At 45.0% G+C, this 57,671-nt stretch carries 51 protein-coding genes (2 of these 51 only partly in view); 26 read left to right on the top strand and 25 right to left on the bottom strand.

Translation table 11 applies throughout. The features are described from left to right. Positions 1-326 carry the 5' portion of a hypoxanthine phosphoribosyltransferase gene (gene hpt / locus RJD38_RS09010; protein WP_005593192.1) on the bottom strand. Its footprint begins 205 nt before the window's first position, so 326 of the gene's 531 nt are visible here — the first part of the coding sequence; the start codon lies at positions 324-326; its stop codon lies beyond the left edge, outside the window. Between the two features lie 407 nt (positions 327-733). Here hpt and RJD38_RS09005 point away from each other — a divergent pair, with 407 nt between their 5' ends. Continuing rightward, entirely contained in the window at positions 734-1,348 is a 615-nt protein-coding gene (locus tag RJD38_RS09005; RefSeq protein WP_005593191.1) for a LuxR/HapR/OpaR family quorum-sensing transcriptional regulator, read from the top strand. Positions 1,349-1,447: 99 nt separating this feature from the next. On the opposite strand, the gene lpdA is transcribed toward RJD38_RS09005, so the two are convergent. The 7 genes from lpdA to xerD form a co-directional block, all read right to left on the bottom strand. Beyond that, positions 1,448-2,878: a dihydrolipoyl dehydrogenase gene (gene lpdA, locus RJD38_RS09000; protein WP_005593190.1), complete on the bottom strand. Its 1,431-nt coding sequence runs from the start codon at positions 2,876-2,878 to the stop codon at positions 1,448-1,450. Positions 2,879-3,161: 283 nt separating this feature from the next. Beyond that, positions 3,162-5,051, bottom strand: coding sequence for a pyruvate dehydrogenase complex dihydrolipoyllysine-residue acetyltransferase (gene aceF / locus RJD38_RS08995; RefSeq protein WP_065545702.1), 1,890 nt, complete (start codon positions 5,049-5,051; stop codon positions 3,162-3,164). A 29-nt stretch (positions 5,052-5,080) separates the two neighbouring features. Beyond that, complete coding sequence (gene aceE / locus RJD38_RS08990; RefSeq protein WP_005593189.1) at positions 5,081-7,744, bottom strand: pyruvate dehydrogenase (acetyl-transferring), homodimeric type; 2,664 nt, start codon at positions 7,742-7,744, stop codon at positions 5,081-5,083. 31 nt (positions 7,745-7,775) lie between these two features. After that, entirely contained in the window at positions 7,776-8,540 is a 765-nt protein-coding gene (pdhR, locus tag RJD38_RS08985; RefSeq protein ID WP_005593188.1) for a pyruvate dehydrogenase complex transcriptional repressor PdhR, read from the bottom strand. A gap of 504 nt (positions 8,541-9,044) precedes the next feature. After that, positions 9,045-10,784 (bottom strand): single-stranded-DNA-specific exonuclease RecJ, encoded by a 1,740-nt coding sequence (recJ, locus tag RJD38_RS08980; RefSeq protein WP_065545997.1) that lies wholly within the window; start codon positions 10,782-10,784, stop codon positions 9,045-9,047. A 42-nt stretch (positions 10,785-10,826) separates the two neighbouring features. Next, the gene (dsbC, locus tag RJD38_RS08975; protein WP_009385869.1) at positions 10,827-11,573 is read right to left on the bottom strand and encodes a bifunctional protein-disulfide isomerase/oxidoreductase DsbC; all 747 of its coding nucleotides are present in this window, start codon (positions 11,571-11,573) and stop codon (positions 10,827-10,829) included. Positions 11,574-11,608: 35 nt separating this feature from the next. Continuing rightward, on the bottom strand, positions 11,609-12,505 hold the full coding sequence (xerD, locus tag RJD38_RS08970) for a site-specific tyrosine recombinase XerD (protein WP_009385868.1): 897 nt from the start codon (positions 12,503-12,505) through the stop codon (positions 11,609-11,611). Between the two features lie 168 nt (positions 12,506-12,673). Here xerD and fldB point away from each other — a divergent pair, with 168 nt between their 5' ends. Further along, entirely contained in the window at positions 12,674-13,195 is a 522-nt protein-coding gene (fldB, locus tag RJD38_RS08965; protein ID WP_065431058.1) for a flavodoxin FldB, read from the top strand. 150 nt (positions 13,196-13,345) lie between these two features. Here fldB and ampD read toward each other — a convergent pair whose 3' ends face one another. Continuing rightward, positions 13,346-13,888 carry a 1,6-anhydro-N-acetylmuramyl-L-alanine amidase AmpD gene (gene ampD, locus RJD38_RS08960; RefSeq protein ID WP_065545703.1) on the bottom strand — a complete coding sequence of 181 codons (543 nt, stop codon included), beginning with the start codon at positions 13,886-13,888 and terminating at the stop codon, positions 13,346-13,348. A 123-nt stretch (positions 13,889-14,011) separates the two neighbouring features. On the opposite strand from ampD, the gene nadC reads away from it, so the two are divergent. Together nadC and RJD38_RS08950 are read left to right on the top strand one after the other, a co-directional pair. Beyond that, positions 14,012-14,899 carry a carboxylating nicotinate-nucleotide diphosphorylase gene (gene nadC / locus RJD38_RS08955; protein ID WP_009385865.1) on the top strand — a complete coding sequence of 296 codons (888 nt, stop codon included), beginning with the start codon at positions 14,012-14,014 and terminating at the stop codon, positions 14,897-14,899. Between the two features lie 164 nt (positions 14,900-15,063). Next, positions 15,064-15,186 (top strand): membrane lipoprotein lipid attachment site-containing protein, encoded by a 123-nt coding sequence (locus RJD38_RS08950; RefSeq protein WP_009385864.1) that lies wholly within the window; start codon positions 15,064-15,066, stop codon positions 15,184-15,186. An 81-nt stretch (positions 15,187-15,267) separates the two neighbouring features. On the opposite strand, the gene lptG is transcribed toward RJD38_RS08950, so the two are convergent. Together lptG and lptF are read right to left on the bottom strand one after the other, a co-directional pair. Further along, positions 15,268-16,338: an LPS export ABC transporter permease LptG gene (lptG, locus tag RJD38_RS08945; RefSeq protein WP_005593177.1), complete on the bottom strand. Its 1,071-nt coding sequence runs from the start codon at positions 16,336-16,338 to the stop codon at positions 15,268-15,270. A gap of 3 nt (positions 16,339-16,341) precedes the next feature. Next, positions 16,342-17,445 carry an LPS export ABC transporter permease LptF gene (lptF, locus tag RJD38_RS08940; protein WP_005593176.1) on the bottom strand — a complete coding sequence of 368 codons (1,104 nt, stop codon included), beginning with the start codon at positions 17,443-17,445 and terminating at the stop codon, positions 16,342-16,344. Positions 17,446-17,637: 192 nt separating this feature from the next. On the opposite strand from lptF, the gene pepA reads away from it, so the two are divergent. The 3 genes from pepA to RJD38_RS08925 all read left to right on the top strand — a co-directional run bounded on the left by pepA (position 17,638) and on the right by RJD38_RS08925 (position 22,843). Then, positions 17,638-19,158: a leucyl aminopeptidase gene (gene pepA, locus RJD38_RS08935; RefSeq protein WP_065545704.1), complete on the top strand. Its 1,521-nt coding sequence runs from the start codon at positions 17,638-17,640 to the stop codon at positions 19,156-19,158. Positions 19,159-19,313: 155 nt separating this feature from the next. After that, a complete protein-coding gene (locus RJD38_RS08930) occupies positions 19,314-19,763 on the top strand; it encodes a DNA polymerase III subunit chi (protein ID WP_009385863.1) in 450 nt (149 codons plus the stop codon). Positions 19,764-19,969: 206 nt separating this feature from the next. Continuing rightward, a complete protein-coding gene (locus RJD38_RS08925) occupies positions 19,970-22,843 on the top strand; it encodes a valine--tRNA ligase (protein ID WP_065545705.1) in 2,874 nt (957 codons plus the stop codon). 90 nt (positions 22,844-22,933) lie between these two features. On the opposite strand, the gene RJD38_RS08920 is transcribed toward RJD38_RS08925, so the two are convergent. From RJD38_RS08920 to rapA, 3 genes are all read right to left on the bottom strand, one after another. After that, complete coding sequence (locus RJD38_RS08920) at positions 22,934-23,896, bottom strand: D-2-hydroxyacid dehydrogenase (RefSeq protein ID WP_065545706.1); 963 nt, start codon at positions 23,894-23,896, stop codon at positions 22,934-22,936. 55 nt (positions 23,897-23,951) lie between these two features. Further along, positions 23,952-24,689: a bifunctional tRNA pseudouridine(32) synthase/23S rRNA pseudouridine(746) synthase RluA gene (rluA, locus tag RJD38_RS08915; RefSeq protein WP_005593169.1), complete on the bottom strand. Its 738-nt coding sequence runs from the start codon at positions 24,687-24,689 to the stop codon at positions 23,952-23,954. 247 nt (positions 24,690-24,936) lie between these two features. After that, on the bottom strand, positions 24,937-27,846 hold the full coding sequence (gene rapA / locus RJD38_RS08910; RefSeq protein WP_065545707.1) for an RNA polymerase-associated protein RapA: 2,910 nt from the start codon (positions 27,844-27,846) through the stop codon (positions 24,937-24,939). A gap of 583 nt (positions 27,847-28,429) precedes the next feature. Here rapA and RJD38_RS08905 point away from each other — a divergent pair. From RJD38_RS08905 to RJD38_RS08885, 5 genes are all read left to right on the top strand, one after another. After that, the gene (locus RJD38_RS08905) at positions 28,430-29,806 is read left to right on the top strand and encodes a PhoH family protein (protein WP_009385857.1); all 1,377 of its coding nucleotides are present in this window, start codon (positions 28,430-28,432) and stop codon (positions 29,804-29,806) included. A gap of 129 nt (positions 29,807-29,935) precedes the next feature. Continuing rightward, positions 29,936-30,940 carry an ornithine carbamoyltransferase gene (locus RJD38_RS08900; protein WP_065545708.1) on the top strand — a complete coding sequence of 335 codons (1,005 nt, stop codon included), beginning with the start codon at positions 29,936-29,938 and terminating at the stop codon, positions 30,938-30,940. A 272-nt stretch (positions 30,941-31,212) separates the two neighbouring features. Then, the gene (pyrB, locus tag RJD38_RS08895) at positions 31,213-32,142 is read left to right on the top strand and encodes an aspartate carbamoyltransferase (protein WP_065429807.1); all 930 of its coding nucleotides are present in this window, start codon (positions 31,213-31,215) and stop codon (positions 32,140-32,142) included. Positions 32,143-32,158: 16 nt separating this feature from the next. Further along, a complete protein-coding gene (gene pyrI / locus RJD38_RS08890) occupies positions 32,159-32,620 on the top strand; it encodes an aspartate carbamoyltransferase regulatory subunit (protein WP_005593164.1) in 462 nt (153 codons plus the stop codon). A 143-nt stretch (positions 32,621-32,763) separates the two neighbouring features. Beyond that, positions 32,764-33,153, top strand: coding sequence for a RidA family protein (locus tag RJD38_RS08885; RefSeq protein ID WP_005593163.1), 390 nt, complete (start codon positions 32,764-32,766; stop codon positions 33,151-33,153). 85 nt (positions 33,154-33,238) lie between these two features. Here RJD38_RS08885 and djlA read toward each other — a convergent pair whose 3' ends face one another. Further along, the gene (djlA, locus tag RJD38_RS08880) at positions 33,239-34,093 is read right to left on the bottom strand and encodes a co-chaperone DjlA (protein WP_065429806.1); all 855 of its coding nucleotides are present in this window, start codon (positions 34,091-34,093) and stop codon (positions 33,239-33,241) included. A 200-nt stretch (positions 34,094-34,293) separates the two neighbouring features. On the opposite strand from djlA, the gene lptD reads away from it, so the two are divergent. From lptD to apaH, 6 genes are all read left to right on the top strand, one after another. Continuing rightward, positions 34,294-36,666 (top strand): LPS assembly protein LptD, encoded by a 2,373-nt coding sequence (lptD, locus tag RJD38_RS08875; RefSeq protein ID WP_065545709.1) that lies wholly within the window; start codon positions 34,294-34,296, stop codon positions 36,664-36,666. Positions 36,667-36,717: 51 nt separating this feature from the next. Next, complete coding sequence (surA, locus tag RJD38_RS08870; protein WP_065545710.1) at positions 36,718-38,013, top strand: peptidylprolyl isomerase SurA; 1,296 nt, start codon at positions 36,718-36,720, stop codon at positions 38,011-38,013. Next, on the top strand, positions 38,003-38,992 hold the full coding sequence (gene pdxA / locus RJD38_RS08865) for a 4-hydroxythreonine-4-phosphate dehydrogenase PdxA (protein ID WP_005593158.1): 990 nt from the start codon (positions 38,003-38,005) through the stop codon (positions 38,990-38,992). The genes surA and pdxA overlap by 11 nt, the downstream gene beginning before the upstream one ends. Continuing rightward, positions 38,989-39,795 carry a 16S rRNA (adenine(1518)-N(6)/adenine(1519)-N(6))-dimethyltransferase RsmA gene (gene rsmA, locus RJD38_RS08860; RefSeq protein ID WP_005593157.1) on the top strand — a complete coding sequence of 269 codons (807 nt, stop codon included), beginning with the start codon at positions 38,989-38,991 and terminating at the stop codon, positions 39,793-39,795. The genes pdxA and rsmA overlap by 4 nt, the downstream gene beginning before the upstream one ends. Positions 39,796-39,858: 63 nt before the next feature. Continuing rightward, the gene (gene apaG, locus RJD38_RS08855) at positions 39,859-40,239 is read left to right on the top strand and encodes a Co2+/Mg2+ efflux protein ApaG (RefSeq protein ID WP_065545711.1); all 381 of its coding nucleotides are present in this window, start codon (positions 39,859-39,861) and stop codon (positions 40,237-40,239) included. A gap of 9 nt (positions 40,240-40,248) precedes the next feature. Then, positions 40,249-41,055, top strand: coding sequence for a bis(5'-nucleosyl)-tetraphosphatase (symmetrical) ApaH (apaH, locus tag RJD38_RS08850; protein ID WP_065545712.1), 807 nt, complete (start codon positions 40,249-40,251; stop codon positions 41,053-41,055). Between the two features lie 139 nt (positions 41,056-41,194). Here the strand turns inward: apaH and folA are convergent, their stop codons facing one another. The 6 genes from folA to rplU form a co-directional block, all read right to left on the bottom strand. Next, positions 41,195-41,674 carry a type 3 dihydrofolate reductase gene (gene folA, locus RJD38_RS08845; protein WP_009385848.1) on the bottom strand — a complete coding sequence of 160 codons (480 nt, stop codon included), beginning with the start codon at positions 41,672-41,674 and terminating at the stop codon, positions 41,195-41,197. A 42-nt stretch (positions 41,675-41,716) separates the two neighbouring features. Continuing rightward, complete coding sequence (locus RJD38_RS08840; protein WP_065545713.1) at positions 41,717-42,190, bottom strand: threonine/serine exporter family protein; 474 nt, start codon at positions 42,188-42,190, stop codon at positions 41,717-41,719. Continuing rightward, entirely contained in the window at positions 42,187-42,954 is a 768-nt protein-coding gene (locus RJD38_RS08835) for a threonine/serine exporter family protein (RefSeq protein WP_065545714.1), read from the bottom strand. Before RJD38_RS08835 ends, RJD38_RS08840 begins: the two co-directional genes overlap by 4 nt. A 198-nt stretch (positions 42,955-43,152) precedes the next feature. After that, positions 43,153-44,328 carry an Obg family GTPase CgtA gene (gene cgtA / locus RJD38_RS08830; protein ID WP_005593150.1) on the bottom strand — a complete coding sequence of 392 codons (1,176 nt, stop codon included), beginning with the start codon at positions 44,326-44,328 and terminating at the stop codon, positions 43,153-43,155. Positions 44,329-44,615: 287 nt separating this feature from the next. Beyond that, a complete protein-coding gene (rpmA, locus tag RJD38_RS08825; RefSeq protein WP_005593148.1) occupies positions 44,616-44,876 on the bottom strand; it encodes a 50S ribosomal protein L27 in 261 nt (86 codons plus the stop codon). Between the two features lie 21 nt (positions 44,877-44,897). After that, the gene (rplU, locus tag RJD38_RS08820) at positions 44,898-45,209 is read right to left on the bottom strand and encodes a 50S ribosomal protein L21 (protein WP_005593146.1); all 312 of its coding nucleotides are present in this window, start codon (positions 45,207-45,209) and stop codon (positions 44,898-44,900) included. A gap of 270 nt (positions 45,210-45,479) precedes the next feature. On the opposite strand from rplU, the gene ispB reads away from it, so the two are divergent. After that, positions 45,480-46,451 (top strand): octaprenyl diphosphate synthase, encoded by a 972-nt coding sequence (gene ispB, locus RJD38_RS08815; RefSeq protein WP_065545715.1) that lies wholly within the window; start codon positions 45,480-45,482, stop codon positions 46,449-46,451. A 74-nt stretch (positions 46,452-46,525) separates the two neighbouring features. On the opposite strand, the gene RJD38_RS08810 is transcribed toward ispB, so the two are convergent. Then, positions 46,526-46,717: a hypothetical protein gene (locus tag RJD38_RS08810; RefSeq protein WP_005593144.1), complete on the bottom strand. Its 192-nt coding sequence runs from the start codon at positions 46,715-46,717 to the stop codon at positions 46,526-46,528. Between the two features lie 94 nt (positions 46,718-46,811). Further along, positions 46,812-47,747, bottom strand: a complete 936-nt coding sequence (mdh, locus tag RJD38_RS08805) for a malate dehydrogenase (RefSeq protein ID WP_065545716.1) — start codon at positions 47,745-47,747, stop codon at positions 46,812-46,814. A gap of 330 nt (positions 47,748-48,077) precedes the next feature. On the opposite strand from mdh, the gene argR reads away from it, so the two are divergent. From argR to RJD38_RS08780, 5 genes are all read left to right on the top strand, one after another. Beyond that, positions 48,078-48,548 (top strand): transcriptional regulator ArgR, encoded by a 471-nt coding sequence (argR, locus tag RJD38_RS08800; protein ID WP_005593142.1) that lies wholly within the window; start codon positions 48,078-48,080, stop codon positions 48,546-48,548. Between the two features lie 333 nt (positions 48,549-48,881). Next, a complete protein-coding gene (locus tag RJD38_RS08795; protein WP_005593141.1) occupies positions 48,882-49,850 on the top strand; it encodes a TAXI family TRAP transporter solute-binding subunit in 969 nt (322 codons plus the stop codon). 217 nt (positions 49,851-50,067) lie between these two features. Beyond that, complete coding sequence (locus RJD38_RS08790; RefSeq protein ID WP_065545717.1) at positions 50,068-52,647, top strand: TRAP transporter permease; 2,580 nt, start codon at positions 50,068-50,070, stop codon at positions 52,645-52,647. Between the two features lie 43 nt (positions 52,648-52,690). Continuing rightward, positions 52,691-53,128 carry a universal stress protein gene (locus RJD38_RS08785; RefSeq protein ID WP_065545718.1) on the top strand — a complete coding sequence of 146 codons (438 nt, stop codon included), beginning with the start codon at positions 52,691-52,693 and terminating at the stop codon, positions 53,126-53,128. A gap of 152 nt (positions 53,129-53,280) precedes the next feature. Next, the gene (locus RJD38_RS08780; protein WP_065429797.1) at positions 53,281-53,679 is read left to right on the top strand and encodes a DUF2061 domain-containing protein; all 399 of its coding nucleotides are present in this window, start codon (positions 53,281-53,283) and stop codon (positions 53,677-53,679) included. Between the two features lie 7 nt (positions 53,680-53,686). Here the strand turns inward: RJD38_RS08780 and RJD38_RS08775 are convergent, their stop codons facing one another. Then, positions 53,687-54,487, bottom strand: a complete 801-nt coding sequence (locus RJD38_RS08775; protein WP_065429796.1) for a glycosyl hydrolase 2 galactose-binding domain-containing protein — start codon at positions 54,485-54,487, stop codon at positions 53,687-53,689. A gap of 339 nt (positions 54,488-54,826) precedes the next feature. Here RJD38_RS08775 and RJD38_RS08770 point away from each other — a divergent pair, with 339 nt between their 5' ends. Then, positions 54,827-56,035 (top strand): IS4 family transposase, encoded by a 1,209-nt coding sequence (locus tag RJD38_RS08770; protein WP_032073033.1) that lies wholly within the window; start codon positions 54,827-54,829, stop codon positions 56,033-56,035. Beyond that, on the top strand, positions 56,032-56,853 hold the full coding sequence (locus RJD38_RS08765; RefSeq protein ID WP_367971224.1) for a hypothetical protein: 822 nt from the start codon (positions 56,032-56,034) through the stop codon (positions 56,851-56,853). Before RJD38_RS08770 ends, RJD38_RS08765 begins: the two co-directional genes overlap by 4 nt. Before the next feature lie 9 nt (positions 56,854-56,862). On the opposite strand, the gene RJD38_RS08760 is transcribed toward RJD38_RS08765, so the two are convergent. Beyond that, positions 56,863-57,671, bottom strand: the 3' portion of a protein-coding gene (locus RJD38_RS08760; protein ID WP_032073033.1) for an IS4 family transposase. Its footprint extends 400 nt past the window's final position; only the last 809 of its 1,209 coding nucleotides appear in the window; its start codon lies beyond the right edge, outside the window; its stop codon occupies positions 56,863-56,865.

The following is a 57,671-nucleotide window of genomic DNA, read 5'->3' as shown; positions in this document are numbered from 1 at the left end:
TTGTTCAGCGTGTTACCCGTATCGATAATGTCTTCAACCAGCAGCACGTCTTTGCCTTTGATGTCATCATCAAGGTCTTTAAGGATGCGTACGTCGCGCGAGCTTTCCATGGTGTTGCCATAGCTAGACGCAGTCATGAAATCAACTTGGTGAGTAAGTTCGATAGCACGTGCAAGGTCAGCCATAAAGACAAAAGAACCACGTAGTAGACCAACCAAGACAAGATCTTCACTGCCTTGATAATGAGCCGTGATCTGTTTACCTAATTCACGCACACGTTCCTGAACTTCCTGCTCAGAAATCATTACTTCTATTGTATGTTTCATACCACTCTCGCTTGTCATTTTTAGCGTCTAATAATAGTAGCTCAGACACCGTTGGGCGTTTGCAAGCGCGTAGTTTAACACCAGCACAGAAAGAGAATAAACCTCAAGCGACTACAATTCTCTGAAACGAGCGAAAAACAGTATGACCTTTCGCACGTTACTAACAAAATTGATTATTAAGTGTACTGAAAATGTTGACCCTAACCATATGCACCATTACACTCATAAGCGCGATATACAATTAATAAAATACTAATTAGGGCAAAGCCCATTTACTAAGATGCGCCTTATTTTCCGGGGTCAGCAGTACTCTTATTCCATTGATATCGCTCAAATTGAATAAGAGAACCTAAGAATGATGATGTGCATGGATGTAATCAACTCATTTGGCAAGGATTTAAATTAATATGGACTCTATAGCAAAAAGACCCCGCACCCGACTCTCGCCCAAAAAACGTAAGCAACAGCTGATGGATATTTCTCTGGATGTATTTGCGCGCCGTGGGATTGGTCGTGGTGGTCATGCCGATATTGCGGAAATTGCACAAGTATCGGTCGCAACGGTATTCAACTACTTCCCAACACGTGAAGACTTAGTCGATGATGTATTGAACTATGTGGTACGTCAGTTCTCTAATTTTCTTTCAGACAATATCGACCTAGATTTACACGCCAAACAGAACCTCGCGAATTTGACATCAGAGATGGTTAATCTCATCGCTGAAGATTGTCATTGGCTTAAAGTGTGGTTTGAGTGGAGCGCGTCAACCCGTGATGAAGTCTGGCCACTGTTTGTTAGCACCAACCGAACTAACCAGTTATTAGTGCAAAACATGTTTATCAAAGCGATGGAGCGCGGCGAAGTGTGTAACGATCATGATCCTGCTGATCTTGCAACGCTATTCCACGGCATTTGTTATTCACTGTTTGTGCAAGCTAACCGCCACACCGATGAACAAGCGATGTTGAAACTAGCGGACAGCTATCTAAACATGTTGTGTATTTATAAAGAAGAAGCGTAATTCCTCTCACAGGTGAAACTCATCACCGAAGAGCAATGAAAAGATTCAACGCAAAAAAAACCGCAGCCTAGGCTGCGGTTTCTATTTATCAGTTAAGAATTACTTTTTCTTTTTCACTGCTTTTTTGTTTGGCAGGTCAGTAATTGAACCTTCAAACACTTCCGCCGCTAGACCCACTGACTCGTGTAGAGTTGGGTGAGCGTGGATAGTCAGTGCGATGTCTTCAGCGTCACAACCCATCTCGATTGCAAGGCCAATTTCACCGAGTAGTTCACCACCGTTAGTACCAACGATAGCACCACCAATGACGCGGTGAGTCTCTTTGTCGAAGATTAGCTTAGTCATACCGTCTGCACAGTCAGAGGCGATTGCACGACCTGATGCTGCCCATGGGAATGTCGCCACTTCGTACTTGATACCTTCCGCTTTTGCTTCTTTCTCAGTTTTACCAACCCATGCAACTTCTGGCTCAGTGTAAGCAATTGAAGGAATTACTTTAGGATCGAAGTAGTGCTTCTTACCAGAAATAACTTCTGCCGCTACGTGACCTTCATGCACACCTTTGTGCGCCAGCATTGGTTGGCCAACGATATCACCGATAGCAAAGATGTGCGGTACGTTAGTACGCATTTGCTTATCAACGTTGATAAAGCCGCGCTCATCAATTTCGATACCCGCTTTCGCGCCATCGATAAGAAGACCGTTTGGTACACGACCGATAGCAACAAGAACGGCATCGTAACGCTCAGCTTCTGCTGGCGCTTTTTTGCCTTCCATTGAAACGTAGATACCATCTTCTTTCGCTTCAACAGCTGTTACTTTTGTTTCTAGCATCAAGTTGAATTTCTTCTCAATGCGTTTAGTGAAGACTTTAACGATGTCTTTGTCTGCTGCTGGGATAACTTGGTCAAACATTTCAACCACGTCAACTTTAGAACCCAGTGAGTGGTAAACCGTACCCATCTCGAGACCGATGATACCACCACCCATGATAAGCAGTTTCTCAGGCACTTCTTTCAGCTCAAGTGCATCGGTTGAATCCCAAATACGTGGGTCTTCATGCGGAATGAACGGCAGTTTGATCGGACGAGAACCGGCCGCCACGATAGCGTTGTCAAAGTTAACTACTGTTGACTCGCCTTCGCCTTCGACAAGGATTGAGTTAGGACCGGTGAATTTACCGTAGCCGTTTACAACCGTTACGTCACGCATCTTAGCCATACCGCTAAGACCGCCAGTCAGTTGGGTTACTACTTTTTCTTTCCACAAACGGATCTTGTTGATGTCAGTTTGCGGTTCGCCAAATACGATGCCGTGCTCAGAAAGTGCTTTTGCTTCTTCGATAACTTTCGATACGTGCAGTAGTGCTTTTGATGGGATACAACCTACGTTAAGGCAGACACCACCAAGAGTGCTGTAACGCTCAACTAGCACAGTTTCAAGACCTAGGTCTGCACAACGGAAGGCAGCAGAGTAACCAGCAGGACCAGAACCAAGTACAACAACTTGGGCTTTAATTTCTTTGCTCATTTTGACCTCTTGTAGTCATTATCCCTAACAGGCTGAATGGGTATTGAGATTATTGTTTCAAACGTTTTTTATTGTTTTAAACAGCTTTTTCAGACCGTCAATAGTTTACAGAGATGTTAACGATGTGAAAAGTAATTCAATTTAGCCTGTGAGCTAGACAACAATTCGACTCTCTCTATGCGTGTAGCCATGACAATAGCAACAGCACAGAAGGATCCAATTATTTAAATATCTTTGATAGAAGAGGCGGCAAAAGTGCCGCCTCTGATTCGTCTTATCTCAATTACAGAACGAGACGACGGATGTCTGATAGCGCGCTGTTTAGGTAAGTAATGAAACGCGCACCTTCAGCACCATCAATCACACGGTGATCGTATGATAGTGACAGTGGAAGTTGTAGACGCGGTTCAAACTCTTTACCGTTCCAAACAGGTTTGATTTCAGACTTAGACACACCAAGGATGCCCACTTCTGGTGCATTTACGATTGGCGTAAATGCAGTACCACCGATGCCACCTAGGCTCGAGATAGTGAAACAGCCACCTTGCATATCCGCAGCAGTCAGCTTGCCAGAACGTGCTTTCTTAGACACAACCATTAGCTCTTCAGAAAGCTCGTAGATGCCTTTTTTGTTCACGTCTTTAAATACAGGAACAACCAGACCGTTTGGTGTATCAACTGCAATACCTACGTTCACGTATTTCTTCAGAATGATGCTTTCGCCATCGTCAGAAAGTGAAGAGTTAAATGCAGGGAACGCTTCTAGTGCTTTCGCAACGGCTTTCATGATGAACACAAGTGGTGTGATCTTCATGCCAGTGTCGTTCTTCGCTTCGATTGCGTTCTGCTCTTTACGGAATGCTTCTAGCTCAGTGATGTCAGCGTTATCCCACTGTGTAACGTGCGGGATCATTACCCAGTTACGGTGCAGGTTAGCGCCTGAAATCTTCTTGATCTTAGAAAGAGGCTTAACTTCTGTCTCACCAAACTTGCTGAAATCAACTTTTGGCCATGGTAGTAGACCAAGTGCAGAACCATCACCGCCTTTGCCTGCTGCCGCAGCACCAGACTCTAGACGTTTCAGTGCATCTTTAACGTAAGACTGTACGTCTTCTTTCAGGATTCGGCTCTTACGACCAGACCCTTTAACCTTAGAAAGGTTTACGCCAAATTCACGAGCAAGACGACGAACCACTGGAGATGCGTGCGCGTAGTCACCGTTCTCTTGGAAGTCGCCAGTTGCTGCTGGAGCTTCTGCTTTAGGCGCCGCTGCAACAGGTGCTGCCGCTTGTGCTGGAGCTGCTTGAGCAACTGGAGCCGCTACTGGAGCTGCGCCTGCTACTTCAAAGACCATGATTAAAGAACCTGTGGTTACTTTATCGCCAGCTGCAATCTTGATCTCTTTGATGGTACCCGCGAATGGTGCTGGTACTTCCATCGATGCTTTGTCGCCTTCAACAGTGATTAGAGATTGCTCTTCTTCTACTGTATCGCCAACCGATACCATGATTTCAGTGACTTCAACTTCATCACCACCGATGTCTGGAACGTGTACATCTTTTGCTGCAGCCGCTGCTGGAGCCGCTGCAACTGGCGCAGCTGCCGCTGGAGCTACAGGTGCTGAACCCGCTACTGCGCCAACTTCAAAGATCATCACAAGTGAGCCAGTTGATACTGAATCACCAACAGCGATTTTGATTTCTTTTAGTGTACCGGCAAATGGTGCTGGTACTTCCATAGAAGCCTTGTCGCCTTCAACGGTTAGAAGAGATTGCTCTTCTTCAATTGAGTCGCCAACTGCTACCATGATTTCAGTCACTTCAACTTCATCGCCACCAATGTCTGGTACGTGAACTTCTTTCAATTCGACTGCCGCTGCTGCCGCAGGAGCCGCTACTGGAGCCGCTTCAACCGCTGGAGCAGGTGCAGCTTGCGCTGCACCCTCGGCTTCGAAAATCATAATTAGAGAACCAGTAGAAACCGAATCGCCAACAGCGATTTTGATTTCTTTAACGATACCCGCTTGAGATGCAGGAACTTCCATAGAAGCTTTATCGCCTTCAACTGTGATTAGAGACTGCTCTTCTTCAACCTTGTCGCCAACGCTTACAAGAATCTCAGTAACTTCAACCTCATCCGCACCGATGTCTGGTACATTAATTTCGATTGCCATTGCTTATCTACCTTTTAATTAAGCGTTGCTTATGCGTATTGTGGGTTAGTTTTTTCAGTGTCGATGTTGAATTTCTTGATTGCTTCAACAACCACAGATTTATCCATATCGCCACGTTTCACAAGCTCAGTTAGAGCTGCAACTACCACATAACCTGCGTTCACTTCGAAGTGACGACGTAGGTTTTCACGGCTGTCTGAACGACCGAAGCCATCAGTACCCAACACTTTGTAAGACTCAGCTGGAACAAATGCACGTACTTGCTCAGCGTAGTTCTTCATGTAATCCGTCACTGCGATTGCAGGTTCGTTACCAAGAACCGTCGTGATGTACGGTACTTTCGCTTCTGCTTCAGGGTGTAGCATGTTGTCACGCTCTACCGCTTGGCCATCACGAGTTAGTTCGTTGAATGACGTTACAGAGAATACGTCAGACGCTACGCCGTAATCTTCACTTAGGATCTGTGCTGCTTTACGCGCTTCGTTCATGATAGTACCAGAGCTCATTAACTGAACTTTGCCTTTACTACCTGCGTAAGACTCAAGCTTGTAGATACCCTTACGAATGCCTTCTTCAGCGCCTTCTGGCATTGCTGGCATTGCGTAGTTTTCATTCATTACTGTTAGGTAGTAGTAAACGTTCTCTTGGTTCTCACCGTACATGCGACGGATACCGTCTTGCATGATTACCGCTAGCTCGTAAGCAAACGTTGGATCGTAAGAGATACAGTTAGGTACAGTGTTCGCCATGATGTGCGAATGACCGTCTTCGTGCTGTAGACCTTCACCGTTTAGCGTTGTACGACCTGCTGTAGCACCTAGTAGGAAGCCACGAGCTTGTTGGTCACCTGCTAGCCATGCCATGTCACCAATACGTTGGAAACCGAACATTGAGTAGTAGATGTAGAATGGGATCATTGGTAGATCGTTGGTGCTGTATGACGTTGCGGCTGCAACCCAAGACGCCATTGAACCTAGCTCGTTGATACCTTCTTGTAGAACCTGACCTGAAGTCGCTTCTTTGTAGTAAGAGACTACACCGCGGTCTTCTGGCGTGTATTCTTGACCGTGTGGATTGTAGATACCAACCTGACGGAATAGACCTTCCATACCGAATGTACGCGCTTCATCACAGATGATAGGAACGATGTTCTTACCAATATTCTTATCTTTAAGCAAAATGTTTAGCGTACGTACATAAGCCATTGTGGTCGAGATTTCACGCTTTTGCTCACCAAGAAGCGGCGCGAATTCTTCTAGCTCAGGAACTTTGAATTCTTGAGTAAATTTAGGCAGACGCGCAGGTGTATAGCCGTGTAGAGCTTTACGACGAGCGTGTAAGTATTCGTATTCAGGCGTGCCTTCTTCCAGCTTCAAGTATGGAAGTTCTTTGATCTTCTCATCTGAAAGAATGTCTTCTAGACCTAGGCGATCACGTAGGTGTTGAACATGAGTCATGTCCATTTTCTTCACACCGTGCGCAATGTTCTTACCTTCTGCTGCATCACCCATACCGTAACCTTTTACTGTTTTCGCTAGGATTACAGTTGGTTTACCGTTGGTTTCTTTTGCATTGTTGAACGCAGCAAACAGTTTAGATGAATCATGACCACCACGCTTAAGTGCGAAGATTTCGTCATCAGTCATGTCTGCAACAAGTGCAGCTGTTTCTGGGTACTTACCAAAGAAGTGCTCACGTACGTATGCGCCATCTTTAGATTTGAACGTCTGGTAGTCACCATCGATCGTTTCGTTCATTAGTTGAAGAAGCTTACCAGTGGTGTCTTTCGCAAGTAGTGAATCCCAGTTGCTACCCCAAATAACTTTAACAACGTTCCAACCAGCGCCTTTAAATAGGCCTTCTAGTTCTTGGATGATGCTGCCGTTACCCATAACCGGGCCATCTAGGCGCTGTAGGTTACAGTTGATTAGGAAACATAGGTTGTCTAGTTTTTCACGTGCAGCGAACGAGATCGCACCGCGTGATTCTGGCTCATCCATCTCACCGTCACCTAGGAAGGCATAAACACGTTGAGCTGAAGTTTGCTTAAGACCACGGCCATCAAGGTACTTCAAGAAGCGAGCTTGATAGATAGCTGAAATTGGACCTAGACCCATCGATACTGTTGGGAACTGCCAGAATTCAGGCATCAATTTAGGGTGTGGGTATGAAGGAATACCTTTACCATCGACTTCTTGACGGAAGTTATCTAGCTGTTCTTCAGTTAGACGGCCTTCAACGAATGCGCGCGAGTAGATACCTGGAGAGATATGACCTTGGTAGTACACCAAGTCACCACCGTCCGTCTCATTCGGAGCGCGGAAGAAGTGGTTGAAACATACTTCGTAGAATGCTGCTGCAGACTGGTAAGAAGCCATGTGACCACCTAGGTCTAGGTCTTTCTTAGATGCGCGAAGTACAATCATGATCGCATTCCAGCGAATGATTGAACGAATACGACGCTCTAGCGTTGTATCACCTGGGTAAGCAGGTTCTTGCGCAGCTGGGATCGTATTGATGTAGTTTGTGTTGATACCTGTAGCCATATCAACGCCATCAAGACGAGCTTTATCCAAAACTTGCTCTAGTAAATATTGAGCGCGTTCTACACCTTCTTCACGTACAACTGATTCAAGCGCTTGCAGCCAATCTTGAGTTTCCAGTGCATCTACGTCATGCTTCATATCAGACATGCCGATCTATCCTTCTGTTGGTTGGATCTACTTATTCGTTACCCTGCTGAATTCGACGTAAAGAGCGCTCACGTCGAGACTCTTCACGAGTCAAATCCAACAATATTTCTTCGATATAAGCCAAATGGGAATGAGACATTTCACGCGCCTTTTCCGGCTGACCAGAAACAATCGCATCCACAATATTGGCTCGGTGCTTACTTACTTTCTCCACCACTTCTTGTCGGCGGTGCAGCAATTTCAAATTCTGTAAAATATTTTGCTCAAGTAATGGCGCTAAACTACGCACAATGTGCAGCAAAACCACATTGTGAGCAGCTTCAGTCAACGCAATTAGAAATTGCATTACCGCAGCAGCTTCAGCGGCGACGTCTTGCTTATCTTGTTGTGCACCAATGCCTTCTAATGAGGCTTGAATACGAGCAAAATCTTCATCAGTACCACGCAACGCTGCAAAATAAGCCGAAATACCTTCCATCGCATGGCGCGATTCGAGTAAATCTAATTGAGTTTCTGAATGGCTCGATAATAAATTTAGCAGAGGATCCGAAAAGCCCTTCCAAAGATTCTCACTGACAAATGTACCGCCGCCTTGACGACGAGTGAGAAGACGTTTGGCTTCCAAACGTTGGATAGCTTCACGGATCGAAGGACGAGAAACATCGAACTGTTTAGCCAGTTCGCGCTCTGGTGGCAATTGTTGCCCCGGAGACAGTGTTCCTTCTACTATCAACCTTTCAAGCTCTTGTTCTATTACATCAGAGAGCTTTGGCTGACGAATCCTTTGATAAGCCATAAATTATCGTTCTTTACTCTTTGCAGTTAATTGGTCATACCAATTTAGTGTGGAAAGAAATTAACATATTAAAAACGCAAATTCCAGCCAAAAATTGACCCAAATCATAAAACCAAGCCCCCAGCAACCATCCATTAACATCATTCACATGAAACACTGATGTAATTGGTCATGCCAATTACAAAAGATGAACAACTGGGCGAAAATCGTGCTAGCGATCACACTATAATTGGTCAGTTTTAAAGAAGTATGAATGAATGTGAGAAATCATTCTTAATTGGTATTTTTTCGCCATCTTCGACGTGAATAGAATGTGTTTTTATCCGAAACCAGCATCGAAGATGCTAAACCTATTTGTCACCGCGGCTTCAATATTAATGAGCAAAAAAGGCCTAAATAAGATCATGAACAATGGAAGATGAGAGAAGAGCTAAGGGGCATTGAAAATAAGCGGTTTAGTGGCGCCTTAGATAGAGGCGCCATCCATGGTACAACGACAGAACACTATTTTGCTTCGAGATGATCGATCAGTAATTGCAATGACTGATTTCCACGAAACTCATTGATATCAAGCTTGTATGCCAGACGTACCGTTTTAACTGAAGCATCTGGCCAGCGACGTAAATCGACATTAAACGCGATGCCATCAATCATAATATTAGTGGGATGGCCTTTAAACAGCGGCTCTAACATCAATTTAAGATGCTTCTCGCCCACTAATTTCTGATGCAGAACTTTAAACTCGCCGTCAAAAACGGGTTCTGGGAATGATTGTCCCCAAGGGCCACCTGCGCGTAACATTTGTGCCACGTGCATAGAGAACTCTTCTGGGGCTAATTCTCCGTCAGATAGTACTATACCTTTCAACGCCGCTTCATCGAGCTCTTCTTTCACTGCTTGGTCGTATAAACGAGCAAAGCGTTCGAAGTTTTTCTCTTCAATCGATAACCCTGCCGCCATCGCATGACCACCGAATTTCAGGATCAAACCGGGATTTTGCGTATCAATGCGATCCAGTGTGTCACGCATGTGTAAGCCAGGTATCGAGCGACAAGAGCCTTTTATGATGCCGTCCCCACCATCAGCAAAGGCAATCACTGGGCGATGAAACTTCTCTTTGATACGAGAAGCTAAAATACCAATCACACCTTGATGCCAATCACGTTGGAACAGCACTAGGCCAAAAGGTAATTCCGCATTTTCACCAAATTGTAAGCGCTCACAAAAAGCCATTGCCTCTTGCTTCATGCCCTCTTCAATCTCTTTACGAGTTTGATTGAGGCCATCTAACTCACTCGCCATGCGGCGTGCGGCATGGATATTATTGCTTAGCAGCAACTCAACGCCGAAAGACATGTCATCCAAACGACCGGCAGCGTTAATGCGTGGACCTAAGGCAAAACCAAAATCAGAAGCAACCAAACGACTGGCATCTTTTTTAGCCACTTCAATTAAGGCTTGGATACCAGGGCGAGCATGACCAGCCCGAATACGTTGCAAACCTTGATGGACTAGAATACGGTTATTCTCATCCAAAGAGACCACGTCAGCCACCGTACCTAATGCCACCAAATCAATCAGTTCCATTAACTTAGGTTCTGCCATGCCCTGCTGGCTAAACCAACCAAGGTTACGCATGTGTACACACAGTGCCATCATCAAATAAAAAGCAACGCCAACACCAGCTAATGATTTCGACGGAAAAGCACACTCTTGCAGATTAGGATTGACCATCGCATCGGCAATCGGCAACTCTGAGCCCGGTAAGTGGTGATCGGTCACCAAGACTTGTAAACCTTGCTCTTTGGCGTAGCGAACCCCTTCAATGGATGACACGCCGTTATCGACCGTCATAATTACCTGTGCGCCAATCGCGATTGCCTGATCAACCACTTCAGGGCTTAAGCCGTAACCATCTTCAAATCGATTTGGCACGAGGTAATCGACGTTGCTGCTACCAAGCATACGTAACGCAAGGACAGAAAGCGCAGAGCTGGTCGCGCCATCGGCGTCAAAATCCCCGACGACGATAATGCGCTGATTGGTTTTAATCGCGGTAAACAGCAATTCCACCGCCAGCTGAATGCCATGCAGTTTTTGATATGAATGTAAGCCGCGTACACCATTATCGAGCTGCTGCATCGAGTGGATGCCACGGCTTAGGTACAGGCGACGCAATAACGGTGCAATGGAGTCAGGTAACAGGGAGATATCGACTTCAGGACGACGTTGAATTTCTATCATCATAAAATAAAAGTAGGCTCAATTGAGCCTACTTCCTTGTGGTTATTTTTGTTCTAGACGTTGCAGCAATTTCTCTGCTGGAACATAACCGCCAACCATTTCACCGTTCGGAAGGAAAATGGCAGGCGTACCGCTGATGCCTAATTCACGACCTAACATATAGTGTTTTTGAATCGTATCTTGGCATTGAGCGAAATTGTCGCCTTTGGCTGGGAATTTTCGGTTTACTTTACCATCATGCATTGCTGCCTGTGGATCGTCAGCACACCAAATTGAAGCCATTTGATCTGCGACATCACCAACGGGCCCTTGGCGAGGGAAGGCCATGTAGCGCACGGTAATACCAAGATCATTGTAATCTTGTAATTCACGGTGCAACTTCACGCAGTAGCCACAAGTAATATCGGTAAAGACCGTCACTACATATTTTTCATTGTCGGCTTTAAACTCAATCACTGAGTCTTTCATTGCATCAATCTTAGCTGCGTTGATCGGCGCTTGGCGCTGAGCAATAACGTCTTGGTAGCCACCTTTGTCATCTAACTGGTATAGCGAACCGGCAATAAAATACTCGCCATCTGGTGAGGCAAATAAAACACCACCGTTAGTTTGTACTTCAACCAAGCCTTTAATATCAGCAGGCACAACATCAGTCACCTGCAAACCCAGTTTTGCAAAGCGCTCAGCTAACTCTGCTTTATTAATTTGTGTCTCGCTACTTACGTTAGCAAAAGAAGCCGCTGCAAAAAAAGGCAACGCAAGTAATGTCATTCGGCGTAATACGCTCATTCTATTCACCTTAAATAAAATCTCTAACGCAAGAGCTAAGCCCTTGGATGATGTTCACTATGAAGCTGTTTTAATCGCTCTGTTGCGACGTGAGTATAGATTTGTGTGGTCGACAAGTCACTATGCCCAAGCAACATCTGCACCACACGTAGATCTGCGCCATAGTTTAGCAAGTGGGTTGCAAATGCATGACGCAACACATGTGGCGAAAGTAACTCAGTATCAATCCCAGCCAACACCGCATAATACTTAATACGATGCCAAAAGGTTTGTCGGGTCATTTGTCGTGCTCGTTTACTTGGGAAAACCACATCGGATGTTTTCTCCCCAAGTAACTCAGACCGCCCTTGTTGAAGAAAAGTTTCAATCCAATCGATGGCATTTTCACCCATTGGCACTAAACGCTCTTTGCCACCCTTACCGGTTACTCGCACAACACCTTGTCGTAAGCTGATATTTTCCATCGTCAAACTGACTAATTCGGTGACACGCAGGCCGGTGGCATACAACAATTCCAACATTGCTTTATCACGCAGTTCAATCGCATCGTTTGGATCGGGCGCATTAAGTAACGCATCCACTTGGGCCTCACTGAGGTCTTTCGGTAGTCGCTTGGGTAACTTAGGGCTCACCAACAAGGCGCTCGGGTCATCGGCGCGAATTTTCTCACGGTGCAAATATTGAAACAAACGACGAATCGCCGACAACATCCGCGCGCGCGACGTTTGCTTGTAATCTTGATCGGCCAACCACGATTGGTATTCCTGCAAGCCAGACAAGCTAATAAAATCAAGACGGTAGTTGTGTTGTTTCATCCACGTCAGTAGCTTGAATAAATCGGTGCGGTAAGACGATAAGGTATTTTCCGACAACCCTCGTTCCATCCACATCGCATCAAGAAACTGCTCAACAACCCCTTGATCCGGTGACATTATTTCTGACAAAACCACTCTCTAATTTTTAACGACACATTTATCTTTACTGTAAATGCATACAGCAAACAAAGCCATAAAAATTCAATTGATGACCGATATTCGCTGCAAAGCAGACCATTTTGTGGTTAGAATTCGCTAACACTCCATTTAGAAAGATAAACGATGATGAAAATCGGTCTATTTTACGGCTCAACCACTTGCTACACCGAAATGGCAGCAGAGAAGATGCGCGCCATCATGGGCGATGACTTAGTGGATATTCACAACGTCAAAGAGTCTCCTCTTTCGACAATGGCAGATTACGACTTATTAATCTTAGGGATTTCTACTTGGGATTTTGGTGAGATTCAAGAAGATTGGCTCGCGATCTGGGACAGTATTAACAGCCAACCACTGCAAGGTAAAACCGTGGCTCTGTTTGGTCTTGGTGACCAAGAAGGTTACGGCGAATGGTATTTGGATGCGATGGGCCTATTGCACGATCAAGTCAAACAAGCCGGTGCAACCATTGTCGGCTACTGGCCAAACGACGAGCTGTACCAATTTGAAGCCTCGAAAGCACTAACCGAAGATGGCAGCATGTTTGTCGGCTTAGCCCTGGATGAAGATTCACAATACGAATTGAGCGATGAACGCATTGCCACTTGGGTCGAGCAAGTTCTGACCGAATATCAAGCCACGCTTTAAGAGCCACAGAGAGGCGAGAATCGAGAATCGAGAATCGAGAATCGAGAATCGAGAATCGAGAATCGAGAATTGAGAATTGAGAATTGAGAATTGAGAATTGAGAATTGAGAGGTGAACATGGTCACCTCTCGAATGCAATCTTCTCGCGTCTTAACGTAGCGCCTTTCGGTATCTCACCCAGTCAAACACCAGTCCTGGATCGGTTTTGCGCAGCGGGGCAATATATTGATGGCCAGTAATACGTGGCAGCGTGATGAGTGGATAGTGTTGCATTAACTGCAAGCTCAGCGTGCTGAGTGCTTGATATTGCTCATCGGTGTACGCAACGTAGTCACTGCCTTCCATCTCTATGCCAATCGAATAGTCGTTACAACGCTCACGCCCAGCAAAACTTGATGCCCCGGCATGCCACGCTCTATCGCGAAACGAAACAAACTGCACCACCTCACCGTCCCGACGAATCAAACAGTGCGCCGACACGCCCATTTTGTGTATCACTTTAAAAAAGGGATGCTCATCAGCATCTAGAGTGCCGAGAAAAAACTGTTCAATGTAAGGCCCCCCAAACTTGCCCGGCGGTAGGCTAATGTTATGGATCACCAACAATGAGATATCCTCACTATCGCTGCGATGGTCAAAAAACGGGGATGGCACATGACGTGCGGCTTGATACCAACCTTGCGGATCAATCATTTGGCTATTTCTCATTTTCCATAACTGGGGTCAATTTTAACTGAAATGCGAGATTAATGGCTGAATTTCACTCGCAGTCAGCGTATCATTCCCTCCTCTGTTCAACTGCGTATTAGATTTGCGATGAAAAACACACACAATAGCCAAGAACGTCTTGAATATTTGAAGCAGCAACTTCCATTAGAGATCACTCGTGCGGTCAGCGAAACTTTGAAAGAAGATCTCGGCGGCACACTCGATGCGGCTAACGACATCACCGCAAGTCTGATCCCTGCCGATGCGCAGAATGAAGCAACTATCATCACTCGTGAGCATGGTGTTTTCTGTGGTCAAGCATGGGCTGATGAAGTATTCAAGCAGCTTGGTGGCGAAGTAACGATCCACTGGCATGTACAAGATGGTGATACTGTCGAGCCAAACCAAGTGCTTTGTACTCTATCAGGACCTGCGCGCGCACTATTAACTGGCGAGCGCAACGCAATGAACTTTATCCAAACGCTGTCTGGCTGTGCGACTACCGTTGCGCGCTATGCCGAGAAAATTGCTGGCACAGACTGCCGCTTGCTTGATACGCGTAAAACCATTCCTGGTCTTCGTAGCGCTCTGAAATACGCTGTCGCATGTGGCGGCGGTTACAATCACCGTATTGGTGTATTTGATGCGTATCTGATCAAAGAAAACCACATCATTGCTTGTGGTGGTATCTCTCAAGCAGTTAGCACCGCTAAAGAACTAAATCCTGGTAAACCGGTTGAAGTTGAAACAGAAAGCCTAGCGGAACTAAAAGAAGCGATTGAAGCTGGCGCCGATATTATCATGTTGGATAATTTCACCACCGATATGATGCGTGAAGCGGTAGCGATTAACGCAGGTCGTGCAGCACTCGAAAACTCGGGTAACGTCACCTTAGAGACCATTCGCGAATACGCTGAAACGGGCGTAGATTACATCTCTGTTGGTGCACTGACTAAGCACTTAAAAGCGATGGATCTTTCTATGCGCTTCAAATAGCGTACCGCGATTCTCATGATTTTTTAAAGGCAGCGTTTATCGCTGCTTTTTTATTGCTTGTGACGGTTTATTTAGCTCAGAGGCACGCTTGTGCTGGGCGATAACATGGCTTAAATTTACTCGAAACCATTTAATGCCAGCGTATTCATTTCAAGGATTCTAAAATGAAAAAGTATCTATTGGTCATTTGTACCTTATTCGCCCTTTCTGGCTGTGCCACCTTTGAAGAAGGCGTCACTTCTGTCGCTGACGACATTAATCGCAAAGTACATGGTGATTTCGATTAATTAAGCGCATTGACCGCTTCACGGATATGAAAAAGCCCTCTTGATGAGGGCTTTGTTATTTTGCTTGCTGCTCGGTATGTGCTAGAGCTTACGTCTAAGTAGCATGATCGCTATGATTAAGAAGACGATACTTGGCATAATCGCACCAAAGGCGGGTGGAATGTTGTATACCAAGCTAAGTGGTCCAAAAAACTCACTCGAAATATAGAACGAAAAGCCTGCGACCACGCCCGATAAGATACGCGCCCCCATCGTCACACTGCGCAGTGGACCAAAGATGAACGACAGCGCCATCAACATCATTACCGCAATCGAAAACGGTTGTGTCACCTTGCGCCAAAATGCCAATTCATAACGTGAAGCATCTTGCTCTGATGCTTTTAAGTAATCGACATAATCATATAAACCAAGCAAAGAAAGCTCTTCTGGCTTCACCGTCACCACAGCTAAGCGCTCTGGCTCCAGTGAGGTTGTCCAACTTAGTTCTGGCAACGTCTCTTTCGATAAGCGTACTGGATCTGACATGTTGGTGACTTGCACATCTTTCATCAGCCAATTTTTGTCACCGACATAGTCAGCCTCTTTGGCGTAAAAGACATTCTGTAACTGTTTGTTATCATCAAAACGCCACATCTGTAGACCATAGAGTCTTTCATCTTCAATTTTACCAATAAAGATAAAATCATTGGCATCTCGCGCCCAAACCCCGGTTCGAACCGACATGATCGCACCGTTACTGGTCGAGAAAGCGCGTAAGTCTCGCGCCATTTTCTGCGCCTGAGGAGCGCCCCATTGGCCCAACACAGTAACGATAATCATCAACGGCACCGCCGTTTTTAACACCGATAGACCAATGTCCAGCTTAGAGAAGCCCGCCGCTTGCATCACGACCAATTCAGAGCTTGACGCTAACATACCGAGGCCAATCAGCGCACCGAGTAGTGCCGCCATTGGGAAGAACATTTCGATATCACGCGGAATACTCAAGCCAACAAAGAACAAAGCTTGAATCAAGTCATAACTACCTTGGCCAACTTTACGCAGCTGCTCAACATACTTGATGATGGCAGACAGACCAACAAAGGTCGCCAACACCATAGTCGAGGTAACAATAATAGTTCGACCGATATAAAGGTCTAAAATCTTAAACACGACTTATGCTGCCTTCTTCTTTTGTCTCAATTTGTCTTTAAAGCGACGCACTGGAATACTGTCCATTAAATTAACACCAATTGCCGTCACCAGTAGCGCGAAATTGATTGGCCACATACCAACAAACGCCGGAATCGAGCCATCTTCTAACGCTGACTTCGTCGCACTAATCGCCAAGAAGTACGCTAGATAAGTCAAAATAGCGGGGCCCATTTTCGCAAATCGGCCTTGACGTGGATTTACCGCTGAAAGCGGCACCACCAGCATTGTCAGCAGTGGAATACACACCACCAGCGAAATACGCCATTGCAATTCAGCTTGCGCCTTCGGATTTGGATTACCCACTAAATCTAGCGTTGGGATCGCTTCCCAATCACGACCTTTGCGCTTCACTTCACTTTGACCAATGACGCCTTGGTACTGTTCAAAGTTCGTCACCATGTAATCAATACGCGTCGGCACGCCTTCATAACGAGTACCGTCATACATACGAATGACTTGGCGACCATCACTCAGCTCTTTTACTTCGCCCGACTTAGAAAACGACACACTCGGTAAAATAGAATCGCGTGGGCGCATTTGAGCAATAAAAACATTGCTGAGCTTATCGTCTCGAATATCATCAATAAACACCACCGATGAACCATCCGGCGTGCCTTGGAAATGACCTTTCTTCAACAAGTCGACACTGTTTTCTGCCTGAACTTGTTCTTGTAGTTGAATGAGCTTCTCTTGGCTATATGGCGATAAGACAAACGAATTAATCGCCGCTGCCAAACCAGTGATCACCGCCAAATACAATGCTGCACGGATCAGGAATTTATTTCCGATCCCCGTCGCATTCATTACGGTAATTTCACTTTCCGCGTACAAACGACCAAAGGTGAGCAAGATGCCCAAGAAAAGACTGAGTGGCAGCATTAACAAACCCATAGAAGGCATGCTAAGGCCAACGTAGCTCATCACCAAACCAGCCGGTATTTCACCGTCTGAGGCTTCCGCTAGTACACTAATCAATTTTTGGCTCAAAAAGACCAAGAAAAGGATAAAAAAGATCGCAAATTGGCTTTTGAGTGTCTCGCGGATCAAATATCTAACAATAATCACGCTGAAATTACCTATACAAAACTTGTTTTTTTAATTGAATCACTATAATTTCTCGTTGAACCCGTTATTTTTTGAAATTTTCAGCTAACTGTTAGCTCACTTATTTAAAGGTAGTTCCGATTAAGGAATCAACAAGTAAGCGGGCATTATCTAACATTTAGTTCTATTTGTCTTCAGGATGTAGGAGTACTCATGGAGTTCAGTGTTAAAAGTGGTAGCCCTGAGAAACAGCGCAGCGCTTGTATTGTCGTTGGCGTCTTTGAACCACGTCGCCTCTCTCCAGTGGCCGAACAGCTAGATAAAATTAGCGACGGCTATATTAGTTCACTACTTCGTCGTGGTGACCTTGAAGGAAAACCTGGTCAGATGCTACTTTTGCATCAAGTACCTGGTGTACTTTCAGAGCGCGTACTACTCGTAGGCTGCGGTAAAGAACGCGAGCTAGGCGAGCGTCAATACAAAGAAATTATCCAAAAGACCATCAACACGCTAAATGAAACCGGCTCAATGGAAGCAGTGTGCTTCTTAACTGAGTTGCATGTTAAAGGTCGCGATACTTATTGGAAAGTTCGTCAAGCAGTCGAAGCGACTAAAGACGGCCTTTACACCTTCGATCAGTTTAAAACAATTAAACCAGAAACGCGCCGCCCGCTACGTAAATTAGTTTTCAACGTACCAACACGTCGTGAACTAAACCTTGGTGAACGTGCGATTTCCCATGGCCTTGCTATTGCTTCTGGTGTAAAAGCGTCGAAAGATCTTGGCAACATGCCACCAAACATCGCTAACCCAGCGTACCTTGCTTCTCAAGCACGTCGCCTTGCTGATGACTATGAGTCAATCACCACCAAAATCATTGGTGAGCAAGAGATGGAAAAACTGGGTATGACGTCATACCTTGCGGTTGGCCGCGGCTCGAAAAACGAATCAATGATGTCGATCATCGAGTACAAAGGCAATCCGAACACAGAAGCTAAACCGATTGTGCTTGTAGGTAAAGGTTTAACCTTCGATTCAGGCGGTATTTCTCTAAAACCAGGCGATGGCATGGATGAGATGAAATACGATATGTGTGGTGCGGCATCGGTATTCGGTACCATGAAAGCGCTAGCAAAACTGAATCTGCCTATCAATGTAGTCGGCATTTTAGCAGGCTGTGAAAACATGCCTGGCAGCAATGCTTACCGTCCTGGCGATATTCTTACCACCATGTCAGGCCAAACGGTTGAAGTATTAAATACCGATGCAGAAGGTCGTTTAGTGCTGTGTGATGCACTGACGTATGTTGAACGTTTTGAACCAGATTGCGTAGTTGACGTCGCAACTCTGACTGGCGCATGTGTGATTGCACTAGGTCACCACATTAGTGGTGTACTATCAAACCACAATCCACTGTCTCATGAATTAGTGAATGCTTCAGAACAAGCCAGTGACCGTGCATGGCGTCTACCAATGGCAGACGAGTACCATGAACAGTTGAAGAGCCCATTTGCTGATATGGCAAATATCGGCGGCCGCCCTGCCGGTACGATCACTGCAGGTTGCTTCTTGTCTAAATTTACTAAGAAGTACAACTGGGCCCACATTGATATCGCAGGTACTGCGTGGAAATCAGGTGCAGCGAAAGGTTCTACCGGTCGTCCGGTCTCAATGCTTGTCCAATTCCTACTCAATCGTAGTGGCCAAGACGCTGAGGAACAAACCTCAAAATAGTGAAAAGGGCCGCAAGGCCCTTTTTTATTGTTCGATATCGAGTAGAAACATTACTCAAATGTGCTCTCACGAGTTAAAACGGTAACCTCGCTAGCACCGAGCAGATTGCCTACCACCTAAACTTAGTTGGACAGCAATAGACGGAATTCATCACTATGGCCAATGCAACTTTTTACATCATCAAAGCAGATAGCCCACAAGCAAATGAGTCTGGCTTTCTCGGCTATGTGGTGTTTCTTGCTCAGCATTTTGCCAAGCAAGGCGCTAAGGTATACCTCAACAGCCAAGATAAACAGCAAGCAGAAAAGCTGGCAGAATTATTCTGGCAAGTCGAACCTGAGCACTATATCGGCCACAATTTAGTCGGCGAAGGGCCAAAGTATGGGACCAATATTGAAATTGGCCATCAGGCACTAAAGCCAAGCTGGAACCGCCAACTGGTAATAAATTTGGCGGAAAATGAGACAACCTTTGCGAACAAGTTTGCTGAGGTGGTAGACTTCGTGCCTTGCGAAGAAAAAGCTAAGCAGCTCGCAAGAGAAAGATATAAAATCTACCGACAAGCAGGTTATCAACTGCAAACGATCGAGATCGAACACAACTAGCGGTCAATCCTTATAGTTAAGCTCTCCTACCAGAGAGTTCACTTATAAGAATTGACCATGATTAACCAGAACCAGTCCTCTAAATAGTTGGGCTTAGAGCAAGACAACTCATGCATAAGTTGATAAACATACATCAGTATGTGATTGATATTTGCGCGTACAGTTAAGCCGTTATCAGCCCAAATATGACGAGGTGAAAGAGCGCTATGGAAAAGACATACAACCCAACTTCAATCGAACAAGCTTTATACCAAGCTTGGGAAGAGAAAGGCTACTTTAAGCCACACGGTGACACTTCAAAAGAAGCTTACAGCATCATGATCCCGCCACCGAACGTCACTGGTAGCCTACACATGGGCCACGCGTTCCAAGACACCATCATGGATACCTTAATCCGTGCTGAGCGTATGAAGGGTAAAAACACCCTTTGGCAAGTGGGTACTGACCACGCTGGTATCGCAACTCAGATGGTTGTTGAGCGTAAGATCGCAGCAGAAGAAGGCAAAACTAAACACGATTACGGTCGTGATGCTTTCATCGACAAAATCTGGGAATGGAAAAACGAATCTGGTGGAACCATCACTAAGCAGCTTCGTCGCCTTGGCGCATCGGTAGACTGGGATCGTGAACGTTTCACCATGGATGACGGCCTATCAAATGCCGTGCAAGAAGTGTTCGTTCGTCTTTATGAAGACGATCTAATTTATCGTGGCAAACGTCTCGTAAACTGGGATCCAAAATTGCACACAGCAATTTCTGATCTTGAAGTAGAAAACAAAGACAAAAAAGGCTTCATGTGGCACTTCCGTTACCCACTCGCAAACGGCGTTAAAACCGCTGATGGTAAAGACTACATCGTTGTTGCAACGACACGTCCTGAAACCATGCTGGGTGATACTGGTGTTGCGGTAAACCCAGAAGATCCTCGTTACCAAGATCTGATCGGTAAAGAGATTCTACTGCCTATCGTTAACCGCCTAATCCCTATCGTTGGCGATGAACACGCGGATATGGAAAAAGGCACAGGTTGTGTGAAGATTACCCCTGCACACGACTTTAATGACTACGAAGTAGGTAAACGTCATAGCCTACCGATGATCAACATCCTAACCTTCAATGCTGATATTCGTGATGCTGCAGAAGTGTTCACCACTAACGGTGAAGCAAGCGATGCGTATTCATCTGAACTACCAGCGAAATACCAAGGTATGGAGCGCTTTGCAGCACGTAAAGCGATCGTTGCAGAATTTGAAGAGCTTGGTCTACTAGAAGAAATCAAAGATCACGACCTAACCGTTCCTTACGGTGACCGTGGTGGCGTGGTTATTGAACCAATGCTGACTGACCAATGGTACGTTCGCGCAGCACCGCTGGCAGAGCCGGCTGTGAAAGCAGTTGAAAATGGCGATATCCAGTTCGTTCCTAAGCAGTACGAAAACATGTACTTCTCTTGGATGCGTGACATTCAAGACTGGTGTATCTCGCGTCAACTTTGGTGGGGTCACCGCATTCCAGCATGGTACGATAACGAGGGTAAAGTTTATGTAGGCCGCACTGAAGAAGAAGTACGTGCGAACAACAACCTTGCGCCTGTTATCGTTCTACGCCAAGACGACGATGTACTGGATACATGGTTCTCTTCTGCTCTATGGACGTTCGGCACACAAGGCTGGCCAGAGCAAACTGAAGATCTGAAAACTTTCCACCCTTCAGATGTGCTGGTTACTGGTTTTGACATCATCTTCTTCTGGGTTGCACGTATGATCATGATGACCATGCACTTCAACAAAGATGAAAATGGTAAAGCACAAGTCCCATTCAAAACCGTTTACGTAACCGGTCTAATCCGTGACGAAAACGGCGACAAGATGTCGAAATCGAAAGGTAACGTGCTTGACCCTATCGATATGATCGATGGTATCGGCCTTGAAGAGCTAGTAGAAAAACGTTGTGGCAACATGATGCAGCCTCAGCTAGCGAAGAAGATCGAAAAAGCAACGCGTAAGACATTTGAAAACGGCATCGAACCATACGGTACAGATGCACTACGTTTCACGCTTGCAGCAATGGCATCAACCGGTCGTGATATCAACTGGGATATGAAGCGTCTAGAAGGTTACCGTAACTTCTGTAACAAACTATGGAACGCTAGCCGTTACGTACTGATGAATACTGAAGAGCACGATTGTGGCATGTCTCTAGCACCTGCTGATCGCGCTAACATGGAATTCTCACTGGCAGACAAATGGATTGAATCTCAGTTTGAAATCGCAGCGAAAGAGTTTAACGCTCACCTAGACAACTACCGTCTAGATATGGCGGCAAACACGCTGTACGAATTCATCTGGAACCAATTCTGTGACTGGTATCTAGAGCTAACTAAACCGGTTCTATGGAAAGGCACTGAAGCGCAGCAACAAGCAACGCGTTACACACTAATCACGGTTCTAGAGAAGACACTTCGTCTTGCTCACCCAGTGATTCCTTACATCACTGAATCAATCTGGCAAAGCGTTAAGCCGCTGATTGACGGTGTTGAAGGTGAGACAATTATGACTCAAGTACTGCCTCAGTTTGATGCAGACAACTTCGACGCAGAAATCGTTGCTGATATCGAGTGGGTGAAAACTTTCATCACCGCTATCCGTAACCTACGCGCAGAATACGACATCGCTCCAAGCCAAGGCCTAGAAGTGATGATCAAAGTGGCAGATGAAAAAGATGCCGCGCGCCTAGAAGCGAACAAGATCGTACTAACCTCTCTAGCAAAACTCGATGAGATTAAAGTACTGGCAACGGGCGAAGAGACTCCTGCTTGTGCAACCAAGTTGGTTGGCAAATCAGAGCTAATGATCCCAATGGCGGGTCTAATCGATAAAGATGCAGAGCTTGCTCGTCTTGATAAAGAAGTCGCTAAGACTCACGGCGAAATCAAGCGTATCGAAGGCAAGCTAGGTAACGAAGGTTTCGTTGCTAAAGCACCTGAAGCGGTTATCGCAAAAGAGCGTGAGAAGCTAGACGGTTACAAAGAAATGCTAGTGAAACTGGAAGAGCAAAAAGCGACTATCGCTGCGCTATAATTCGTTTCTCTACTGCGTTGTAAGTTAAAAAAGACCGGTCACTGACCGGTCTTTTTGTTTCTATCATTCAAGACATTCAATCGGTAAAAATCAAACCACGCGATTTTGCGACTCTCCGTCGACATAAGCACGAATATTATCCAGAAAAATTTCTACCAACCGTTGGATTGCAGAATCACTGCCCCATGCCACATGCGGAGTCAACAGCAAGTTGGCTAACCCTGCATTAGCGATCAAAGGGTTCGTTTCATCGGCCGGTTCTTGGCTAAAGACATCAACCCCTGCCGCGCCTATACGCTGAGTTTTCAATGCCTCCACCAGAGCCTGCTCATCCACTAATCCGCCACGGCCAGTATTAATTAAAATGGCGCTAGGCTTCATTTGCTGCAACTCAGCTGCGCCAATCAAATTGCGTGTTTCATCATTCAGTGGGCAATGCAAACTGATCACGTCAGCCATCATTAATAGCTGTTCAAATGGCACATATCCCTCTCGACACTCTGTCGCGCCTTTACGCTCAGCAAACACAACCTGCATGCCTAAGGCTTTAGCCAGTGCGGCGGTAGCCTGACCGAGCTCACCGCTGCCAATGATCCCCAAGGTTGCCCCAGCAATATCGCCAATCGGATGAGTGAAGAAACAGAACTGCTTTTCCCGCTGCCATTCACCCGCAACAATGTCATTGTGATAACCACGTAAATTGCGCCTAAGAGCAAACATCAGCGCGATCACATGTTCAGGGACCGATTGAGTGGCATAACCACGTACATTGGCGACAGCAATGCCCTGCTGCTGACAATAGCGTGTATCAACATTGTTGTAGCCAGTGGCACACACCGCTATCAGTTCCAACTTGGGAAGCTGAGACAAAATCGCCTCGTCCAACACCACTTTGTTACTAATCACAATCTGTGCTTGGCTGAGACGTTCAACGACTTGGTGCGGCTCAGTGGTATCGTATTCGATCCATTGATGGTCAAACGGCAGTTTGGCAAGCGCAATGTGAGCGGGAATGGTCGAACGATCAAGAAAGACAACGGTAGGTAGCGACATAGATTCTCCTTACACTACCTAACCGTAAAGGGAGGTTTAACGTTGAATTGCAACGCTATGGCTTAGGCAGTTTTTTATAATCTGGCAATTTTCGCACAGGATCGAAATAGGTAAAGATCATCTCTTCCGCTTCAGGATAAAAGTCACAAGGAACAAAAATACTACGCAGCCAATCACTCTTAGGATGATAAAAACTTAGTTCAGCCGCATGCAGTGCCAAGCGATCAGAGCAAGTGAAAGCCTCGCCTTCGGAATAAAATTCATCACCAACAATCGGATGACCTAACGCTTGCATGTGCACACGCAGTTGATGCGAGCGTCCCGTTATCGGTAATAAACGAACAATGGTCGTTTTCTCTTCACGCTTAGCCACTTGGAACAGAGTTTTTGACGGTTTACCCGTTTCATGACATACCATTTGTCTTGGGCGATTTGGCCAATCACAAATCAAGGGTAGATCGATTTCACCCTCTTCTTGCTCTACATGTCCCCAAACGCGCGCATAGTAAACCTTATGGGTTAAGCGATATTGAAATTGTTTTTTCAGTGCGCTCTCAGCACGTTTGTTCTTCGCTAACACCATTAGCCCTGACGTATCCATATCTAAACGATGGACGATTTGTGCTTCTGGATGAGTTTCTTGTACTCGGCTCCATGTGCTGTCGTGGTGCTCAGGCAAACGGCCAGGCACGGATAACAATCCCGACGGCTTGTTCACCGCTAAGATATGTTCATCTTCAAACACAATTTCAACCCACGGATCTCGTGGTGGGTTGTACTCCAGCATGGCCATAATTTTTCTCTAAGCTAAAATTTCGCGCTGATTATAACCACAACTCAGCGTGAAATGCAGAACAACCTAATCATTAGTTTTACGCTAATAAAATGGCTCTCCTTCAGTGAAAAAATAACACTTTGTTTTGTTGCGTTTTCGCATCAAACCGTCGATGTATTTAATAGCGAATTAATGACTAATCAGATTCAGTTTGGCACAAAAAAGGCCTTCGCAATGAAGGCCTTTGTATTTATTTAAATCTCGATTACTGGTGAGACACCACAATCATACGCAGCGAATCTAGTTGATACTGAGCCTTGCTAATGTAACCAGTCAGTTCTTTGATTTGCGCATCAATCGCATCAATCTCTTCATCACGAATGTTCGGGTTAACCGCTTTCAATGCTTGTAGGCGTTCAAGTTCAGCGTTCAAGCTCGCCTGCATCTCTTTTTCTGCTTGCTGACGAATAGCGTCAACTTTGCTCACCACTAACGCGTCTCCGGCGCTGATCAGTTGATGTACTTGACCTTGCACTGATGTCACCAATTTCGCCGCGATATGACGACCAATTGGGCTCAATTGACGGTTAAAGCTTTCAAACTCTACCTGCTCAGACAGATCGTTACCTTTACCATCCAACATCACACGAATCGGAGTTTTAGGTAAGAAGCGACTGATACCGCTACGTTTCGGTGCCTGTGCATCAACGCTATAAACCAACTCAAGCAACATAGTACCAACGGGTAGTGCTTTATTCTTCAGTAATGAAACCGCAGCCGTGCCCACGCCTTCGCTCATCAATAGGTCAATACCACCTTGGATCATCGGGTGCTCCCAACTGATAAAGTGCATATCTTCACGAGAAAGCGCCGTATCACGATCAAAAGTAATCGTCGCACCTTCGTAAGGCAAGCCAGGGTAGCTTGGTACCATCATGTGTTCAGATGGTGTCACAACCAGTGCGTTTTCACCTTTATCATCTTGGTTCAATCCAATGGTATCAAATAGGCTTAAAGCGAACGTGACGAGGTTGGTATCACCATCGGTTGCCGAGATTTTCTCAACGATTTCTTGCGCGCGTTCACCACCATTAGAATGCATTTCAAGTAGACGGTCACGACCTTGTTCAAGTTGCGCTTTCAGCTCTTTATTCATCTTAGCTGATGCATCGATCACTTCTTCAAGCCCTTCGCTAGTGCCTGAAGCCAGAATGTTAATCAAATCATCTGAGAAACGGTCATACACAGCGCGTCCTGTTGGGCAGGTTTCAGCAAAGGCATTTAGGCCTTCATCGAACCAGCGAGCAAGGATAGCTTGCGATGTTCCTTCAAGGTATGGCACATGAATATCGATATCACGATTTTGACCAATACGATCCAAGCGACCAATACGTTGTTCCAACAAATCAGGGTTGAACGGTAGATCGAACATCACCAACTGGTTGGCAAATTGGAAGTTACGACCTTCAGAGCCAATTTCACTACAGATCAAGACCTGTGCACCGCCCTCTTCTTGTGCAAAGTAAGCCGCGGCTTTATCACGCTCAAGGATCGACATGCCCTCGTGGAATACGGTCGCACGGATGCCTTCACGCTCGCGCAAAGCTTGCTCTAGTTGCAGAGCCGTGCTGGCACGTGAAGCAATAACCAGAATCTTCTCTGCACGCTTATCTTTAATTTTTTCCAGCAACCAGTTCACACGTGAATCGAATTGCCACCAGCTTGAATCTTCCCCTTCAAACTCTTGGAAAATCTCTTCTGGGTACAAGTTTTTCAACGCACGAGCTTCTGGGCTCATCTTGCCGCCAATCAAACCTGCTACACGCATTGAGGTGGTGTATTGCTGCGGGATCGCCATTGGTAGAAGGTTAACATTACGCTTAGGGAAACCTTTGATTGCCGCACGAGTGTTACGGAATAAAACGCGCCCCGTACCATGGCGATCCATCAAGTTGTCAATCAACTCTTGGCGTGCGCTCGCTTTCTCTGCTTCATCACTGTTGCTTTCAATAATGCGGAACAACGGCTCTACATCTTGCTCTGATAACAGTTCAGTAATTTGATTTTTAGCGTCATCAGGCAATGCTTGGCCTGAGAATAGCGCGCTAACAGAATCCGCCACTGGTGCGTATTGCTCCTCTTCTTCCACAAACGCTTGGTAATCGTAGAAGCGGTCAGAATCCAATAGACGTAGACGAGCAAAGTGACTCTCACGGCCTAGCTGCTCAGGTGTGGCAGTTAGTAATAGGACGCCCGGCGTGCGCTCTGCCAATCCTTCAACCACTTGGTATTCACGGCTTGGTTTATCTTGGCTCCACTCTAGGTGATGCGCTTCATCGACCACTAACAGATCCCATTCACCTTCAACCGCTTGTTCAAAGCGCTTACGGCTCTTACGTAGGAAATCGAGTGAACATAAAACATATTGCTGGGTATCAAATGGGTTTTCTGCATCAGCAAAAGCTTCAATACAGCGCTCTTCATCAAAAATAGAAAAATGCAGATTAAAACGGCGCATCATTTCCACTAACCACTGATGCTGTAGCGTTTCTGGTACCACAATCAGAATACGCTCAGCACGACCTGCCAGCACTTGCTGGTGAATGATCATGCCCGCTTCGATGGTTTTACCTAGGCCAACTTCATCAGCCAGCAAAACGCGTGGCGCATGACGACGACCAACTTCATGAGCAATATATAGCTGATGAGGAATTAGACCTGCACGCATACCACATAAGCCACGCATTGGGCTTTTATGTTGCTCGTATTGATTTTTTAGCGCGCGGTAACGCAAAACAAAGTTGTCCATACGATCGATCTGACCGGCAAACAGTTTATCTTGCGGTTTGTTAAAACGAATTTGATTGCTAAGCATGATTTCACGTAGTGTGATTTCTTGCTCGCCGCTATCTTCACGAGTGCCGATATAGGTATAAATACCTTGATTCTCGATAACTTGCTCAACTTGTAGTGACCAACCTTCTTGGCTTTCAATCACATCACCAACGTTAAATGTCACGCGAGTGACAGGCGCTTCGCTACGGGCGTAGACACGGTTTTCTTCTGAAGCAGCAAACATTACTGTCACTGTACGAGCATCCAATGCCACTACGGTTCCTAAACCAAGATCACTTTCCGTATCGCTGATCCAACGTTGGCCCAAAGCAAATGTCATGTATCGACTACCTCATTTCATAAATTTATTATTTATATTCAAGAGACTTCAAGATGTAGAGTTGAGAGTCTTATCACCGATTTCAGCGTACGAAAAATATCGCGCTGAAGCTGAGCCTATAACCGCTCCTCAAAGGATGAGTCGAAGTGACTTGAGTATATTTTAGCTCTTCTTACGCCAATTCAAAGGCGACTGATGATAGAAAATACCATTCAGCAATAGCGTAGAAAAAGGTCGCTAATATTACTCGAAGCTGTGACATTGGTCACGTGCCTACCCCACATTTCGTCGTGATTTTTTGCTGTACTTTCGCTTGACATCAAAGTGTAAGAAACCCGTGGCACAAAAGAAAAGGATGATTGCCTATACTTTTAATAGCACAAGGCGTGGCAGCCCTGTGTGCTTAGGACGATCAACATGGGTTTGCTTTAGATGCACAGCTCAATCAACCGCCTAAAGCAAACAGTTAATACCAATCGTGGCAAGTCAGTGACCGGGAAAAACAGTTCAACGTACTTATTATGATTGGCATCAGTCAGCCTCACAGCAGTGAGCATTGTGCCGCATGCGGCAGGAGACGCTTATGGGTGATACGGACAGAAAATTTTTTGTACTCGATACCAATATCCTTCTTCATGAACCTTTCGCCATCTATTCCTTTCAAGAGCACGACGTCGTCATTCCGATGACCGTATTAGAAGAACTCGACCGAATTAAAGACAGTAAACGCGATGTCGCACGCGATGCTAGAGTGGCCATTCGCGCTTTAGAGGCGCTATTTAAAGAGGCGACGCCCGATGAAATTTCTGCCGGCATTCCAATTAATCGCGACAAGGAGAATGCTGGACATATTGCGATTTTAGCCGACTTTGAATTGCAAGAAACTATCAAGGCTTTTGCGGACAAAGCCGGAGATAACCGCATTCTTAATGCAGTGTTGTACTTGCAAAATAAACGCGCTCCACGTGAAGTCATTCTAGTGACCAAAGACATCAATATGCGCCTGCGCGCTAAAGGAGCGGGAGTTCGATTTGTTGAAGATTATCGCACCGATCAATTGATTGATGATGTGCAATACCTTACCAAGGGGTTTCAAACCATCGAAGGCGATTTTTGGGCACAAGTTGATCAAGTGGATAGTCAGAATCTCGCCGGAAAAACCTATCACACCTTAGCAAAAGAACCTTTTGACCCGACTTATCTCAACCAATATATCATCGATGAAGAAAGTGATTTTGTTGGTCGGGTGGCACAAATTGAACCCGATAACCTAACCCTTAAAGATCTCAGTCGTGAACGATTAATGCATCGCCGAGCTTGGGACATTACGCCGAAAAATATCTATCAAGCAATGGCACTCGATGCACTGCTCGATCCGGAAATTGATTTAGTCATTTTAACTGGTGCGGCCGGCAGTGGTAAAACGCTCCTCGCGCTTGCTTCGGCACTAGAGCAAACCATCGAACACAAAAAATTCGATAAGATCATCGTCACTCGAAATACCCCTGATATTGGAGAATCGATTGGCTATTTACCCGGTAGTGAAGAGGAGAAAATGTTGCCCTGGTTAGCGGCGGTAACAGACACACTCGAAGCTCTGCACAAAAACGATCACTGCACTGAGGGATCGCTCAAATACATTTGTGATAAAGCCAACATTCAATTCAAATCAATCAACTTCATGCGCGGTCGGTCGATTCAAAATGCTTTTGTGCTGCTCGATGAATGTCAAAACCTTACCGCTTCACAAATTAAAACTATTATCACTCGCTGCGGTGAAGGCACAAAAATTGTGTGTTCAGGCAACCTTGCGCAAATCGACTCTCACTATCTGACCCCGGTCACGTCTGGGCTCACTTATATGGTAGAACGATTTAAAAACTTCGAAGGGAGCGCTAATATCCATCTTAATGGCGTCGTACGCAGCCGTTTAGCGGAGTACGCTGAAGAGAATTTGTAGTCAAATCATAACGCCATAACAGGCGAGTTAATTTGACTAACTCGCCTTTAATTTAAAATAGTTATTCACTTTTTGTGAGTTTTTATGTTTTACTGTCATTCAGTAATCTTCACCCTCAAGGACTAGAGCATGGCGTTCAATCTTCGTAATCGTAATTTTGTTAAATTACTCGACTTCTCTCCTAAAGAGATTCAGTTCCTACTCGACCTCTCGGCAGATCTAAAAAAAGCCAAATACTGTGGCACTGAACAAAAAAGGCTGCAGGGGAAAAACATCGCCCTGATCTTTGAGAAAGCCTCCACACGAACCCGCTGTGCTTTTGAAGTAGCCGCCTTCGATCAAGGAGCGCAAGTTTCTTATATTGGCCCTTCAGGTTCGCAAATTGGCCATAAAGAATCGATGAAAGATACCGCTCGTGTACTTGGCCGTATGTACGATGGCATTGAATACCGTGGTTTTGGTCAGGCGATTGTTGAAGAATTGGCTGAGTTCGCGGGAGTCCCCGTATGGAATGGCCTTACAGATGAATTCCATCCAACCCAAATTCTCGCCGATTTCCTGACCATGCTAGAACATGGCCAAGGGAAGCAACTCAATCAAATGACTTTTGCCTATTTGGGCGATGCGCGCAACAACATGGGCAATTCCTTAATGGTTGGCGCCGCTAAAATGGGTATGGATATCCGCCTAGTGGCACCAAAGCAATTTTGGCCAGAGGCGCACCTTGTCGCCACTTGCCAAGAGATCGCTCAACAAACCGACGCAAAAATCACTTTAACTGAAAATGTCGATGAAGGCGTAAAAGGTTGTGATTTCCTTTACACCGATGTTTGGGTATCAATGGGGGAACCTGCAGAAGCATGGGATGAGCGCGTAGCACTAATGACCCCTTACCAAATTAATATGGAAGTAATGAAAAAAACCGGTAACCCACAAGCCAAATTTATGCACTGCTTGCCGGCCTTCCATAACGATGAAACTACAATCGGTAAGCAAGTGGCTGAGAAATACGGCATGAAAGGCTTAGAAGTAACAGAAGAGGTGTTTGAATCATCTCATTCTATTGTTTTTGATGAAGCGGAAAACCGACTCCACACAATCAAAGCTGTGATGGTGGCAACCCTAGGTCATTAAGTTACTTACTGTTTTGCACAAAAAAACCGCTAGGTAATCGCTTGCGCTTCCATTTCTACCGCGTATAATGCTCGGCAATTTGTCTGGAGGTTGTAATCATGCCACGTAACATTTGCACTGTGATGCGCTGCCAATCGCGCGCAACATCGCGTAAGCAACATTGCTTACTGGCTGTTTATTTTACAGCTTCCTCCTCTTTTTAAAGCCTCCCCTATTGGGAGGCTTTTTTATTGCCTAAAATTTTATTCTTTCATCAGATAGGGATGACGATTATGACCAACACGCTTTACAACAAGCATATCATTTCGATTCCAGAGCTATCCCGTGCAGAGCTCGAATTAATAGTCCAAACCGCAGGGCAACTGAAAGCAGAACCTAACCCAGATCTGATCAAAAATAAGGTCATCGCGAGTTGTTTTTTTGAGCCTTCAACCCGAACTCGCCTCTCTTTTGAAACCGCCATTCAACGTGTTGGTGGTGATGTGATTGGTTTTGATAATGCCGGTAATACTTCTTTAGCCAATAAAGGGGAAACGCTTGCAGACTCGATTCAAGTCATCTCTACCTATGTCGACGCTTTTGTTATGCGTCACCCTCGTGAAGGTGCTGCTCGCCTAGCGGCTGAGTTCTCCAATGGCGTGCCGATTATCAATGCTGGAGATGGGGCCAACCAACACCCAACTCAAACCTTGCTTGATCTCTACACCATTGCAGAAACACAAGGCCGCTTAGACAACCTCAATGTCGCCTTTGTCGGCGACCTTAAATATGGTCGTACGGTTCACTCACTGACTCAAGCACTCGCGAAGTTCAACAACATCCGCTTTTTCTTTGTCGCGCCTGATGCACTGGCAATGCCTGATTATATTTGTGAAGAACTCGATGAAGCAGGCATTCAATATAGCCTGCACACCGATATGGAAAGCGTGATCCCTGAGCTGGATATTCTTTACATGACACGGGTACAAAAAGAGCGCTTTGACGCCTCTGAATATGTGCACATCAAATCAGCATACATCCTAACAGCCGCTTTGTTAGAAGGCGCTCGTGAAAATCTAAAAGTGCTACATCCATTACCACGTGTGGATGAAATCACCACCGATGTAGATAAAACCCCACATGCCTACTATTTTCAGCAAGCAGAAAATGGCGTCTATGCACGTCAAGCATTGCTAGCACTAGTCCTTAACCAAACCCTGTAATCGAGGAGCAAGCATCATGACTAAAGAAACTCAATTGCAGGTTGAAGCAATTAAAAACGGCACGGTGATTGACCATATTCCGGCTCAAATCGGCATTAAAGTACTCAAACTGTTTAGCATGCACAAAAGTAATCAACGCGTTACTGTTGGCCTAAACTTACCCTCTTCAGCACTTGGTCATAAAGATCTGATCAAGATTGAAAATGTCTTTGTCAGCGAAGAACAAGCGAGCAAGCTAGCGCTTTACGCTCCGCATGCAACCGTCAATCAAATCGAAAACTACCAAGTAGTGAAAAAGCTCGCATTAGAGCTTCCTGAGCAAGTGACTGGCGTTTTTGAGTGTCCAAACAGTAACTGTATTACCCATGGTGAGCCCGTTGATAGCAGCTTTAAAGTGTTTGCTAAAAACAATGATGTTCGCTTGAAATGCAAATATTGTGAGAAAGTGTTCTCAAGAGAAATCGTCACAGAACGTTAGGCTAAAACCAAGGCTCTAAACAGCATGGTCTAATGCTGAACGACACCAATACCCCGCCTTGGCGGGGTATTTTGATCTTTACCTAGTTTCTGAATACAGGCACACTGACGTTCTTTGTTTCAGTGAATTGATTGGAAAACCTCATGACTAAAGTACTTCACACAGAATCTGCTCCAGCAGCAATTGGCCCATACGTACAAGGTGTAGACCTAGGCAATATGGTTCTAACTTCAGGCCAGATCCCAGTAAACCCTGTGACTGGTGAAGTATCTGCTGATATCGCAGTACAAGCACGCCAATCTCTAGAGAACGTAAAAGCGGTTGTTGAAGCTTCAGGCCTTAGTGTCACTGACATCGTAAAAATGACGGTATTTGTAAAAGATCTCAACGACTTCGGCACTGTTAACGAAGTGTACGGTAAGTTCTTTGATGAGCATAACGTTGCGAATTACCCTGCTCGTTCATGCGTTGAAGTTGCTCGCCTACCAAAAGATGTGGGTATTGAAATCGAAGCGATTGCGGTACGCAAATAGTCCTAGCAAATCAGAACAATTAAAAAGGCGAGCTCATGCTCGCCTTTGTTTTTGGTGTTTGAATTATCTTGCGCTAATTTAAAGGCTATTTAAATCCTTTGGCCTTTTTGATTAGATCATAAGCATTTTGAATCTCTTGCGATTTCTCTTTCGCAACATTCATCATTTCCGGTGGCAAACCTTTAGCCATCAACTTATCTGGGTGATGCTCATTCATCAATTTACGGTAAGCACGTTTCACCGACTTCGCATCCGCATCTGCATCCACACCCAGCACATCATAGGCATCACTCACCTGACTTGCAGAGGAAGCTTGCTGCCACGAACCCGATTGCTGTCCACCTGCAGAATGTCCATTAAAGCCGCCGCCACGTTGAAAACGGAAGGCCGCTTCTTGCATGCGTAAACGCTGCTCAAGTTGCTGAGCAGAGAAGCCCAGCTTTTCGGCGATGCGGTGTAAAACATCACGCTCACTCGGATGCAAATCACCATCAGCAAAAGCGGCTGAGATTTGCAGCTCTAAAAAGAACTGCAGCAGATCAAACCGTCCACCTGATGAGATCTTAACTCTGTTCAGAACTTCGTTTAGAGGAAAATCTGAAGCTTTACCATCGCGAAACGCTTCCTGTGCGGCGGTGCGTTGTGCACCATGCAAGTTCATTCGCTCCATCATGGTACTGGCAAGTTGGATCTCTTCACGAGTCACTTGCCCTTTCGCTTTCGCTACATGTCCCATCACGGCAAAAGCCGCTTTAAAAAACTCTTCTTGTTTTTGTGCTTGGCTTGGGCCTCCTCCAAAAGGTGAAGAGTTAAAACCCGCCTGACTTAAGCGGCGAGCTTTATCAAACTGATGCCCCAAAAATAGGCCAAATAGCGCACCTAGTGGCCCGCCGAACATAAAGCCAAAAAAAGTGCCAAGAATTTTGCCAAAAATATGCATTATGTGCTCTCAATCTCTGAATTTTTTCATCGTTACGCGGTCTGATAGTGCCGGATGAGTTAAATTCCTTTATGATAAAGACCGTTTTATTTCTTAATTCGGTCGTTAGTCCCCAAGTAACCCTGAGATACTCGGCTCAGCGTGAAGATATCGGGATATATTAGCCGAATTTGTCTAGTTAAACAGGATAGTAAAACTCGATGCCACGTTTTCCCCGATCGTTACTTGCCGCTTCAATTAGCGCTGCAGTGTTTACACCACAGATTCAAGCTAGTGAAGCACTAGTTGACGATAGTGTGCAGGAACTACCTGCTATAGATCAATGTTTGATCGATCAACCTGATGCCGAAAATCCAACTCAACAACCAATCAACGTCGAAGCGGATAGCTTAGAAGGCATTAATGGCGATAAAGCTACTTATAGCGGTAACGTGATTGTCGTTCAAGGCAAAAAGCGTATGCAGGCTGATAACGTTACTCTGCATCAGCAAGAGAACGTCGTCGTGGCTGAGGGCAACGTGATGTTCAGTGATGGCGAAGTAAAAACCGTTTCTGACAAAGCCGTCAATCATCTTAATACAGAGCATGTCGAACTCAATAATACCAAATACCAATTCCTGTGCGAACCAGGCCGTGGTGAAGCGGTATACGTAGCAAAAACGGGCAAAGCACTATACGAAATTGAAGATGGTTCAATCACCTCATGTCCAGAAGGCGATAACTCTTGGCGCATGGTGGCATCCAGCATTGACATCGACCAAAACGATGAAGAAGCAACGTTTTATAACCCACGTTTTGAAATTCAAAGCGTACCGGTTTTCTACCTGCCATTCTTAACCGTGCCGATTGGTGATACGCGTAAAACCGGCTTTTTATACCCAACCGTGTCTTACGGTTCGAGTGATGGCTTCGAGATGGAAGTGCCAATTTATTGGAACTTAGCGCCTAACTACGATCTCGAAACCACCATCAAACACATGCAAAAACGCGGTACTCAACTGAATAGTAATTTCCGCTACCTCACTGATTTTGGTCAAGGTCAAATTGAGTCTGAATATCTGCCTGATGATAAAAAGCACCCTGAAAAAGGCGATCGATGGGGCTTTCAATACACCCACAGTGGTATCTATGATCAGGCTTGGAAGTTCGATATTGATTACTCAAAAGTCAGTGATATCGATTATTTTACCGATGTAAGCTCAGGTATCGGTAATCGTGAAGATGGCCAATTGATCCAAGAAGGTCAAATCACCTACCGAACCCGTACTTGGGACGCCTCTTTACTCGCACGAGATTTCCAAGTGCTAACTGAAGAAGGTAACTTGCCTTACAGGTTATTACCTCAATTGAAATTTAATTACTATGCACCAGAGCTGACGCCATATCTTGATTTTGATATGACCAGTAGCATTTCTCGTTTTGATACCGATGACAATAATAAGCCATCAGCAACACGTATACATATTGAACCTGGCTTAACGATTCCAATTAGTACGACTTGGGGGACTTGGACCAACGAAGCACGTTTATTGGGTACTTATTACCAACAAGATTTAACCGGTATCAAACTAAACGACGATCAATTCGATCTTAAAGAAAATGTTACTCGCGTCATTCCAGAGTTCCGCTCTCACGCAGGTATTGTACTGGAACGTGACACTTATGTTTTAGGTGGTTACACCCAAACCTTAGAACCACAAATACAGTATCTTTATGTGCCAAAAGAAGATCAGAGTGATATCTATCTATATGATACCACACTGCTACAAACCGACTACTATGGTCTATTCCGCAGTCGTAAATACAGTGGTGTCGATAGAATTGCCCCTGCTAACCAATTCAGCTATGGCGCCTCAACGCGTTTCTTTGATGACCAATATAAAGAACGTTTGAATATATCTTTTGGTCAAATTTTCTATTTCGATAAATCAACCAAAACCTCGGCTTCTATTGGTGATCAAGAAGAGTCAACCAACTACTCTGCATGGGCAGTGGAGATGGATTTTAACTTTAATGACGACCTCTTCTATCATGGTGGCATCCAATACGATATTGATTCAGGTGAAATGCAGTTAGGTAATAGCACTCTCGAATACCGCTATAGTGACGGTTACGTTCAAGGTAACTACCGCTATGTAACCAAGGAGTACATAGAACAAACGGTCGACTTGGATCGCATCGCCGGCTCTAATGGTATTGACGGTATTACACGCGACGGTATTTCCCAAGCGGGTCTATTAGCCGGCTACAACTTATCGCGTAATTGGAATGCCAGTGCACAGTATTTCTATGACTTAACCACAGATCAATCCATCGAATGGTTAGCACGTTTAAACTATATTGATGATTGTTGGTATATCGGCTTCACATACAGCAATCAATTACGTGCCTGGAACTCTGAAAATGGTTTTTCAGACTACCCAGCCACCAAACCAGATTATGAGAGTAACTTAAGTATCAACTTTGGCATTATCGGATTTGGTACCAATATCGGCTCTGGTTCTGGGTTATATGACTTAGATAACGCGGACAATTCGCTTGGTTACGGTCGCCCATTCTACTTGAACAACTAATTTTTTAGCCAGCCTAGGTGGCTGGCCAAACGTCTATTTAAAGGGTTATTGATGAAAACTTGGAAATACACGCTGCTTACCCTGGTAGCGGCATGCCATATCGGAACGGCTTCTGCCGAGATGGTTGAAATGGATAAAGTCGCGATTATCGTTAACGAGGGCGTGATTCTTGATAGCGATATTGACACTGCGGTTAAAACACTCAAGTTTAACGCATTAGAGAATGGCCAAGCGCTGCCAAACGAAGATGTATTGGTTGAACAAGTAAAAGAAAAACTGATCCTAGAAAACCTTCAACAGCAAGAAGCTGAGCGTATTGGTGTACGTATTGATGACAATCGTTTAAACGATGCCATTGCTGATATCGCCAAAAGAAACAACCAGACAGTTGAACAACTCAGCGCTGCAATTACCGCTCAAGGCATTAGCTACCCTGAGTTTCGTGAACAAGTTCGCAATGAGATCGCAGCCAGCGAAGCACGTAATGCATTAGTTCGTCGCCGCATCAATATTTTACCGGCAGAAGTTGAAAACCTCGCGGAAGTGTTAGCGCAAGAGACCAGTGCGACCGTACAGTACAAAATTGGCCACATTCAGTTGCGTGTCAACGATGGTGATGACAAAGCACAAGTCGAAGCACAAGCAAAAGAGCTGGTTGAAAAACTTAATAATGGTGAAGACTTTGCCAAGCTTGCTTACGCCTACTCAAAAGGGCCGAAAGCGCTACAAGGTGGCGATTGGGGTTGGATGCGTAAAGAAGAGATGCCAACCATCTTCGCTGATCAAATCAAACTGCAAAATAAAGGGACCGTTATCGGCCCATTCCGCAGTGGTGCTGGCTTCCATATTCTAAAGTTAGAAGATGTTAAAGGTCTTGAAACTGTCGCGGTAACAGAAATCAATGCGCGTCATATTTTGATTAAGCCGACAGTAATCTTAAGTGATGAAGGTGTTCAAAAGCAGTTAAATGAATTTATTCGCCAAATTAATGCTGGCGAAGCAACGTTTGCAGAACTTGCTCAACAATACAGTCAAGATCCTGGCTCAGCAGCTCAAAATGGTGAGCTTGGCTACCAAACCTCTGATCTCTACGTGCCAGAATTTAAGCACCAAGTGGACACTTTAGCGGTTGGCCAAATTAGCGCACCATTTAAAACGGTACACGGCTGGCATATTGTTGAAGTACTGGATCGTCGCGAAGTAGACCGCACCGATTCGGCAATGAAGAACAAGGCTTACCGTATTTTGTTCAATCGTAAATTCAACGAAGAAGCCAGTGCATGGGTACAAGAATTGCGTGCCGGTGCTTACGTTGAAATGGTCAAGGATCAACGTAATGTCAATTAAGCGCATTGTTGTCACCGCAGGTGAACCTGCAGGCATTGGCCCAGATTTAGTCTTAGCACTTTCAAAAGAGAGCTGGGATCATCAAATTGTGGTTTGTGCAGACAAAACAATGCTCGCCGAGCGCGCTCAGCTGCTCGGCATTGATGTGACACTACAAGATTACGATGCGACCCTTCCTGCATCACCACAGCAAGCAGGTTGTTTGATTGTTGATCATATTGCCACCGAGCAAGCTGTTGTTGCCGGTAAACTTGATGAAGCGAATGGCCACTATGTGCTCAACACATTAGAACGTGCAGCCGTGGGCTGTATGAACCATGAGTTTGATGCGGTAGTGACTGGCCCAGTGCATAAAGGCGTGATCAATAGAGCAGGCGTCGCGTTTAGTGGTCACACTGAATTTTTTGCCGAAAAATCGAACACCCCTTTAGTGGTAATGATGCTGGCAACAGAAGGGCTGCGCGTTGCTTTAGTGACGACACATATCCCACTCGCCTACGTTTCGAAAGCCGTTACTGAGGAGCGATTGGAAAAAATCATTGATATTTTACATCGTGATTTAGTAGAAAAATTTGCTATTCGTCAGCCAAACATCTATGTTTGCGGGCTTAATCCTCACGCAGGAGAAGATGGCTGCTTAGGTCGAGAAGAAATTGAAACTATCACTCCTACCCTAGAGCGGATTAAAGCTCAGAAAGGAATAAACCTGATAGGTCCACTTCCCGCCGATACCATCTTCAATGAGAAATACTTACAAGATGCCGATGCGGTATTGGGTATGTACCATGACCAAGTATTGCCAGTCCTGAAATACAAAGGATTTGGACGTTCAGTTAATATTACACTTGGTCTACCCTTTATAAGAACATCGGTTGATCACGGAACAGCTCTTGACCTAGCAGGAACCGGTCTTGCGGACACAGGGAGCTTCCGAACAGCGCTGACGCATGCAATAGATTTAGTAGAGAAGAAACAATGAGAAATGATGTCCATTTAGGGCACAAAGCGCGTAAACGTTTTGGTCAAAACTTCCTAAACGATCCTTATATCATTGATGGTATCGTTTCTGCCATCAATCCACTACCAGGTCAAAACCTAGTAGAGATCGGTCCTGGCCTTGGTGCTATCACAGAACCTGTAGGTCGCGAAGTCGATAAATTTACTGTTATCGAACTTGACCGCGATCTTGCTGAGCGTCTGCGTAACCACCCAGAACTGGCAGACAAGCTAACGATTCACGAAGGCGATGCAATGCGCTTCGACTTCGCACAGCTAGTAAAGCCAAACAATAAGCTACGTATTTTTGGTAACCTGCCGTACAACATCTCAACACCTTTGATGTTCCACCTGTTTGAATTCCACGCGGACATTCAAGACATGCACTTCATGTTGCAAAAAGAGGTGGTTAACCGTTTAGCAGCAGGCCCAGGCAGCAAAGCATACGGCCGTCTAACCGTAATGGCACAATACTTCTGTAAAGTCGTGCCTGTGCTTGAAGTACCACCAACCGCATTTGTTCCGCCACCAAAAGTGGACTCTGCCGTGGTGCGCTTAATGCCATATGAAGTACTGCCTCACCCAACAACAAGCCTAAAATGGCTTGAGCGCGTATGTCGCGAAGGCTTTAACCAACGCCGTAAGACCATTCGCAACTGCTATAAAGGCCTGATAGAGGTTGAAACTCTAGAAGAGCTGGGCATCAATCCAGCATTGCGCCCAGAAAACCTAACGCTAGAGCAGTTTGTTGCGATGGCCAACTGGCTTGACGCAAACCATGTATAATTTTTAAGGGCGCTCAGGCGCCCTTTTCTTTTAACACCACACAATGCTACGAGGAGTTATCACATGGATATCACTCAACCTTGTATCAAAATCAAAGTTCACAGCAAATATATTGCCGAACAATCTAACCCTGCCGAAAATCACTATATTTTTGCCTACTTGGTGACAATTAAAAACCTCAGCCGACAAACCGTACAGCTGATCAGCCGACGCTGGTTAATTACTGATGCCAATGGTAAACAAGTCAACGTAGCGGGCGATGGCGTCGTTGGCCAACAGCCTTTTATTGATGGCCTTGATGAGTATAGTTATAGCAGCGGCACGGCGATTGAAACTCCGGTTGGCGTGATGCAAGGTCAGTACATAATGCTAGATGAAAAAGGCCAGCAGTTCATTGCTGAGATTGACCCTTTTCGCCTCGCAATCCCCAACGTATTAAATTAGGAACACTTAGTGGCAACTTATATCGTCGGCGATATTCAAGGCTGTTTCGATGAGCTACAGCAACTGCTCGCAAAGGTAGAATTCAACCCAAACAATGATCAACTTTGGATCGCTGGCGATCTTGTTGCTCGCGGACCAAAATCACTCGAAACATTGCGCTTTATTAAACAGCTTGGTAGCAGTGCTGTGGTTGTTCTTGGTAACCATGACCTACATTTACTTGCGGTGTCATTGGGAATTCATCGCGTAAAAGAGAAAGATAAAACGGCAGCAATCTTTGCGGCAGAAGATAAAGAAGAGTTGCTCACTTGGCTCCGTTATCAACCGCTTTTGGCTGAACATGATGAGTTTGTCATGAGTCACGCAGGTATTTCACCACAGTGGGATTTAACCACTGCCCGCAATGCTAGCCGTGAAGTTGAACAAATTCTTCAGAGCGAGCAATGGCCTTGGCTAATCGAAAACATGTATGCCAACCTTCCCGACTTTTGGCATGACAACTTACAAGGTATCGAGCGTTATCGTTATATTATTAACGCCTTTACTCGTATGCGTTTCTGCTTTACCGATGGCCGTTTAGATATGCAATGCAAACTACCGCCTAACGAAGTGGATTCAAACGAGCTAATGCCATGGTTTGATCTACCGAATCGTAAAGACATTGGTAAAACCGTACTATTTGGCCACTGGGCAGCGCTTGAAGGTCACTTTGGTCAGAGGGAAGTCGGCTTGGACACAGGCTGTGTATGGGGCGGAGAATTAACCATGTTACGTTGGGAAGACAAGCAATACTTTGTCCAGCCTGCGCTAACATAAGTTAAGGCAGCACATTCTACTTTGCTGTGAGAGATCAGAATCGAGAGCACTAAGCTTTAAGAAACGAGAACGTGAAGCGGATCGACAACAGAGAAACCGCAATAATATTTCAGCTCTCGCTTCTCACAACGAAGTGTTCTTACTTATCCAAGATAACAAAGCGCATATCGTAAAGGTTCTTCTCATCCGCTTTGTAGCTCTCAGAGTGGCTCTCTACAAAGCTATCATCCCAAATTGGGAATTGAGTATCCCCATCGACGTTCGCATCGATATAAGTCACGTAGAGGCGATTAGCAATGGGCAAACAAGCCGCATAAATTGCGCCGCCACCAATAATCATGACCTCTTCAACCTCACCAGCCGCAGCAAGTGCTTGTTCGATGCTTGTCACCGTAGTGACTCCGTCAATCTGAAGTTGATTATCTCGACTGATCACAATGTTTTGACGTCCTGGTAATGGACGACCAATAGATTGATAGGTTTTGCGCCCCATCACCACAGGCTTTCCCATGGTGCAGCGCTTAAACCACGCAAAATCAGCAGGGAGATGCCACGGCATTTGATTATCTTTGCCAATCACACGATCGTTTGCCATTGCAGCAATCATACTAATGATCATTCTTCATCCTTAGGTCCATAACAAGGTCAATGATAAGGCCGATCATACAATCGGACGACGGCGATAGAATAACAAGCCTGGCATGGCTAAGCCAACCGCTAAACCAGCGATAATGAACATCGCTTTGAGAAAGTTGGTCGTGAGCATTTCCAGCAACTGTGGTTCAAAACCACGATGGTTCAATTCCACGAGGGCAATCATCGCTTTAAAAGCAAAAACACCAGGAACCATCGGAATTAATGACGCAACCGTAAAGACTTTCGGATGAGCAAATAACTTACGCGACCAATACACACCAATCATGCCAACCAAAGTGGCAGCAAAAAAGGAAGCCCACTCAATGGGAGCCCCAAAATGCATCATCAAGTAACGAGAGCCATGGCCAATTGCGCCCCCTAAAGCGCAATAAATCAGCGCTTTTTGCGGTACGTTAAAGACTAGTGCGAAACCTACGGCAGGAATGGCGGCAAAAAACATGTCATTCAATAGACCGATCAACAGTTCTAAGTTAATCATACTAACCACCCCCACACTTCAAATAAGCTCATCGCCGCAACAATGCCAAGACAGGTTGCCAATGTCAGTAAACTTGCCATCACAAAGCGGGCGATGCCCATATTGACATAACCTTTGAGCATATCGGCCACTGAGTTGATTAACGGCACACCGGGAACCAACATTAGGACCGAAGAAGCCATCACAATCGTCGGGGCATTACCCAATTCGTGCACCACCGCTTGAACTGAAATAGCGGTCGTTACAAACGCGGTCACCGTGAAATTAACCAGAGGATTGAAATGTCGATGGCCTATTTCTTGTCTTACGATCATGCCAACGGAAGAGGCAAGAAATGTCATAGCAAAAACCATCCAGTCTCCTCCTGCTAAACGGCTAAATGCCGCACAGGATAAACCGATCATCACGACGACTAACCAACGGTTATAACGCTTGGGACTGATTTGATTGAGCTTATGCTGGGCAAGATAGTCATCAATAATGCCACGTTCAAGCATGATACAAATACGCTGAACTTGAGTAATAGCACGCATATTGATGCCACGATCTGGGCAGCGTCGCGCAGTGGTAATACAGTGGCCATGGTATACCGTAGTGACCACCAATGAACTTGCCGATAACGACACTTCCACTTCATCCATGTCACAGGCCAAACCAATCCTTTCCATGATATTGCCGACCAATGCGCTTTCGGCGCCATGAGCTAACAACATTTGTCCAGCTTGAGCAATTAAGCGCGAGACCGCTCTTTGCTTAGTTTCCATACAATTTGGTTTCCATACAACTCAGCTTCCATACTAATTGAATAACGCCTTGCGTCCTGTCCCTCTGTCCAATCCCTATATAGAAAAGGGCGACAATATTGTGAACAAATTTAATGCAAATAACTTTGATTTAAGACGTAAAAATATTTGAGGCGAAAAAAAACCGCAAATAAATGCGGTTTTTTTTATTCGATCGGATTAATCGCGAACGTAGACAACGTGGCCGTCATCTTCTTCGTCATCCCAGTCATCGTCATCATCATCGCCATCTTCAGTGATAACGTTTTTGCCTGACATTGCGTCTTTATGGTAATCATCCCACATGAAGTCGACTTTGTCTTCTTCACTAAGTTGCTCCAATTCGCGTGGTAGCGTTTCCATAAAGTCAGCAAGCTTGTAACAAAGCTCTTTAGTACCTTGACGATTTACCGCTGAAATTTTGAAGTATTCTTCTTCCCAGCCAAGTGCATCCAAAATACCTTCGATGATCTCATCTGCCTCTTCTTCAGGCATCAGATCCACTTTGTTAAACACTAACCAACGAGGTTTGTCTGCCAGTTTCTCACTGTACTGTTCTAGCTCATCAATGATCGTCAATGCATTTTGGATCGGATCCGATTGATCAACCGGCATAATATCGATCATGTGCAGCAGAACACGACAACGCTCAAGGTGTTTAAGGAAACGAATACCTAGACCAGCACCATCAGCCGCACCCTCGATAAGACCAGGGATGTCAGCGACAACGAAGCTCTTCTCAGCAACAACACTTACCACGCCTAGGCTAGGGATCAGAGTCGTAAATGGGTAATCCGCTACTTTTGGTTTGGCAGCAGACACTGCACGAATGAAGGTAGATTTACCCGCATTTGGTAAACCAAGCATACCAACATCAGCTAGCAATAGTAGCTCTAGGCGCAATTCACGAATTTCACCTTTGGTACCTAACGTCTTTTGACGAGGTGCACGGTTTACTGAAGACTTAAAGCGCGTGTTACCAAGACCGTGCCAGCCGCCTTTAGCAACCATCACTTTCTTACCGTGTTCCGCAACTTCAGCCACAATTTCATTGGTATGAATGTCGACAGCACGTGTACCAACAGGAACTCGCAGTATTTTGTCTTTACCGCGTTTACCAGTACAGTTACCACCACGACCATTCTCACCACGTTCCGCTTCATAGAAGCGCTGGAAACGGTAATCAATTAGAGTGTTAAGGTTCTCATCAGCAACGATATAAATATCACCGCCATCGCCACCGTCACCACCATCAGGACCACCTTTGGTGATGAATTTTTCACGCCAAAAACTAACAACACCGCTACCGCCGTCGCCAGCTTGAACTTTAACTACCGCTTCATCAACGAATTTCATCTGTTACTCCGCATTTTGTGCGTTGCAATATCACGTTGGAGACTAAATCAGCCCCATAATCATGATATAAATTCTAGCAGATCCCATTTACAGATCGATCACCTGAGATCTTGGACCGCCCTACTTTGGACCAAATAACGAGAGGTTTTCCTTTAAACGTTAGTCACTTAGAATAACGTTGCCCAAAAGCTTCTGGTTATTTGGTTCTCGTATAAATAAAAAACCCCGCCGATTTGGCAGGGCTTTTAAATTCAGCTAGAAACCTAATTCTAAGCTAGAAGCGTGAATTACTCAGCTGCTTCGATGCTTACGAATTTACGGTTCTTAGGACCTTTAACTTCAAATTTCACTTTACCTTCAGTAAGAGCGAAAAGAGTGTGGTCTTTACCAAGGCCTACGTTGTTACCAGCGTGGAATTTAGTACCACGTTGACGAACGATGATGTTACCTGCAAGAACAGACTCGCCACCGAAACGTTTAACACCTAGGCGTTTGCTTTCTGAATCGCGGCCGTTACGAGTAGAACCACCAGCTTTTTTGTGTGCCATTGTTAAGCTCTCCTAATACGATTAAGCGTTGATTGCAGTGATTTTCACTTCAGTGAACCACTGACGGTGACCTTGCTGCTTACGTGAGTGCTTACGACGACGGAACTTAACGATTTTGATTTTATCGCCACGACCGTGTTGTACAACTTCAGCTACAACTTTGCCACCCTCAAGAAGAGGTGCACCAACTTGAATGTTTTCACCGTTAGCAACAAGTAGAACTTTATCAAATTCAATTGTCGCACCAGTTTCAACGTCTAATTTCTCTAAACGAAGAGTTTGACCTTCGCTTACACGGTGTTGTTTACCACCAGATTGGAAAACAGCGTACATATTTTACTCCGCTTTTTCCGCACAGCCTTTACATGCATTTTAGCAATTTGGGTGTGCGCTAAACTAATCATCAATAGGGCGCAGATTCTACAGAAGAGCCTTGCCTATGACAAGCCATATTTTTAAAAAAATGGCGAAAAGGTAATCGCCAAATAAAAGTGCCGAGATCATGCCCTTAAAGCATGTATTTTTCAACGTTTTTTAGTGTATTATTCATCTATTAAAGAATGTGTAAACACCAGACAGGTCCTAACCTCAGCCGGAATAACAATGGATTTTAAAGCTATCCAAACGCTTACTGCCCGTGACATGGCAAAAGTGAATGAAACAATTCAAGCACAACTAAACTCTGATGTATCCCTGATTAACCAACTAGGTTTCTACATTGTCAGTGGTGGCGGTAAACGTATCCGCCCACTTCTTGCGGTTTTAACTGCTCGAGCTCTAGGCTATCAAGGAGAGGCGCATACCACTTCCGCCGCCTTTATCGAGTTCATCCATACTGCAACCTTGTTGCACGATGATGTCGTTGACGAATCAGATATGCGTCGTGGTAAAGCCACTGCAAATGCCGCTTTTGGTAACGCAGCAAGTGTCCTAGTTGGCGACTTTATCTACACTCGCTCTTTCCAAATGATGACGGAGTTAGGCTCGTTAAAAATCCTCAAATTGATGAGTGATGCGGTCAACGTTATTGCAGAAGGCGAAGTTTTACAGTTAATGAACTGCAACAACCCCGATACGACCGAAGAAAACTACATGCAGGTCATCTACTCCAAGACAGCTCGTTTATTTGAAGCGGCAACTCAAATTGGTGCGATCTTAACCGACTCACCTGCGGAAGTAGAATTAGCGCTGCAAAACTACGGTAAGTATCTTGGTACCGCATTCCAATTAATTGACGACGTGATGGACTACACCTCTGATGGTGAAGATATGGGTAAAAATGTCGGAGATGACCTTGCAGAAGGCAAGCCAACTCTACCATTACTCCATGCCATGCATCACGGTGATAAAGAACAAGCGGCAATGATCCGTGAAGCGATCGAAAAATCGAACGGCATGGATCGTTTGAATGATATTCTTGCCGTCATGGATCAAGCAGGATCTTTGGATTACACCCGCCAAAAAGCGAATGAAGAAGCAGACAAAGCGATTGCTGAATTGGCTGTGCTGCCAGAATCAGAATACAAACAAGCTTTGATTACACTTGCTCACTTGTCTGTAAATCGCACCAAATAAGCTCAGCGCTAGCAATGCGCCCTAGCAAAACGAAAAAGGTAAGCCTCGGCTTACCTTTTTTTATCAATCCGTCATTAATAGTATTTGTCACAGCCCGGATGTAATTGCGGTTCATCAAACACTTCATCCAAGCCGAGCGCCTCTTGATGGTGCGTTTTTGTGTTCTTAACGAGAACTGAACGTGTCACGCTGTCAACGATCAAAACTTCACTGATACCATGATGGCAATCTATCAACATGCCTTTATATAGATGATTAATTTCCATTTCCGACTCCTTGTCTGTTTGCTTACGAACAAGCAGCGGCAAGGATCAAAAAAGCCGATCATAAGATCGGCTTTTACGTTGAGCTTTGATTACATTATTTTACGAAATCAACACCAACTTCAATATCACCATTCAATGTTTCTAGCATGCCGTCCAGCGCTGCTTTCTCGTAATCACTTAGCGCACCGTAACTTAGAACTTCTTCTACGCCATCTTTACCAAGCTTAATTGGTTGAGCAAAGAACGTTGCATGCTCACAGCCACCTTCTACATAAGCACACTCAACCACGCCTTGCTCACCTTGTAGTGCTTTCACTAGCGATAGACCAAAACGACACGCCGCTTGACCCATTGAAAGTGTTGCAGAACCGCCACCCGCTTTTGCTTCAACAACTTCGGTGCCGGCATTTTGAATACGTTTCGTCAACGCTTCAACTTCTTCAGCGGTAAACTCAACACCTTCTACTTGAGAAAGTAACGGTAGGATTGTCACGCCAGAGTGACCACCGATAACAGGAACACGAACGTCGCCTGGATCTTTATCTTTTAGTTCAGCAACAAAGGTTTCTGAACGAATAACATCCAGTGTCGTCACACCAAACAGCTTACGCTTATCGTATACGCCTGCATTTTTCAGCACTTCAGCCGCGATAGGTACCGTCGTGTTAACAGGGTTAGTGATGATACCGATACACGCTTTCGGACAAGTTACCGCAATTTTTTCTGCCAACGCTTTAACAATACCTGCGTTCACATTAAATAGATCCGCACGATCCATACCAGGCTTACGCGCAACACCCGCCGAGATCAATACCACATCTGCACCTTCAAGTGCAGGCGTAGGATCTTCACCAGAATAACCTTTGATCGATACTGGTGTTGGGATGTGACTCAGATCAGCGGCCACACCTGGGGTAACAGGTGCAATATCATAAAGGGCCAGATCAGAACCTGCTGGTAGGCGATTCTTCAGTAGTAGGGCTAAAGCTTGTCCGATGCCGCCAGCGGCACCAATAACGGCTACTTTCATCGTAGTTCTCCTTGAGAAATCATCTCTTTATATATTGGTAGGGTAATTTTTAGTCTGTTCTATAGCCAAAGCTATAGTAATTAACCTCTGATTACAATTCTTTAACGTCAGCTTTGCGAGGTTGCGCACCTCGCACTTTACGTGCTACATATCGCCCGCATAATAACACGACAAACCCCTTACATGACAATGGTTTAACAATCATTTCTATCAGCAATTAATGATTGCTTTTGTGTGACTTAATTGACTTTTTTTCAATGGTTAACTGGCAGAAAATGCATATATATGCGAGAATATTCACTTGATTACGTGACGAAAAGAAAGAGAACCATGCGTCATTCAGAAAAACAAGACAACCTAGTTCGTGCATTTAAGGCACTATTAAAAGAAGAACGCTTTGGCTCGCAAGGGGACATCGTTGAAGCATTGAAAACGGAAGGGTTCGAAAACATCAACCAATCCAAAGTGTCTCGTATGTTGACTAAATTTGGGGCAGTTCGAACACGCAATGCAAAAATGGAAATGGTCTACTGCTTACCAGCTGAATTTGGAGTTCCAACGGTTTCAAGCTCTTTAAGAGAACTCGTACTTGATATCGACCACAATGCAGCCCTGGTAGTGATACATACTGGACCAGGTGCAGCACAACTTATCGCACGTTTGCTTGATTCCTTAGGTAAAGCCGAAGGTATTCTTGGCGTTGTCGCAGGTGATGACACTATTTTCATTACACCAACGGCAAACATTACTACTGAGCAGTTGTTTAACTCTGTATGTCAGTTATTTGAGTACGCAGGTTAACCCCTATCAACGAATCAATTATCATAAATCGCGCTGTCTTTTGCAGTGTGATTTATGTCACATCTTAAATAAAACTCCTCCTCTCACCCAAAGTACACATAACACACTGATATAAAACAATTTTAATTACAAATTACAATAGATAAAACCACTAGTGCAGCAGCAAATGTTGCTAAAATGTTTAACAATCATATAATTATCTGTTGTTTTTTTGGTACTATTCAGACACTTTTCTATTAAATCACATGGAAAAGATGCCGTTTCTAATATAGGAAATTCCCACAGCAACTACACTTGCAGTGGGGTTAATAATGAATAAAGGAAGGAAAATTCATGGCATTGAACAAACTTATTCAAGCTGGCGCAATTGCGGCAGCTGTTATGGGTGCTGGTGCTGTTAACGCACAAGAATTTATCACTATTGGTACCGGTTCTGTAACTGGTGTTTACTACCCAACCGGTGGTGCCATTTGTAAACTGGTCAATAAAGGTCGTAAAGATCACAACATTCGTTGTTCAGTTGAATCAACGGGTGGTTCTATTTACAACGTTAATACCATTCGTGCCGGAGAACTTGATTTTGGTATCGTTCAGTCAGACTGGCAATACCACGGTTACAACGGCACAAGTAAATTTTCTGAGCAAGGCCCGTACAAAAACTTACGTGCTATGTTCTCGCTTCATACCGAACCTTTCAACATCATCGCTCGCTCTGATGCGGGCATCGAAAATGTTTCTGACCTAGCAGGCAAGCGCGTCAACATTGGTAACCCTGGTTCTGGTGACCGTGCGACCATGGGCGTTGTAATGGACGCGATGGGTTGGACGAATGACAGCTTTAAATTAGCTTCTGAACTGAAAGGTTCTGAGCGTTCTCAAGCATTGTGTGACAATAAAATCGATGCATTTGTCTACGTTGTTGGTCACCCAAACGGTTCAATCAAAGAAGCGACAACATCATGTGATGCTAAGCTAATCCCTGCAACGGGTGAACAAATTGAAGCGATTGTAAATGCTAACCCTTACTACGCATTTAGCTCAGTGCCTGCAGGCATGTACCGTGGTACAGACCAAGATGTCAATAGCTTCGGTGTTGCGGCTACAATGGTAACGACGGCTGATGTTTCAGATGAAGTAGCTTACAACGTAGCGAAAGCCGTATTTGAAAACTTTGATACCTTTAAACGCCTACACCCAGCCTTTGCAAACCTGAAAAAAGAAGACATGGTGAAAGCGGGTCTTTCTATCCCTCTTCACCCGGGTGCAGTGAAATACTACAAAGAAGTCGGCCTTCTTAAATAAGCCGCTCTTTTAGTAACTAACAACAAGGAGGCTTCGCCTCCTTGTTGACCTCCAACGTCTCGCAACAGACGTCTTTAGGCTTAATCTAAGCCTTACCTCTTTTTTACCTAGTAAATCAATCGATACGCATTTTCTAGTCAGCTAACTACACTGATAGGTGCGGATTCAGGTTCAACATTAGTTATGAATTGGACCAGTTATAATAAGGATAAGGTACATGACGCAGACTACAACACCGTCGCAAGATGTGCAGGAAATGGTCGCACAATCCGATACCGGAGCACGCTCACCATCAGGCATTCCTGGACGTATCTTATGGTTTGTACCGCTATGTTGGTCTCTATTTCAACTTTGGTACGCATCCCCACTACCGTTTATTTTTAATTTTGCAGTATTAAACGATACTGAAGCACGAGCAATACATCTCACTTTTGCTATCTTTTTGGCCTTTACTGCCTACCCTGCGCTAAAAGGATCGCCCCGCGATCGTATTCCTGTCTTCGACTGGATTCTCGCGCTAGCTGGCAGCTTCTCTGCAGCCTATATCTATATATTTTATGCTCAACTGGCCGATCGTTCAGGCGCACCAACCTCACCCGATATCATAATTTCGGTGGTCGGGATGTTATTACTGCTTGAAGCAACACGTCGTGCATTGGGGCCACCGCTGATGGTTGTGGCTGCCGTCTTCTTACTCTATACCTTTGCTGGCCCTCACATGCCAGATGTTATCGCCCATAAAGGCGCGAGTTTAAATAAAACAATGTCACATTTGTGGCTCACCACCGAAGGGGTCTTTGGTGTTGCGCTTGGCGTTTCCACCTCATTCGTATTTCTATTTGTATTATTCGGAGCCATGCTTGAACGCGCGGGGGCCGGGGCATACTTTATCAAGGTAGCCTTTTCGCTACTTGGCCACATGAAAGGTGGCCCAGCAAAAGCAGCAGTCGTCGCATCAGGCTTGTCAGGCCTAGTCTCTGGCTCTTCCATTGCCAACGTGGTGACAACCGGTACCTTTACCATCCCGCTGATGAAGCGAGTCGGCTTTCCCGGAACCAAAGCCGGTGCTGTCGAAGTTGCCGCTTCAACTAATGGTCAGCTCACACCACCAATCATGGGGGCTGCTGCATTTTTAATGGTTGAATATGTGGGTATTTCTTACGTAGAAGTGATCAAAGCCGCCCTACTACCGGCACTCATTTCTTATATTGCATTGATTTACATTGTCCACCTCGAAGCGTGTAAAGCGGGCATGGAGGGCTTGCCGCGTCGACATAATCCAACCATGATCCAAAGTCTATTGTCGTTCACCGGCACTATTTTAGGTTTATGTGTGGTCAGTGCTGCGGTTTACTATGGGGTCGGTTGGACGAAAGATGTTTTTGGCGATGCAGCAACGCCAATCATGGCAGGAGCCTTACTGATCGCTTATATCGCCCTATTGCGCGTATCCGCTAAGTACGCCAAAGAAGGGGATATCGAGATCGATGCGGAGTTGACAGAAGTACCCGATCCCGGCCCAACGATAAAGTCAGGTCTACATTACCTACTGCCTATTGTGGTTTTGGTTTGGTGCTTAACAGTAGAACGTTTTTCTCCCGGTCTATCAGCCTTTTGGGCCACGGTGTTTATGATCTTTATCTTGATCACGCAACGCCCACTCAAGGCAATAATGGCAAAAACCGGCGATATCCACGAGCAGACAAAGCAAGGCTTTATCGACCTAGCCGAAAGCTTAGTATCGGGTGCACGTAACATGATTGGTATCGGTGTTGCGACCGCCGCCGCTGGTATTGTGGTTGGCGTAGTGACTTTGACTGGTATTGGCCTAGTGATGACCGAGTTCGTTGAGTTTATCTCTGGCGGTAATATTCTACTGATGTTGCTCTTTACCGCCGTGATCAGTTTGATCCTCGGCATGGGCTTGCCCACCACCGCCAACTACATTGTGGTTTCAACCTTGATGGCGCCGGTTATCGTGACCTTAGGTGCGCAGCATGGCTTGATCATTCCATTGATCGCCGTTCACTTGTTTGTGTTCTATTTTGGCATACTCGCAGATGATACTCCTCCCGTTGGTTTAGCGGCTTTTGCCGCTGCCGCCATCGCTAAATCCGATCCGATCCGCACTGGTATTCAAGGTTTTACTTACGATATTCGTACTGCCATTCTGCCCTTTATGTTTATTTTCAACACCCAGTTATTGTTGATGGGCATTGACTCTTGGTGGCATCTAGCACTCACCGTGATCTCATCGATCATAGCAATGTTGCTGTTTTCTGCCGCGACACAAGGTTGGTGGCTAACCCGCAATAAATGGTGGGAAAATCTACTGCTATTGGTTCTAACCTTCTCGTTTTTCCGTCCTGGTTTTTGGTGGGATATGGTTTACCCAGCCAAAGATATCTCACCCGGTGTCGAAATCGCTGAAATCACCCAATCCCTTAATGTTGGCCAACCGATAGAATTGCGAGTTTCAGGAGAGAACCTGATCGGTGACTATATTGAGAAAACCGTGCGCCTTCCCTTCGATGATGACGCAGTTACTGCCGAAGAGCGCCTAAGTTCAATGGGCTTAATGCTCAATGAAAGTGACGGAAAGATGATGGTTGATATGGTTGAATTTGGTAGCCCGGCAGAAGCCTCAGGTATTGATTTCGACTGGCAAATTGACTGGGTTATTCAAGATGCAGAACGACCGATGAAAGAGTGGGTCTTCATTCCTTGCTTGATGATTGTTTTCTTAATGGGCGCCAATCAACGACGCCGTATTCGCCAACAATCATTAACAGCCTAATCCACTAAAGGCCCTAGTATTAGGGCCTCACTGAGAAAAATGTATGTATAAACAGATCCTTGTTCCAGTTGACTTAAATGAAAAAGGCTTCTCAGATCGTGCGATTGAAATTGCGGTTTGGCATGCCAAGCAATCTAATGCGCAACTGCATTTATTAAATGTGCTGCCGGGCATTCATATGTCGATGGTCGCCAGCTATTTTCCTAAAGATGCTGCGCAAAAAATGAAGCAGGATGTCAGTGTTCAGCTCAACGCTTTTGCTCAACAACATATTAATGAGCAAGTACCTTATCAAGTGCATATCGCTGAAGGCAAAGCGTACAAAACGATTTTGCAATACGCAGACACGTTAAGGGCAGACCTGATTGTTATGCCAAGCCATAAGCGTTCTAAACTCGATAAAGCCGTACTCGGCTCTGTCGCCAGTAAAGTTGTACAAGCCTCACCAATACAAGTTTTAGTGGTTAAACCACAAAGCTAATTCTGGCATTACGGATTTAAATTCAACAAAAAGGCGCTCAACATGAGCGCCTTAATAGTTTTTAGCTATCAATATTATATATACAAGCCATTTTTCTTTATCAAGCAACTGACTAATAATGAACCTATCATTTCGTACATAAGCTGATCATCATGAAAAAGACTCTGACCTTTGCTTCAATTCACTTTACTATCGCCTTTACTGTCGCCTACTTACTAACCGGTGATATTCTTATCGGTAGCATGATTGCGATGATTGAGCCAAGCGTGAATACGGTCGCGTTCTATTTTCATGAACTAGTGTGGGCGAAATCTCGATCTCTACAACGTTTAGCCCAATCAGCCAAAGTAAAAACCACCAGCTTTGCGGTGATCCACTTTAGTGTCGCATTTAGTGTGGTTTACTTATTAACAGGCGATGCTTTTGTTGGCGGTATCATGGCGGCAATCGAACCGACGATTAACACTTGTGCTTACTACTTCCATGAAAAAGTCTGGTTACGTAAACAAGCACAACATCAATCTGCCCAACCTTGGGCTTGTGCTCACTAACTGACCACTACAATGGGTAGTGCTGCACACAAAGGTCTTCGCATAACCCAACATTAAAACGTTGGGTTTGACCATCAAGGCTGACTTCTAACAGATATAAGTAATCACCACCCGCCTGAGTCGGGTTATGGTAGATCGGCGCCTCGATTTGAAATAGAGCGGATGTATGATTATTTCGCACATCAATCGGCAACTGGTAGGTCATGCCATTAAATTTCACTGCAGCTGAAACCAAGCCTGATGCGTAAGTCTTATAGTAAAGGTTAACCAAAAACTCACAGCCACCGCCGTGGTGCCAAATCTGTTCAGTACTGACATGCTCTAAGCGGACATGGCGTATAAACTGCAAATAAGGCGCTTGCCAAATACCCATGCGGGTATCGTGTGGTTGATACTGCTCTTGATTCAAAGTACACACAGCTTGCAGCTCTTCGTCTAGCAACCAATCTTCATCTTGCTCAAGAAAAAGAATTTCAAAGCGGTTACGACCAAGCTGTAAATAAGGACGAATATTTTTTTTATAGCGCGCTTGCGTGCCATCACAATCAAAGACCGCAACCCCATTGAGTCGCACCTCGGCATAATAATCCACTCCACCCATGATCAGATCGATTGCAGGAAAAGCGAGCATTGCTTCATCGACGTCAATGTCATGCATCAAATGCCACTCTTGCTCGGCGATCGTCAGCTCGGTGAGTGTATTGGGGAGAACATGACTAAGGGGATTTGGAAAAGTGATGTCGTCTTGAGGTATCGATAAGTCCGTTAATGGCGAGAGTTGCCATAGACCCGCGAGAGATAATTCCATGTAATATAAACTTGCGCTAGATCAATTTAGCACGAGTATAGTGAATAGCATCAGAGATAGAAACAAAAATACCAGCACAGTGGCTGGTATTTTTTAATGCTTAGAAGCACTCGCAGTAGATAATGCGATTACTCTTCATCATCTTCGTCTTCATCAGGGTATAGAGCGTCTTCGCCGGCATCCACCCTTACGATTTAATTCTTCAAATTAGTATGAGAGAGCCAACTTAACACTGAGGAATCCCCTAATGATTTTGATAAAAATCATAAATTTAAGGTAGATGCACATCTTGTCATGTGATCAAATGGTTCTGAGAAAAATCAATAACCAGACAACAAGATGTGCGAACTCGATATTTTACACGACTCTCTTTACCAATTCTGCCCTGAATTGCACTTAAAACGACTCAACAGTTTAACGCTGGCTTGCCACGCATTACTTGAATGTAAAACGCTCACTCTTACCGAACTTGGTCGTAACCTGCCAACGAAAGCCAGAACAAAACATAACATCAAACGAATCGACAGATTGTTAGGTAATCGTCACTTGCACAAAGAGCGACTCGCTGTATACCGTTGGCATGCCAGCTTTATCTGTTCAGGTAATTCGATGCCCATTGTTCTTGTTGACTGGTCTGATATTCGTGAGCAAAAACGGCTTATGGTATTGCGGGCTTCGGTGGCACTACATGGTCGTTCTATTACTCTTTATGAGAAAGCCTTTCCGCTTTCAGAGCAATGTTCAAAGAAGGCTCATGACCAATTTCTAGCCGACCTTGCAAGCATTCTACCGAGTAACACTACACCGCTCATTGTCAGTGATGCTGGCTTTAAAGTGCCATGGTATAAATCCGTTGAAAAGCTAGGTTGGTACTGGTTAAGTCGAGTCAGAGGGAAAGTGCAATATGCAGATTTAGGTGCGGAAAACTGGCAACCTATCAGCAACTTACATAGCATATCCTCAAGTCGCTCAAAGACTTTAGGCTATAAGAGGTTGACTAAGAGCAACCCAATTTCATGTCAAATTGCACTGTATAAATCACGTCCTAAAGGCCGAAAAAATCAGCGTTCGACACGGACTAATTGTCATCATCCGTCACCTAAAATCTACTCCGCTTCGACAAAAGAACCATGGGTTTTAGCGACTAACTTGCCCGTTGAAATCCGAACACCAAAGCAACTTGTTAGGCTCTACTCGAAGCGTATGCAAATTGAAGAAACCTTCCGAGACTTGAAAAGCCCAGCCTACGGTTTAGGCCTCCGTCATAGCCGAACTAGCAGCTCAGAGCGCTTTGATATCATGCTGCTAATCGCCCTAATGCTTCAACTGACATTTTGGCTTGCTGGAGTTCATGGTCAGAAACAAGGTTGGGATAAGCACTTCCAAGCTAACACTGTCAAAAATCGAAATGTACTCTCAACAGTGCGCTTAGGGATGGAAGTTTTGCGGCATTCTGGCTACACAATAACGAGGGAAGACTTGCTCGCGGCTGCAACCCTGCTTGCTCAAAATCTATTCAAACATGGTTGTGCTTTGGGGAAATTATGAGGGGATCCCTCAGTGCAATACACCTATGTAACAAGTGTTCAACACTAATTGATAAAAATAACGGTTCAGGTTATCCCGCAGAGGTATTGTTTGGTTGGAAGTCTTATTCTGAGGAAGTAGCAAAATCTAGAGTTTATGCTGAAAGACCAATTGTTTTGTATAAGAAAATTGACTTTCAATTCTTAGAGAAGGACTATTCGACAGCGTTATCTTGCTCTGGTCTTAACGAAAAAAACGTTGAATCTTGCCCAATAAATAATGTCGTTATATCTGATGTTACAAACAAACTAAACCTCGCAAACAAATGTGTTCTTAAAGGTTGTAGCGGTAGTGGTAAGTCACTTTTAACTTATCAGGTTGCATACAGTTTTTATAAACAAGGTTACGCAATCTTTAAAATTTCCAAAGAGTTGCTTTCGAATAACTTTACACCAGTGTCCCCACAAGCAAAATCAGTGTTGGTTATTGATGATGCACAAATATTGGATTCTAAGCACTTGGAGTCGATTTTAAGTGGTGCCCATAAAGACTGTTTGGTACTTGCCAACTGGAACTCAAGTACATCAATTGACGATGGATTCCTAAGAAACCATCCAGTTATTGAAATATCACCAGCGTCTCAGGTAAAAATTCTTAAGGAATATTGTCTAAAGCATAAAGATCAAATTTCAGAGACATTAAAACTTATAGGTTTAAAAACTAACAAAAAAGATTATCATGATAGAATTGAGGCTAGGATATTTAGAGCTTCAAGAGAAAGCACACCTTGGTTATTTAATTACTCTTTAACAGAGGGGTGGCATGGTGCAAAACACTGAGGGATCCCCTCATAATTTCCCCAAAGCACAACCATGTTTGAATAGATTTTGAGCAAGCAGGGTTGCAGCCGCGAGCAAGTCTTCCCTCGTTATTGTGTAGCCAGAATGCCGCAAAACTTCCATCCCTAAGCGCACTGTTGAGAGTACATTTCGATTTTTGACAGTGTTAGCTTGGAAGTGCTTATCCCAACCTTGTTTCTGACCATGAACTCCAGCAAGCCAAAATGTCAGTTGAAGCATTAGGGCGATTAGCAGCATGATATCAAAGCGCTCTGAGCTGCTAGTTCGGCTATGACGGAGGCCTAAACCGTAGGCTGGGCTTTTCAAGTCTCGGAAGGTTTCTTCAATTTGCATACGCTTCGAGTAGAGCCTAACAAGTTGCTTTGGTGTTCGGATTTCAACGGGCAAGTTAGTCGCTAAAACCCATGGTTCTTTTGTCGAAGCGGAGTAGATTTTAGGTGACGGATGATGACAATTAGTCCGTGTCGAACGCTGATTTTTTCGGCCTTTAGGACGTGATTTATACAGTGCAATTTGACATGAAATTGGGTTGCTCTTAGTCAACCTCTTATAGCCTAAAGTCTTTGAGCGACTTGAGGATATGCTATGTAAGTTGCTGATAGGTTGCCAGTTTTCCGCACCTAAATCTGCATATTGCACTTTCCCTCTGACTCGACTTAACCAGTACCAACCTAGCTTTTCAACGGATTTATACCATGGCACTTTAAAGCCAGCATCACTGACAATGAGCGGTGTAGTGTTACTCGGTAGAATGCTTGCAAGGTCGGCTAGAAATTGGTCATGAGCCTTCTTTGAAC

Source organism: Vibrio scophthalmi, assembly GCF_040869025.1.
Classification (GTDB): Bacteria; Pseudomonadota; Gammaproteobacteria; order Enterobacterales; family Vibrionaceae; genus Vibrio; species Vibrio scophthalmi.
Note: the sequence above shows the minus strand (reverse complement) of the source record. Positions and strands in the feature narration are given on the sequence as shown.

What these genes read in the sequence shown, in the direction of transcription:
- RJD38_RS08780 (WP_065429797.1), top strand. Translation starts at nt 53,281, where the DNA reads ATGAAAAAGACTCTGACCTTTGCTTCAATTCACTTTACTATCGCCTTT.
- RJD38_RS08810 (WP_005593144.1), bottom strand. Translation starts at nt 46,717, where the DNA reads ATGGAAATTAATCATCTATATAAAGGCATGTTGATAGATTGCCATCAT.
- aceE (WP_005593189.1), bottom strand. Translation starts at nt 7,744, where the DNA reads ATGTCTGATATGAAGCATGACGTAGATGCACTGGAAACTCAAGATTGG.
- RJD38_RS08900 (WP_065545708.1), top strand. Translation starts at nt 29,936, where the DNA reads ATGGCGTTCAATCTTCGTAATCGTAATTTTGTTAAATTACTCGACTTC.
- dsbC (WP_009385869.1), bottom strand. Translation starts at nt 11,573, where the DNA reads ATGAGCGTATTACGCCGAATGACATTACTTGCGTTGCCTTTTTTTGCA.
- RJD38_RS08785 (WP_065545718.1), top strand. Translation starts at nt 52,691, where the DNA reads ATGTATAAACAGATCCTTGTTCCAGTTGACTTAAATGAAAAAGGCTTC.
- cgtA (WP_005593150.1), bottom strand. Translation starts at nt 44,328, where the DNA reads ATGAAATTCGTTGATGAAGCGGTAGTTAAAGTTCAAGCTGGCGACGGC.
- nadC (WP_009385865.1), top strand. Translation starts at nt 14,012, where the DNA reads ATGAAAAACACACACAATAGCCAAGAACGTCTTGAATATTTGAAGCAG.
- RJD38_RS08765 (WP_367971224.1), top strand. Translation starts at nt 56,032, where the DNA reads ATGAGGGGATCCCTCAGTGCAATACACCTATGTAACAAGTGTTCAACA.
- recJ (WP_065545997.1), bottom strand. Translation starts at nt 10,784, where the DNA reads ATGATAGAAATTCAACGTCGTCCTGAAGTCGATATCTCCCTGTTACCT.
- rsmA (WP_005593157.1), top strand. Translation starts at nt 38,989, where the DNA reads ATGAGAAATGATGTCCATTTAGGGCACAAAGCGCGTAAACGTTTTGGT.
- lptD (WP_065545709.1), top strand. Translation starts at nt 34,294, where the DNA reads ATGCCACGTTTTCCCCGATCGTTACTTGCCGCTTCAATTAGCGCTGCA.
- RJD38_RS08905 (WP_009385857.1), top strand. Translation starts at nt 28,430, where the DNA reads ATGGGTGATACGGACAGAAAATTTTTTGTACTCGATACCAATATCCTT.
- RJD38_RS08840 (WP_065545713.1), bottom strand. Translation starts at nt 42,190, where the DNA reads ATGATTAACTTAGAACTGTTGATCGGTCTATTGAATGACATGTTTTTT.
- RJD38_RS08930 (WP_009385863.1), top strand. Translation starts at nt 19,314, where the DNA reads ATGGCCAATGCAACTTTTTACATCATCAAAGCAGATAGCCCACAAGCA.
- mdh (WP_065545716.1), bottom strand. Translation starts at nt 47,747, where the DNA reads ATGAAAGTAGCCGTTATTGGTGCCGCTGGCGGCATCGGACAAGCTTTA.
- rluA (WP_005593169.1), bottom strand. Translation starts at nt 24,689, where the DNA reads ATGGCCATGCTGGAGTACAACCCACCACGAGATCCGTGGGTTGAAATT.
- RJD38_RS08835 (WP_065545714.1), bottom strand. Translation starts at nt 42,954, where the DNA reads ATGGAAACTAAGCAAAGAGCGGTCTCGCGCTTAATTGCTCAAGCTGGA.
- rplU (WP_005593146.1), bottom strand. Translation starts at nt 45,209, where the DNA reads ATGTACGCTGTTTTCCAATCTGGTGGTAAACAACACCGTGTAAGCGAA.
- pyrB (WP_065429807.1), top strand. Translation starts at nt 31,213, where the DNA reads ATGACCAACACGCTTTACAACAAGCATATCATTTCGATTCCAGAGCTA.
- RJD38_RS08775 (WP_065429796.1), bottom strand. Translation starts at nt 54,487, where the DNA reads ATGGAATTATCTCTCGCGGGTCTATGGCAACTCTCGCCATTAACGGAC.
- RJD38_RS08925 (WP_065545705.1), top strand. Translation starts at nt 19,970, where the DNA reads ATGGAAAAGACATACAACCCAACTTCAATCGAACAAGCTTTATACCAA.
- surA (WP_065545710.1), top strand. Translation starts at nt 36,718, where the DNA reads ATGAAAACTTGGAAATACACGCTGCTTACCCTGGTAGCGGCATGCCAT.
- ispB (WP_065545715.1), top strand. Translation starts at nt 45,480, where the DNA reads ATGGATTTTAAAGCTATCCAAACGCTTACTGCCCGTGACATGGCAAAA.
- lpdA (WP_005593190.1), bottom strand. Translation starts at nt 2,878, where the DNA reads ATGAGCAAAGAAATTAAAGCCCAAGTTGTTGTACTTGGTTCTGGTCCT.
- RJD38_RS08795 (WP_005593141.1), top strand. Translation starts at nt 48,882, where the DNA reads ATGGCATTGAACAAACTTATTCAAGCTGGCGCAATTGCGGCAGCTGTT.
- RJD38_RS08920 (WP_065545706.1), bottom strand. Translation starts at nt 23,896, where the DNA reads ATGTCGCTACCTACCGTTGTCTTTCTTGATCGTTCGACCATTCCCGCT.
- argR (WP_005593142.1), top strand. Translation starts at nt 48,078, where the DNA reads ATGCGTCATTCAGAAAAACAAGACAACCTAGTTCGTGCATTTAAGGCA.
- djlA (WP_065429806.1), bottom strand. Translation starts at nt 34,093, where the DNA reads ATGCATATTTTTGGCAAAATTCTTGGCACTTTTTTTGGCTTTATGTTC.
- RJD38_RS08950 (WP_009385864.1), top strand. Translation starts at nt 15,064, where the DNA reads ATGAAAAAGTATCTATTGGTCATTTGTACCTTATTCGCCCTTTCTGGC.
- rapA (WP_065545707.1), bottom strand. Translation starts at nt 27,846, where the DNA reads ATGACATTTGCTTTGGGCCAACGTTGGATCAGCGATACGGAAAGTGAT.
- pdxA (WP_005593158.1), top strand. Translation starts at nt 38,003, where the DNA reads ATGTCAATTAAGCGCATTGTTGTCACCGCAGGTGAACCTGCAGGCATT.
- rpmA (WP_005593148.1), bottom strand. Translation starts at nt 44,876, where the DNA reads ATGGCACACAAAAAAGCTGGTGGTTCTACTCGTAACGGCCGCGATTCA.
- aceF (WP_065545702.1), bottom strand. Translation starts at nt 5,051, where the DNA reads ATGGCAATCGAAATTAATGTACCAGACATCGGTGCGGATGAGGTTGAA.
- apaG (WP_065545711.1), top strand. Translation starts at nt 39,859, where the DNA reads ATGGATATCACTCAACCTTGTATCAAAATCAAAGTTCACAGCAAATAT.
- RJD38_RS08770 (WP_032073033.1), top strand. Translation starts at nt 54,827, where the DNA reads ATGTGCGAACTCGATATTTTACACGACTCTCTTTACCAATTCTGCCCT.
- fldB (WP_065431058.1), top strand. Translation starts at nt 12,674, where the DNA reads ATGAAAATCGGTCTATTTTACGGCTCAACCACTTGCTACACCGAAATG.
- pyrI (WP_005593164.1), top strand. Translation starts at nt 32,159, where the DNA reads ATGACTAAAGAAACTCAATTGCAGGTTGAAGCAATTAAAAACGGCACG.
- pdhR (WP_005593188.1), bottom strand. Translation starts at nt 8,540, where the DNA reads ATGGCTTATCAAAGGATTCGTCAGCCAAAGCTCTCTGATGTAATAGAA.
- folA (WP_009385848.1), bottom strand. Translation starts at nt 41,674, where the DNA reads ATGATCATTAGTATGATTGCTGCAATGGCAAACGATCGTGTGATTGGC.
- RJD38_RS08885 (WP_005593163.1), top strand. Translation starts at nt 32,764, where the DNA reads ATGACTAAAGTACTTCACACAGAATCTGCTCCAGCAGCAATTGGCCCA.
- RJD38_RS08790 (WP_065545717.1), top strand. Translation starts at nt 50,068, where the DNA reads ATGACGCAGACTACAACACCGTCGCAAGATGTGCAGGAAATGGTCGCA.
- xerD (WP_009385868.1), bottom strand. Translation starts at nt 12,505, where the DNA reads ATGTCACCGGATCAAGGGGTTGTTGAGCAGTTTCTTGATGCGATGTGG.
- pepA (WP_065545704.1), top strand. Translation starts at nt 17,638, where the DNA reads ATGGAGTTCAGTGTTAAAAGTGGTAGCCCTGAGAAACAGCGCAGCGCT.
- RJD38_RS09005 (WP_005593191.1), top strand. Translation starts at nt 734, where the DNA reads ATGGACTCTATAGCAAAAAGACCCCGCACCCGACTCTCGCCCAAAAAA.
- ampD (WP_065545703.1), bottom strand. Translation starts at nt 13,888, where the DNA reads ATGATTGATCCGCAAGGTTGGTATCAAGCCGCACGTCATGTGCCATCC.